At 71.1% G+C, this 56,690-nt stretch carries 50 protein-coding genes (2 of these 50 running past the window's edge); 24 read left to right on the top strand and 26 right to left on the bottom strand.

Annotation, left to right across the window (positions count from 1 at the left end; translation table 11 throughout):
- The 3 genes in view from OHA58_RS10845 to OHA58_RS10835 are tightly spaced (at most 1 nt apart) and all read right to left on the bottom strand, a layout consistent with a single transcriptional unit that may run on beyond the window.
- On the bottom strand, window positions 1–153 hold the start of the coding sequence (locus OHA58_RS10845; RefSeq protein ID WP_405478526.1) for an AIM24 family protein. Its footprint begins 621 nt before the window's first position; the window shows 153 of its 774 coding nt (coding positions 1–153); its start codon is at window positions 151–153; its stop codon lies beyond the left edge, outside the window.
- Window positions 150–800, bottom strand: a complete 651-nt coding sequence (locus OHA58_RS10840; RefSeq protein WP_405478525.1) for an AIM24 family protein — start codon at window positions 798–800, stop codon at window positions 150–152. Before OHA58_RS10840 ends, OHA58_RS10845 begins: the two co-directional genes overlap by 4 nt.
- Before the next feature lies 1 nt (window position 801).
- Window positions 802–1,440: an AIM24 family protein gene (locus tag OHA58_RS10835; RefSeq protein ID WP_405478524.1), complete on the bottom strand. Its 639-nt coding sequence runs from the start codon at window positions 1,438–1,440 to the stop codon at window positions 802–804.
- A gap of 164 nt (window positions 1,441–1,604) precedes the next feature.
- On the opposite strand from OHA58_RS10835, the gene OHA58_RS10830 reads away from it, so the two are divergent.
- The 6 genes from OHA58_RS10830 to OHA58_RS10805 all read left to right on the top strand — a co-directional run bounded on the left by OHA58_RS10830 (window position 1,605) and on the right by OHA58_RS10805 (window position 6,267).
- Window positions 1,605–1,949, top strand: coding sequence for a DUF3817 domain-containing protein (locus tag OHA58_RS10830; RefSeq protein WP_266559977.1), 345 nt, complete (start codon window positions 1,605–1,607; stop codon window positions 1,947–1,949).
- Window positions 1,946–2,242 carry an MTH1187 family thiamine-binding protein gene (locus OHA58_RS10825; protein WP_116509796.1) on the top strand — a complete coding sequence of 99 codons (297 nt, stop codon included), beginning with the start codon at window positions 1,946–1,948 and terminating at the stop codon, window positions 2,240–2,242. Before OHA58_RS10830 ends, OHA58_RS10825 begins: the two co-directional genes overlap by 4 nt.
- Before the next feature lie 126 nt (window positions 2,243–2,368).
- Window positions 2,369–2,878, top strand: coding sequence for a MarR family winged helix-turn-helix transcriptional regulator (locus tag OHA58_RS10820; protein ID WP_116509794.1), 510 nt, complete (start codon window positions 2,369–2,371; stop codon window positions 2,876–2,878).
- Between the two features lie 43 nt (window positions 2,879–2,921).
- Window positions 2,922–3,260: a DUF3817 domain-containing protein gene (locus tag OHA58_RS10815; RefSeq protein ID WP_405478523.1), complete on the top strand. Its 339-nt coding sequence runs from the start codon at window positions 2,922–2,924 to the stop codon at window positions 3,258–3,260.
- Window positions 3,261–3,353: 93 nt separating this feature from the next.
- The gene (locus OHA58_RS10810) at window positions 3,354–5,054 is read left to right on the top strand and encodes a methylmalonyl-CoA mutase (protein ID WP_405484895.1); all 1,701 of its coding nucleotides are present in this window, start codon (window positions 3,354–3,356) and stop codon (window positions 5,052–5,054) included.
- A 310-nt stretch (window positions 5,055–5,364) separates the two neighbouring features.
- Window positions 5,365–6,267, top strand: a complete 903-nt coding sequence (locus tag OHA58_RS10805) for an alpha/beta fold hydrolase (RefSeq protein WP_405478522.1) — start codon at window positions 5,365–5,367, stop codon at window positions 6,265–6,267.
- 13 nt (window positions 6,268–6,280) lie between these two features.
- Here the strand turns inward: OHA58_RS10805 and OHA58_RS10800 are convergent, their stop codons facing one another.
- Entirely contained in the window at window positions 6,281–6,907 is a 627-nt protein-coding gene (locus OHA58_RS10800; RefSeq protein ID WP_405478521.1) for a TetR/AcrR family transcriptional regulator, read from the bottom strand.
- Between the two features lie 316 nt (window positions 6,908–7,223).
- On the opposite strand from OHA58_RS10800, the gene OHA58_RS10795 reads away from it, so the two are divergent.
- The 4 genes from OHA58_RS10795 to OHA58_RS10780 all read left to right on the top strand — a co-directional run bounded on the left by OHA58_RS10795 (window position 7,224) and on the right by OHA58_RS10780 (window position 11,365).
- Complete coding sequence (locus OHA58_RS10795) at window positions 7,224–8,192, top strand: tetratricopeptide repeat protein (RefSeq protein ID WP_405478520.1); 969 nt, start codon at window positions 7,224–7,226, stop codon at window positions 8,190–8,192.
- 627 nt (window positions 8,193–8,819) lie between these two features.
- Entirely contained in the window at window positions 8,820–9,437 is a 618-nt protein-coding gene (locus OHA58_RS10790; RefSeq protein WP_100595816.1) for a DUF6230 family protein, read from the top strand.
- A 136-nt stretch (window positions 9,438–9,573) separates the two neighbouring features.
- A complete protein-coding gene (locus OHA58_RS10785; RefSeq protein ID WP_405478519.1) occupies window positions 9,574–10,122 on the top strand; it encodes a DUF6114 domain-containing protein in 549 nt (182 codons plus the stop codon).
- Window positions 10,112–11,365 (top strand): hypothetical protein, encoded by a 1,254-nt coding sequence (locus tag OHA58_RS10780; protein WP_405478518.1) that lies wholly within the window; start codon window positions 10,112–10,114, stop codon window positions 11,363–11,365. Before OHA58_RS10785 ends, OHA58_RS10780 begins: the two co-directional genes overlap by 11 nt.
- Window positions 11,366–11,467: 102 nt before the next feature.
- On the opposite strand, the gene pyk is transcribed toward OHA58_RS10780, so the two are convergent.
- From pyk to pta, 3 genes are all read right to left on the bottom strand, one after another.
- Window positions 11,468–12,898 (bottom strand): pyruvate kinase, encoded by a 1,431-nt coding sequence (gene pyk, locus OHA58_RS10775; RefSeq protein WP_327578499.1) that lies wholly within the window; start codon window positions 12,896–12,898, stop codon window positions 11,468–11,470.
- Window positions 12,899–12,972: 74 nt separating this feature from the next.
- Window positions 12,973–14,205 carry an acetate kinase gene (locus OHA58_RS10770; RefSeq protein WP_405478517.1) on the bottom strand — a complete coding sequence of 411 codons (1,233 nt, stop codon included), beginning with the start codon at window positions 14,203–14,205 and terminating at the stop codon, window positions 12,973–12,975.
- Window positions 14,206–14,228: 23 nt separating this feature from the next.
- Window positions 14,229–16,304: a phosphate acetyltransferase gene (gene pta / locus OHA58_RS10765; protein ID WP_405478516.1), complete on the bottom strand. Its 2,076-nt coding sequence runs from the start codon at window positions 16,302–16,304 to the stop codon at window positions 14,229–14,231.
- 285 nt (window positions 16,305–16,589) lie between these two features.
- Between pta and OHA58_RS10760 the strand changes: the two genes are divergently transcribed.
- The gene (locus OHA58_RS10760; protein ID WP_100595810.1) at window positions 16,590–17,615 is read left to right on the top strand and encodes an ATP-dependent 6-phosphofructokinase; all 1,026 of its coding nucleotides are present in this window, start codon (window positions 16,590–16,592) and stop codon (window positions 17,613–17,615) included.
- Between the two features lie 22 nt (window positions 17,616–17,637).
- Here the strand turns inward: OHA58_RS10760 and OHA58_RS10755 are convergent, their stop codons facing one another.
- Entirely contained in the window at window positions 17,638–18,327 is a 690-nt protein-coding gene (locus tag OHA58_RS10755; protein ID WP_405478515.1) for a helix-turn-helix domain-containing protein, read from the bottom strand.
- 135 nt (window positions 18,328–18,462) lie between these two features.
- On the opposite strand from OHA58_RS10755, the gene OHA58_RS10750 reads away from it, so the two are divergent.
- Window positions 18,463–19,089, top strand: coding sequence for a GntR family transcriptional regulator (locus tag OHA58_RS10750; protein WP_116509769.1), 627 nt, complete (start codon window positions 18,463–18,465; stop codon window positions 19,087–19,089).
- 27 nt (window positions 19,090–19,116) lie between these two features.
- Here the strand turns inward: OHA58_RS10750 and OHA58_RS10745 are convergent, their stop codons facing one another.
- Both OHA58_RS10745 and OHA58_RS10740 read right to left on the bottom strand, forming a co-directional pair.
- The gene (locus tag OHA58_RS10745) at window positions 19,117–19,911 is read right to left on the bottom strand and encodes a carbon-nitrogen hydrolase family protein (protein ID WP_405478514.1); all 795 of its coding nucleotides are present in this window, start codon (window positions 19,909–19,911) and stop codon (window positions 19,117–19,119) included.
- 46 nt (window positions 19,912–19,957) lie between these two features.
- A complete protein-coding gene (locus tag OHA58_RS10740; RefSeq protein ID WP_405478513.1) occupies window positions 19,958–21,313 on the bottom strand; it encodes an MFS transporter in 1,356 nt (451 codons plus the stop codon).
- 135 nt (window positions 21,314–21,448) lie between these two features.
- Between OHA58_RS10740 and OHA58_RS10735 the strand changes: the two genes are divergently transcribed.
- Window positions 21,449–22,135, top strand: coding sequence for a DUF2848 domain-containing protein (locus OHA58_RS10735; protein ID WP_405478512.1), 687 nt, complete (start codon window positions 21,449–21,451; stop codon window positions 22,133–22,135).
- Window positions 22,136–22,187: 52 nt separating this feature from the next.
- Here the strand turns inward: OHA58_RS10735 and OHA58_RS10730 are convergent, their stop codons facing one another.
- The 5 genes from OHA58_RS10730 to OHA58_RS10710 form a co-directional block, all read right to left on the bottom strand.
- A complete protein-coding gene (locus OHA58_RS10730) occupies window positions 22,188–23,018 on the bottom strand; it encodes a carbohydrate ABC transporter permease (RefSeq protein WP_116509760.1) in 831 nt (276 codons plus the stop codon).
- The gene (locus OHA58_RS10725) at window positions 23,019–23,924 is read right to left on the bottom strand and encodes a carbohydrate ABC transporter permease (RefSeq protein ID WP_405484893.1); all 906 of its coding nucleotides are present in this window, start codon (window positions 23,922–23,924) and stop codon (window positions 23,019–23,021) included.
- A gap of 47 nt (window positions 23,925–23,971) precedes the next feature.
- Window positions 23,972–25,339 (bottom strand): extracellular solute-binding protein, encoded by a 1,368-nt coding sequence (locus OHA58_RS10720; protein ID WP_405478511.1) that lies wholly within the window; start codon window positions 25,337–25,339, stop codon window positions 23,972–23,974.
- A 120-nt stretch (window positions 25,340–25,459) separates the two neighbouring features.
- Window positions 25,460–26,158 carry a response regulator gene (locus OHA58_RS10715; protein ID WP_405478510.1) on the bottom strand — a complete coding sequence of 233 codons (699 nt, stop codon included), beginning with the start codon at window positions 26,156–26,158 and terminating at the stop codon, window positions 25,460–25,462.
- Window positions 26,155–27,786 (bottom strand): ATP-binding protein, encoded by a 1,632-nt coding sequence (locus tag OHA58_RS10710; RefSeq protein ID WP_405478509.1) that lies wholly within the window; start codon window positions 27,784–27,786, stop codon window positions 26,155–26,157. Before OHA58_RS10710 ends, OHA58_RS10715 begins: the two co-directional genes overlap by 4 nt.
- A gap of 199 nt (window positions 27,787–27,985) precedes the next feature.
- Here OHA58_RS10710 and OHA58_RS10705 point away from each other — a divergent pair, with 199 nt between their 5' ends.
- Window positions 27,986–29,365 carry a cation:dicarboxylate symporter family transporter gene (locus OHA58_RS10705; RefSeq protein WP_405478508.1) on the top strand — a complete coding sequence of 460 codons (1,380 nt, stop codon included), beginning with the start codon at window positions 27,986–27,988 and terminating at the stop codon, window positions 29,363–29,365.
- 26 nt (window positions 29,366–29,391) lie between these two features.
- Here the strand turns inward: OHA58_RS10705 and OHA58_RS10700 are convergent, their stop codons facing one another.
- Window positions 29,392–29,988, bottom strand: a complete 597-nt coding sequence (locus OHA58_RS10700) for a TetR/AcrR family transcriptional regulator (RefSeq protein ID WP_405478507.1) — start codon at window positions 29,986–29,988, stop codon at window positions 29,392–29,394.
- A gap of 176 nt (window positions 29,989–30,164) precedes the next feature.
- On the opposite strand from OHA58_RS10700, the gene OHA58_RS10695 reads away from it, so the two are divergent.
- Window positions 30,165–31,847 (top strand): MFS transporter, encoded by a 1,683-nt coding sequence (locus OHA58_RS10695; protein WP_405478506.1) that lies wholly within the window; start codon window positions 30,165–30,167, stop codon window positions 31,845–31,847.
- On the opposite strand, the gene OHA58_RS10690 is transcribed toward OHA58_RS10695, so the two are convergent.
- Window positions 31,848–32,066, bottom strand: a complete 219-nt coding sequence (locus OHA58_RS10690; protein ID WP_405478505.1) for a DUF397 domain-containing protein — start codon at window positions 32,064–32,066, stop codon at window positions 31,848–31,850.
- A gap of 3 nt (window positions 32,067–32,069) precedes the next feature.
- Entirely contained in the window at window positions 32,070–32,951 is an 882-nt protein-coding gene (locus tag OHA58_RS10685; protein WP_405478504.1) for a helix-turn-helix domain-containing protein, read from the bottom strand.
- A 211-nt stretch (window positions 32,952–33,162) separates the two neighbouring features.
- On the opposite strand from OHA58_RS10685, the gene OHA58_RS10680 reads away from it, so the two are divergent.
- The gene (locus OHA58_RS10680) at window positions 33,163–33,630 is read left to right on the top strand and encodes an ATP-binding protein (RefSeq protein ID WP_405478503.1); all 468 of its coding nucleotides are present in this window, start codon (window positions 33,163–33,165) and stop codon (window positions 33,628–33,630) included.
- On the opposite strand, the gene OHA58_RS10675 is transcribed toward OHA58_RS10680, so the two are convergent.
- From OHA58_RS10675 to OHA58_RS10665, 3 genes are read right to left on the bottom strand one after another with little or no spacing between them, the layout of a single operon-like run.
- On the bottom strand, window positions 33,587–34,045 hold the full coding sequence (locus OHA58_RS10675; protein WP_405478502.1) for a MarR family transcriptional regulator: 459 nt from the start codon (window positions 34,043–34,045) through the stop codon (window positions 33,587–33,589). The genes OHA58_RS10680 and OHA58_RS10675 overlap by 44 nt on opposite strands.
- Window positions 34,042–34,536 (bottom strand): MarR family winged helix-turn-helix transcriptional regulator, encoded by a 495-nt coding sequence (locus OHA58_RS10670; RefSeq protein WP_405478501.1) that lies wholly within the window; start codon window positions 34,534–34,536, stop codon window positions 34,042–34,044. Before OHA58_RS10670 ends, OHA58_RS10675 begins: the two co-directional genes overlap by 4 nt.
- Window positions 34,537–34,588: 52 nt before the next feature.
- Window positions 34,589–35,389, bottom strand: coding sequence for an MBL fold metallo-hydrolase (locus OHA58_RS10665; RefSeq protein ID WP_405478500.1), 801 nt, complete (start codon window positions 35,387–35,389; stop codon window positions 34,589–34,591).
- Window positions 35,390–35,474: 85 nt separating this feature from the next.
- Here OHA58_RS10665 and OHA58_RS10660 point away from each other — a divergent pair, with 85 nt between their 5' ends.
- The 4 genes from OHA58_RS10660 to OHA58_RS10645 all read left to right on the top strand — a co-directional run bounded on the left by OHA58_RS10660 (window position 35,475) and on the right by OHA58_RS10645 (window position 39,311).
- Window positions 35,475–36,074, top strand: a complete 600-nt coding sequence (locus OHA58_RS10660; RefSeq protein WP_405478499.1) for a CGNR zinc finger domain-containing protein — start codon at window positions 35,475–35,477, stop codon at window positions 36,072–36,074.
- A gap of 49 nt (window positions 36,075–36,123) precedes the next feature.
- Window positions 36,124–36,528: a MerR family transcriptional regulator gene (locus OHA58_RS10655; RefSeq protein ID WP_355688103.1), complete on the top strand. Its 405-nt coding sequence runs from the start codon at window positions 36,124–36,126 to the stop codon at window positions 36,526–36,528.
- Between the two features lies 1 nt (window position 36,529).
- Window positions 36,530–36,856, top strand: a complete 327-nt coding sequence (gene trxA / locus OHA58_RS10650) for a thioredoxin (RefSeq protein ID WP_405478498.1) — start codon at window positions 36,530–36,532, stop codon at window positions 36,854–36,856.
- 199 nt (window positions 36,857–37,055) lie between these two features.
- A complete protein-coding gene (locus tag OHA58_RS10645) occupies window positions 37,056–39,311 on the top strand; it encodes a HelD family protein (RefSeq protein WP_405478497.1) in 2,256 nt (751 codons plus the stop codon).
- On the opposite strand, the gene glgB is transcribed toward OHA58_RS10645, so the two are convergent.
- The 5 genes from glgB to OHA58_RS10620 all read right to left on the bottom strand — a co-directional run bounded on the left by glgB (window position 39,298) and on the right by OHA58_RS10620 (window position 48,329).
- Window positions 39,298–41,535, bottom strand: a complete 2,238-nt coding sequence (glgB, locus tag OHA58_RS10640) for a 1,4-alpha-glucan branching enzyme (RefSeq protein WP_405478496.1) — start codon at window positions 41,533–41,535, stop codon at window positions 39,298–39,300. The two genes, OHA58_RS10645 and glgB, sit on opposite strands and share 14 nt — an antisense overlap.
- Window positions 41,532–42,953, bottom strand: a complete 1,422-nt coding sequence (locus OHA58_RS10635; RefSeq protein WP_405478495.1) for a maltokinase N-terminal cap-like domain-containing protein — start codon at window positions 42,951–42,953, stop codon at window positions 41,532–41,534. The genes glgB and OHA58_RS10635 overlap by 4 nt, the downstream gene beginning before the upstream one ends.
- A gap of 152 nt (window positions 42,954–43,105) precedes the next feature.
- Complete coding sequence (gene treS / locus OHA58_RS10630; RefSeq protein WP_405478494.1) at window positions 43,106–44,803, bottom strand: maltose alpha-D-glucosyltransferase; 1,698 nt, start codon at window positions 44,801–44,803, stop codon at window positions 43,106–43,108.
- Entirely contained in the window at window positions 44,800–46,929 is a 2,130-nt protein-coding gene (locus OHA58_RS10625; protein ID WP_405478493.1) for an alpha-1,4-glucan--maltose-1-phosphate maltosyltransferase, read from the bottom strand. The genes treS and OHA58_RS10625 overlap by 4 nt, the downstream gene beginning before the upstream one ends.
- Window positions 46,930–47,123: 194 nt before the next feature.
- Complete coding sequence (locus OHA58_RS10620; RefSeq protein ID WP_405478492.1) at window positions 47,124–48,329, bottom strand: S8 family peptidase; 1,206 nt, start codon at window positions 48,327–48,329, stop codon at window positions 47,124–47,126.
- Window positions 48,330–48,668: 339 nt separating this feature from the next.
- On the opposite strand from OHA58_RS10620, the gene OHA58_RS10615 reads away from it, so the two are divergent.
- The 4 genes from OHA58_RS10615 to OHA58_RS10600 all read left to right on the top strand — a co-directional run.
- Window positions 48,669–51,227 carry a protein kinase domain-containing protein gene (locus OHA58_RS10615; protein WP_405478491.1) on the top strand — a complete coding sequence of 853 codons (2,559 nt, stop codon included), beginning with the start codon at window positions 48,669–48,671 and terminating at the stop codon, window positions 51,225–51,227.
- Window positions 51,228–51,265: 38 nt separating this feature from the next.
- Window positions 51,266–53,572, top strand: a complete 2,307-nt coding sequence (locus OHA58_RS10610; protein WP_405478490.1) for a protein kinase domain-containing protein — start codon at window positions 51,266–51,268, stop codon at window positions 53,570–53,572.
- 198 nt (window positions 53,573–53,770) lie between these two features.
- The gene (glgP, locus tag OHA58_RS10605) at window positions 53,771–56,383 is read left to right on the top strand and encodes an alpha-glucan family phosphorylase (protein ID WP_405478489.1); all 2,613 of its coding nucleotides are present in this window, start codon (window positions 53,771–53,773) and stop codon (window positions 56,381–56,383) included.
- A gap of 81 nt (window positions 56,384–56,464) precedes the next feature.
- Window positions 56,465–56,690, top strand: partial view of a GNAT family N-acetyltransferase gene (locus OHA58_RS10600; protein ID WP_405478488.1) — the 5' end (the start) only. It continues 296 nt past the right edge of the window; the window shows 226 of its 522 coding nt (coding positions 1–226); its start codon is at window positions 56,465–56,467; its stop codon lies off the right edge, out of view.

Genomic DNA, 56,690 nt, shown 5'->3' with positions numbered 1-56,690 from the left:
GATCCCGTTGAAGTCGATGCGCCCGTAGTAGGCGATCATCTTGCCCTTCTGCAGGAACCAGTTGCTGCCCTTGAGCTCCACGCAGAACGTGTACGCGTTCACGTTGTCGTCGGCCGGCAGGGTGGCCGGGTCGAAGATCACCGGGGTGCTCACAGCTTCTCCTCCGAGGCCTGGACGTACACCGCGCCGCTGCCGCTGAGCTCCAGCTGGAACGCCTCGCCGGAGCCGCGCCCCACCATGTCGCGCCAGCCGAGGGCCGTCGACAGCTTGTTCCTCACGTCGCCGTGGTGCGCGACGTACGCCTGCGGGTCGACATGGACGGCGCGGCCCGGCGTGATCGGCAGCTCGATGACGCCGCCGTGCGCCATGACGGCGACCGCGCCGTGTCCCTTGAGGGTCGTGGTGAACAGGCCCTGGCCGGTGACCTGGCCGCGCACCATCCCCATGACGCCGCCCTGCGAGCCCATGAACATCGTGCCCTGCTGAAGGCTCCCGTCGAAGGCGAGCAGCCGGTCCGCCTCCACATAGAGGGTGTCTCCGGAGAGGGCTATCACCTGGACGTGATGGCCGCCGTGCCCGAAGAGGACGGTGCCACTGCCGTCCACGGTCATCAGCGGCGTCGCCTCGTTCGCCACGCGGCGCCCGATCATGGACATCACGCCGCCCTGGCCGCCCTGGATGCTGGGCGTGAAGGTCACGTCCCCTTTGTAGGCGAGCATCGCGCCGCGCTGGCTGTAGATCCGCTGCCCGGGGACGACCGTCGCCTCGACCATCTTCGAGTTGATCTCACGGAAGGGCATCTCACACGTCTCCCGCGATCGTGTTGCGCTCACTGGGCTGTACGTAGACCACGCCGTCGCCCTCGAAGCGGATCTGGAAGGCCTCGCCGCCGCCCTCGCCCATGAACGTGCGGAACGTGACGCCCGACTGGAAGGACTGCCGCACATTCCCCTGATGTGCGATGTACGCGCCCGGGTCGACGGTCAGGGGGTGGTCCCGGCTGACGCGGAGCGCGACGGCGGGGCCCTCGCTCATGATCGCCGCCTGGCCGTGGCCCTCGACGGTCGTCGTGAACAGGCCGTTGCCCTGGGAGGCGCCGCGCACGCCGGTAAAGGACGTGCCGGTGCGCAGGCCCGCGTCCGTGCAGAGCAGATTGCTCGACTCGACGAAGAGCTTGTCGCCCCGCAGGTTCACGACGCTGATCTCGCTCGCCCGGTCCGCGAACCAGCACGTGCCCTGCCCCTTCACCTCCATCACCGTCATCTCCTCGCCGGTGAGGCGGCGGGTCACCATGCCGCGGATGCCCTCGCCGCCGCCCGTCATCTTCTTGAACGCCATCCGGCCGTCGTACGCGACCATCGAGCCGTTCTTCGCCTTGACGCTGTCGCCCGTCATGTCGACGGCGAGCACTCTGCTGCCTTGAAGCCGGAACGTAGCCACGATGTGACGGTAATGGGCGAGATGCCCCCGGGACAGGGGTCCCGGCCCTGAACGAACCCTGAGCGAACCCCGGGACATCCCCGATGCCACAATGGGCAGCGCTTGTGCTTACGTTCACAAGATCGAACGCCCGCCCCCCTCACCGCTTCTGCCGAAGGTGCCCCGTGGACATCAAGACCGCCTCCGCACTCCGCCGACTCCGCCTGGTCTCCGCTCCTGAGGCCGTCTCCTTCCTGTTGCTCCTCGTCTGCTCGGTGCTGAAGCGGACCACGGAGTTCGACGCCGTCCCGGTCATGGGCATGGTGCACGGCGTCCTGTTCATCCTCTACGTGCTCTTCTGGCTCGACGCGTGGAACCGTACGAAGTGGGGCGTCAAGACCGGCGCCCTCTACTTCGTCCTCTCCGTCCTGCCGACCGGCGGCTTCTTCGCCGAGCGCAAGCTGAAGCGTGAGGCGGAGGCCGCGGTCATCGCGTCCCGCGCCCGCCAGGAGAAGGTCGTGAACGCATGATCGTCGCCTTCTCGGTCTCCCCGCTCGGCGTCGGCGAGGACGTCGGCGAGTACGTGGCCGACGCCGTCCGGGTCGTGCGCGAGTCCGGGCTCCCGAACCGCACCGACGCGATGTTCACCTCCATCGAAGGTGAGTGGGATGAAGTGATGGACGTCGTGAAGCGCGCCGTCGCCGCCGTCGAGGCGCGGGCGCCCCGTGTGTCCCTCGTCCTCAAGGCGGACATCCGCCCCGGCGTGACGGACGGCATGACGTCGAAGGTCGCGACGGTCGAGCGGCACCTCGCCGCCGAGTGAGGCACCCTCAGAAACTGTCTTGCGTGTGAAGCCCCGGCCCGGGCGGGCCGGGGCTTTCGCGTGGGGTCTGGACCGAAGGGCGAGACGGGGCTGACCAGCATATGACCGGCCGGTAAGGTCTTGGGCGTGCCGAAGCCGCTCAGCCTTGCCTTCGATCCCATCGCCCGTGCAGACGAACTCTGGAAGCAGCGCTGGGGATCCGTGCCGTCCATGGGCGCGATCACCTCGATCATGCGCGCGCACCAGATCCTCCTCGCCGAGGTCGACGCGGTCGTGAAGCCGTACGGACTGACCTTCGCGCGCTACGAGGCGCTGGTGCTGCTCACCTTCTCCAAGGCCGGCGAGCTGCCGATGTCGAAGATCGGCGAGCGGCTCATGGTGCACCCGACCTCGGTCACGAACACGGTCGACCGTCTGGTGCGCTCCGGACTCGTCGACAAGCGGCCCAACCCGAACGACGGGCGCGGCACGCTCGCCTCCATCACCGCCAAGGGCCGCGAGGTCTGCGACGCCGCCACCCGCGACCTGATGGCGATGGACTTCGGGCTCGGGGTGTACGACGCCGAGGAGTGCGGCGAGATCTTCGCGATGCTGCGGCCGCTGCGGGTCGCCGCCCACGACTTCGACGAGGCCTGACCCGCGCGAAGATCGCGCAAAACGGGCCGTTACGCTCGTATCCATGAAACGAAGCGTGCTGACCCGGTACCGGGTGATGGCCTATGTCACGGGCGTCCTGCTGGTCCTGCTGTGCCTCGGCATGATCGCCAAGTACGTGCTCGGCATCGACGGCGCGGCGGATGCCACGCGCGTCGTCGCCATCGCGCACGGCTGGCTGTACGTGATTTACCTGGTCTTCGCCTTCGACCTGGGCTCCAAGGCGAAGTGGCCGGTCGGCAAGCAGCTGTGGGTGCTGATCGCCGGCACGATCCCGACCGCCGCGTTCTTCGTGGAGCGGAAGATCTCCCGCGAGCTGGACTCCAAGGTCGCCGAAGACGGCCCCGCCGTCGCAAAGGCCTGACGGACAGCTCCACCGCACCGCCCGCACGATGTGCGGGCGGTTTGCCATCGACATTTACTAGGACGTCCTAGTAAATTTGAAGGCATGGGAAGCATGGACGCTGACGCCATCGAAGAGGGCCGCCGTCGCTGGCAGGCCCGGTACGACTCCGCCCGCAAGCGGGGCGCCGACTTCTCGACGCTCTCGGGGGACCCGGTCGAACCGGCCTACGGGCCACGTCCCGGGGACACCTATGAGGGCTTCGAGCGGATCGGATGGCCCGGCGAGTACCCGTTCACGCGCGGCCTGTACCCGACCGGGTACCGGGGCCGTACGTGGACGATCCGGCAGTTCGCCGGGTTCGGGAACGCCGAGCAGACCAACGAGCGGTACAAGATGATCCTCGCCGCCGGCGGGGGAGGGCTGAGTGTCGCGTTCGACATGCCGACGCTCATGGGCCGCGACTCCGACGACGCGCGCTCGCTCGGCGAGGTCGGGCACTGCGGCGTCGCCATCGACTCCGCCGCCGACATGGAGGTCCTGTTCAAGGACATCCCGCTCGGGGACGTCACGACGTCCATGACGATCTCGGGCCCCGCCGTGCCCGTCTTCTGCATGTACCTCGTGGCCGCCGAGCGCCAGGGCGTCGACCCGGCCGTCCTCAACGGCACGCTCCAGACCGACATCTTCAAGGAGTACATCGCGCAGAAGGAGTGGCTCTTCCAGCCCGAGCCGCATCTGCGCCTGATCGGCGACCTCATGGAGCACTGCGCGGCGGGCATCCCCGCGTACAAGCCGCTCTCGGTCTCCGGGTACCACATCCGCGAGGCCGGCTCGACGGCCGCGCAGGAGCTGGCGTACACGCTCGCCGACGGCTTCGGCTATGTGGAGCTCGGCCTGTCGCGCGGGCTCGACGTGGACGTCTTCGCGCCCGGCCTCTCCTTCTTCTTCGACGCCCACCTCGACTTCTTCGAGGAGATCGCCAAGTTCCGCGCCGCCCGCCGCATCTGGGCCCGCTGGATGCGGGACGTGTACGGGGCGAAGACCGACAAGGCGCAGTGGCTGCGCTTCCACACGCAGACCGCCGGGGTCTCCCTGACCGCGCAGCAGCCGTACAACAACGTCGTCCGCACCGCCGTCGAGGCCCTCTCCGCCATCCTCGGCGGCACCAACTCGCTGCACACGAACGCCCTCGACGAGACCCTGGCGCTCCCCTCCGAGCAGGCCGCCGAGATCGCGCTGCGCACGCAGCAGGTCCTCATGGAGGAGACCGGCGTCGCCAACGTCGCGGACCCGCTGGGCGGTTCGTGGTTCGTGGAGCAGCTCACGGACCGGATCGAGGCCGACGCCGAGAAGATCTTCGAGCAGATCAAGGAGCGCGGCCTGCGCGCCCACCCGGACGGGCAGCACCCGATCGGGCCGATGACCTCGGGCATCCTGCGCGGCATCGAGGACGGCTGGTTCACCGGCGAGATCGCCGAGTCCGCGTTCCAGTACCAGAAGGCGCTGGAGAAGGGCGACAAGCGGGTCGTCGGCGTCAACGCGCACCACGGGTCCGTCACCGGCGACCTGGAGATCCTGCGGGTCAGCCACGAGGTCGAGCGCGAGCAGGTGCGCGAGCTCGGCGTGCGCAAGGCGGCCAGGGACGACGCCCGCGTGCGCTCCGCCCTCGACGAGATGCTGAAGGCCGCGCGGAGCGGCGGCAACATGATCCCGCCCATGCTCGATGCCGTACGCGCCGAGGCCACCCTGGGCGAGATCTGCGGGGTGCTGCGCGACGAGTGGGGCGTGTACACCGAACCCGCCGGATTCTGACGGGAGTTCGCGCCGGGGGACACAGCGACAGGTGTCACCCGGCGCGGGCCGGGGTAGGCGCGGGCACGTCAATCGTCGCCTGCCCCTGGAGCTCCCGTGCGCCTGTCCGGACTCAACCGCACCACCACCGTCGGTTGCGCCGCCCTCGCCCTGCTCGGCGGGATGGTCCTCGGTGGATCCGGGGCAGTGAGCGCGAGCCCGCCGGCCGAGCCGAATGTGCAGAACACCTTCGACCCTCCCCCAGCGCCTTGAGGGCCTGGGGGTACCCCCAGGCCCCGACGTACGCGCCGCGAAGCTGCCCTCCGGACGTATGGCCCACTACACCGACTCGGGCCCGCGCGACGGCGTTCCGGTCCTCTACATAGGCGGCACCGGGACCAGCGCGCGGGCCGTCCACGTGACCGACTTCTTCCGCACCACGCGCGCGGACCTGGGCCTGCGGCTGATCTCCGTCGAGCGCAATGGTTTCGGCGACACCGCGTACGATCCCGCCCTCGGCAAGGCCGACTTCGCGCGGGACGCCCTCGACGTGCTGGACCGCCTCGGCGCCGAGAAGTTCAGGATCGTCGCGATCTCCGGAGGCGGTCCCTACGCCGCCGAACTCGCCGCCCGCGCGCCCGGCCGCGTCTCCGCCCTGCACCTGGCCGCCGCCCTGCCCCCGTACGGCGAGAAGCCCGCGTACTGCGCGATGTCCGACGACGCGCTCGCCGCGGCCCTGAAGGACTCCATCACCGACCCGCGCAAGTGGTGGGCGTTCCCCGACGACAGCCCCGTCAAGTCCATCCCGGGCTTCGCGGACATGGCGTACGAGGACGGTGCCCGCACCTACAACCAGCGTGGCCAGCAGGCCGATCCGGCGCCGCAGGTCCACGAGCAGAGGCTGTACTGCGAGCGGCCGGGCCCCGGCCTGTCGAAGCTGACGGCCCCCGTCTATCTGTACGGCGGCGACAAGGACACCACGGTCCCGCCGGCCACCCTCGCGACCTGGCGGCAGCAGTTCTCCGCGGACCGCGTCACGGTCCGCACCTACGCCGACTCCGCGCACGACGTGCAGTACCGCCACTGGGACCAGATCCTCGTGGACCTCGCCGGACACGGGGGCCGCACGGTCGTGTGCCGGGGCTCGCGCACCCGCGTCCTGCCGGCGGACGAGGCGGCCCGACTGGTCGCCAGGAAGCGTGCCACGCTGGGAAGTTGCGCCTGGAAGAAGTGACGGAACCTGGGCGCTAGGCCTGTACGGAGGCGAGTCCGCCCAGGAGCAGCGTGGTGAAGCGGTCGACCCACTCCTCGTCCACCGGCTCCGCGCTCACCAGCGTGCGGTGCACCACGGCTCCCGCGACCACGTCGAAGATGAGGTCGGCGGTGCGGGCGGCGGCGGCCGGGTCGGGTTCGAGGGGGAGTTCGCCGCGTGCGTGGGCGCGGGCGCGGCCCTCCAGGACCAGGCGCTTCTGCCGGTCCACGATCGAGGTGCGGATGCGCTCGCGCAGCGGTTCGTCGCGCGTCGACTCGGCGACCACCGCCATCAGCGCCGTCTTGGTCTCCGGGCGGTTCAGGAGCGCCGCGAACTGGAGGACCACACCCCCGATGTCGGCGGCGAGGCTGCCGTTGTCCGGGAGTTCGAGCTCGTCGAAGAGGACCGCGACCGCGTCCACGACGAGCTCGTTCTTGCTCGCCCAGCGCCGGTAGAGCGTCGTCTTGGCGACACCGGCGCGGGTCGCCACGTCGCCCATCGTGAGCTTGGACCAGCCGAGCTCGACCAGGGCCGCACGGGTCGCCTCCAGGATCGCCGCGTCGGCGGTGGCGCTTCGGGGGCGGCCCGTTCTCGGGAGGCACGAGGGGATGCGGCTCTGCATGAAACTGACGATACCGGCCGGTAGGGATAGCGCCGTGAGGCAGACCACAGCGAAGATCACCGGGACCCCCTCCCCACGCGGCCCGCACGAGAGTTACGCTACGACTCGTAGCGAAAGCTCAGCGAGCCTTGCGACAACCACGAGGCACCGGGTGGGGACCCGGCGCCGAACAGACCCCTTCGGGCCGCAGAACGGCCCCTCTTGGGGCCGCAGACCAAGTCCGCGACCGATCACCTGACGGCGCCCGCAGTCCGGCGGGAGGCCGCAACGGGCGGTCCCGGCCCACAATGCGCCGCGGAAGGGGGAGGATGTACTCATGCAGCCACGGAACATGTCCATGAGCGGAGTCGTCGACCTCGCCGCGGTGAAGGCGGCCCAGGAGGCCAAGGCGAAGGCGGAGCAGGCGCGTGCCGAGTCCGCGCGGCAGGGCGGCGGCGGGGCCGTCTCCCCGTCGAGCCTCGTCATCGACGTCGACGAGGCCGGTTTCGAGCGCGATGTCCTCCAGCGCTCGGCCGAGGTGCCCGTCGTCATCGACTTCTGGGCGGAGTGGTGCGAGCCGTGCAAGCAGCTGAGCCCGCTGCTCGAAGCCCTCGCGGCCGAGTACAACGGCCGGTTCGTGCTCGCCAAGATCGACGTCGACGCCAACCAGATGCTGATGCAGCAGTTCGGGGTCCAGGGGATCCCGGCGGTCTTCGCGGTGGTGGCCGGACAGGCCCTGCCGCTCTTCCAGGGGGCCGCGCCGGCCGAGCAGATCCGCGGGACACTCGACCAGTTGATCCAGGTCGCCGAGGAACGCTTCGGCCTGACCGGCATCACGGTCGACCCCGATGCGGAGGGATCTGCACCGGTCGTGGAGGCTCCGGCCGGTCCGCACGACGCTCTGCTCGAAGCGGCCGTGCAGGCTCTTGACGCCGGCGACCTCCCCGGCGCCGTCCAGGCGTACGAGAACGTGCTGAACGACGACCCCGGCAACACCGAGGCCAAGCTCGGCCTGGGGCAGGCCGAGTTGCTCCTGCGCGTGCAGGGTCTCGATCCGCAGAAGGTCCGTCAGGACGCCGCGGACCGGCCCTCCGACGTGGCGGCACAGATCGCCGCGGCCGACCTCGACCTGGTCGGAGGCCATGTCGCGGACGCGTTCGGCCGACTTGTCGACACGGTGAAGGTCACGGCGGGCGAGGACCGGGACGCCGCGCGCGTGCGGCTGCTCGAACTCTTCGAGGTCGTCGGCTCCGACGATCCGCGTGTGACTACGGGCCGTGCGGCTCTGGCCCGAGTTCTCTTCTGAGCCGTTTCTGACCAGTTCCTAAACGCCGGGCGATGTGGTGCCCAGGTGAAAGTTCTGTTCCCGCGGGTACACAGCGGTCGTGCTTTACCAAAACTTGGCAAAGGCGGCCGCTGTTACTTGGAGTAAGTCAGAGACCATCTTCTGTCCGGTTACGCCCCTTCTTCCTCTGTTTTGGCAACTCGCTTGACACCACCCTGCGTTGTCGGGTGACACCATCCGGTCGTTGTTCGGTTATCCGTCCGTTACTAGCCAGTAACGAACCCCCTTGTGCGCCAGCCGAGAATGCACCACGATCGGCGACGCTCGGTCCTGATCCCGCAGTCCGACAGCCAATCGGGTCGCGGGGTTTCAGGGTCCCCATCGAGCAGGCCGGTAGCAGTGCCGCCGGCCTTGGGCAGGGGGGTCTCTGCTTCCCGGCAGGGCCTGTCCAGCAGGTTGCGCGTGACTGTCAGGTGCGACCAGTGGTTGTCGCTCGGGGGTGATCGCCGGTGATTCGGGTGCATTGCGCGCCCCAGAAACGGGCGCTCTCCTTCCCGAGGACGTAGCACTTCTCCCATCCCTGCCCGGCTGAGCGCCCCAACGGGTGCAGTCAGGGCCGGAGATGTACGTCCGAGAAGGAGGAAAGTCATGGAGTCCGTGGCTCGTGGCGGAACCAGATGGAAGCGGTTCGCCGTAGTCATGGTGCCGAGCGTCGCGGCGACAGCCGTGATAGGCGTCGCCCTCTCGCAGGGTGCGCTTGCGGCATCGTTCAGTGTTTCGGGTCAGTCGTTCAAGGTGACGGCCGACTCGCTCGACGGTACGGGATTCGTCCAGTACGGGGCGCTCGACAGCGGTAAGTCGGGTGCGCACCCGGTTGCCGTCGTCGGCCTCAACGAGGCGAAGATCACCAACCTGTGCCAGTCGGTCGTCGTGCCGGTGCCGGTCTTCGGTGACGTGTCGATGAAGCTCAGCGCGGGCGGTGCGGGCGGCCCCCGCGTCGAGGCGAAGAAGCTGTACATCGACGCCGACGACCTGTCGACCAACGCCACGTTCAAGAACATCGACATCGGCGTCGGTATCGACTCGACCACCAAGGGCCCGGGTCCGTCCAAGGGCGACAAGTACGTCCCGGACTCGTTCTCGCAGCAGGCCGACTCGGTGCACTTCGAAGATGTCAAGCAGCGCGCGTGGGCGACCACGGCCGGCACCTTCAAGCTCTCCGGCCTGCACATGCAGGTGCAGAAGGGCGCACACGAGTGCTACTAGGCCCCAGGGTCTAGCTCACTCACAGCGCTGAACGGCCGGGCGCGGGGGCGAACGGGAAGCTCCGTGACGTCCCCGTGCCCGTATCCGACACGCACCATCACCACAGAACAACGCCATTCCCGAGGAGCTGTACGACATGAGCGCCGAAGCGCAAGCAGGGCTGGGCGACAGGCTCGGCCGGACGCGCCGATCGTTCCGAGGGTGGCGCGGTCAGCGCCCATTCTGGGGTGGTCTGCTGACGCTGCTGGGCGGCATTCCGATCATGTACTTCCCGTACGCGAACCTCACGCTCGGCTCGATGACCATCCGGATGTCGACGACCGCCGGCGCCGGTTCGCTGATCATCGGCGTCCTGCTTGTGGTGCTCGGCCTGACGCTCTGGTTCCAGCCGATGTCCCGCGTCTTCGCGGGCGTCGCGGCGATCCTGCTCGCCCTCGTCTCCTTGGTGGTCTCCAACTTCGGTGGCTTTGTCATCGGCTTCCTGCTGGCGCTGCTCGGCGGCGCTCTCGGCATCTCCTGGGGGCCTTCACGGGCCGCGAAGCAGGAGGCGGGCGGCGGGAAGGCCGCGGACGCCCCGAACGGGGAGCCTGCGGTCGCGGGGGCCGGCAGTGGCGCGTCGGACGATCTGTCAGGAACGAGCCCGAACGGTAACGACGGGACGAACGGGAGGCACCGTGCCGGCTGACGAGGTGCGCCACGAGAACTCTGCGGCAGAGTTCCGTGAGAGAACCGGGCCGCGGCATGCAGCCCCCAGAAAGCATCTGTTCAACAGGCTGCACATGCCCGCGGGCAAGGCCATAGCGATCGCGGCGATGCCCACGGCCGTACTCATGGGCATGGGGCTGACCCCCACGCTCGCGCAGGCCAAGGACAACCCCACCAAGTTCTCGGCGGACGACTACAAGGCGTGCGCCGACGCGATCGAGGCGTCCAAGGACGGCAAGGACGCGGCCGACGACAAGGGGGACGAGTCCGCCTCGCCCACCCCGTCGCCCTCGGCGTCCGCGAGCAAGGACACGTCGGACGACAAGGCGGACTCGGGCGACAAGGCCGAGCCCACCCCGTCGCCCTCCGCGTCCAAGTCCACGGACGCGCCCTCGGACGACAGCACGGCCGGCACCAAGACGGCCACGCCGACCCCGACGCCCTCCGAGACCAAGAACCCGCTCGACCCGCTGGGTGTCGGCGACGCGCTCAAGGACCTGCTGACGCCGGATCAGAAGGAGTCGGCGACCCCGACCCCGTCGGCCTCGGCGTCCAAGTCCACGGATGTGGGCGGCACCGTCAAGGACACCGTCGACAAGGTCACCAAGCCCGTCGAGGACACGGCGGACAAGGCCGGGGACGCGGTCAAGGACACGGTGGACAAGGCCGGAAAGGCCGTCGACGACACCGCGGGCAAGGCCACGAAGGTGGTCCCGACGCCGTCGGCGAGCGAGACCGGTGTGCCGGACAACTGCCCGGCCGCGACGGATGCCGAGGGGGACAACGAGCAGACCCCTGCTCAGGTCCCGAACGACTCGTGGCGCCTGGAGGCCAGTTCGCTGACCCTCAAGGGCGCGGACTACCAGGGCATCGTGAACGTGCGCACGCCCAACGGCACGGTCAAGAAGGTCCTGAAGTACGTCATCTCGAACGGCACCGACATCGGTGACCTGCACCAGATGGTCGAGGGCCCGAACGGCAAGACGTACCACGTCCAGGCCGGCAAGGGCACCACGTCCACCATCCGTGACGGGAAGACCACCATGTACACGGAGTCGATCTCGGGCAACCTCCTGGGGCTGATCCCGATCACGTTCGACGCGGAGCACCCGCCGCCGCTGAACATCCCGCTGATCTACTTCACGAACGTGAAGGTCAAGCAGGCCGGTCAGTTCGGTGGCACCCTGCACGTGCCGGGTCTCCACCAGTACCTCACCGGCTGACCCCGCTGCCGCGCGCAGCCACGGACCCGTCCGGGAGCCGCACAAACGCCGAGGGCGCCCCCTTCAACAGGGGGCGCCCTCGGCGCGGTTCGGGGGGAGGCGTCAGTCGCGCTCTCCGCCGCCCAGGTGGTGCACCCGGACCATGTTGGTGGTGCCGGGGACGCCGGGGGGCGAACCGGCCGTGATGATCACGGTGTCGCCGTCGTTGAAGCGGTTCAGCTTCACCATCTCGGCGTCGACCAGGTCGACCATCGCGTCGGTGTTGTCGACGTACGGCACGATGTGCGACTCGACGCCCCAGCTCAGCGTCAGCTGGTTGCGGGTGCCCTCGTCCGTGGTGAAGGCCAGGATCGGCTGGGCCGCGCGGTAGCGGGACAGGCGGCGGGCCGTGTCGCCGGACTGGGTGAAGGCCACGAGGCCCTTGGCGCCCAGGAAGTCGGCGATCTCGCAGGCCGCGCGGGCGACCGAACCGCCCTGCGTGCGCGGCTTCTTGCCGGGCACGAGCGGCTGGAGGCCCTTGGACAGGAGCTCCCCCTCGGCCGCGACGACGATCTTCGACATCGTCTTCACGGTCTCGATCGGATAGGCGCCCACGGAGGACTCGGCGGACAGCATGACCGCGTCCGCGCCGTCCAGGATCGCGTTGGCGACGTCGGACGCCTCGGCGCGCGTGGGGCGGGAGTTGGTGATCATCGACTCCATCATCTGGGTCGCGACGATCACCGGCTTGGCGTTGCGGCGGCACATCTCCACGAGGCGCTTCTGCACCATCGGGACCTTCTCGAGCGGGTACTCGACGGCGAGGTCACCGCGGGCCACCATCACGGCGTCGAACGCCGCGACGACGCCCTCCATGTTGTCGACCGCCTGCGGCTTCTCCACCTTGGCGATGACGGGGACCCGGCGGCCCTCCTCGTCCATCACCTTGTGGACGTCCTGGACGTCGTCGGCGTTGCGCACGAAGGACAGGGCGACCATGTCGCAGCCCATCCGCAGGGCGAAGCGCAGGTCGTCGACGTCCTTCTCGGACAGCGCGGGCACGTTCACGGCCGCGCCGGGCAGGTTGATGCCCTTGTGGTCGGAGATGACACCGCCCTCGACGACGATCGACTTCACGCGCGGCCCGTCGACCTCGACGACGCGCAGCTCGACGTTGCCGTCGTTGATGAGGATCTGGTCGCCCTTGGAGACATCGCCGGGCAGACCCTTGTAGGTCGTGCCGCAGATCGACTTGTCGCCCGGCACATCGTCGGTGGTGATGGTGAACTCGTCACCGCGCACCAGCTCGACGGGGCCTTCGGCGAAGGTCTCGAGACGGATCTTGGGGCCCTGGAGGTCCGCGAGGACGCCGACGGCGCGGCCGGTGCTCTCCGCGGCGGCCCGGACACGGTCGTACCGCCCCTGGTGCTCGGCGTGCGTGCCATGGCTGAAGTTGAAGCGGGCCACATTCATGCCGGCTTCGATCAGCGCAACGAGCTGCTCTTCGGAGTCGACGGCGGGGCCCAGCGTGCAGACGATTTTGGAACGGCGCATGGGGGCGATCCTATCGGTTTGTTTCGCTACGGAATATTCCGTCTGGTGGAATCTACAAATGGGCGGTGGTGCGCTCAGTCGTTGCGGGCCGCGGAGTCGTGCACGAGGGCGTAGGTCTGCCGCGCGATCTCCAGTTCCTCGTCGGTCGGGACGACGGCGACCGCCACCCGCGCGTACTCCGGCGAGATCAGCCGCGGTTCGTCCGAACGTACGGAATTGAGCTCGCCGTCGACCGCGAGGCCCAGCTCCTCCAGGCCCGCGACGGCAGCTTCGCGCACCGGCGCCGCGTTCTCGCCGACCCCCGCCGTGAACACCACGGCATCCACCCGGCCGAGCACCGCGTAGTAGGCGCCGATGTACTTCTTCAGACGGTGGATGTAGATGTCGAAGGCGAGCCGCGCCTCCTCGTCGCCCTCGTCGATACGACGGCGGATCTCCCGCATGTCGTTGTCGCCGCAGAGACCGACAAGACCGCTCTTCTGGTTGAGCAGTACGTCGATCTCGTCGGCGGACATGTTGCCCACCCGCATCAAATGGAAGATGACGGCCGGGTCCACATCGCCCGAACGCGTCCCCATCACCAGGCCCTCCAGGGGCGTCAGGCCCATGGACGTGTCCACGCACCGGCCGCCGCGCACCGCCGACGCCGAGGCGCCGTTGCCCAGGTGCAGCACGATGACGTTGACCTCCTCGGGGTCCTTGCCGAGGAGCTCGGCCGCCTTGCGGGACACGTACGCGTGCGACGTGCCGTGGAAGCCGTAGCGGCGGATCCGGTGCTCGTCGGCGGTCTTCACGTCGATCGCGTAGCGCGCCGCCGACTCCGGCATCGTCGTGTGGAACGCCGTGTCGAAGACGGCGACCTGCGGGAGGTCCGGGCGCAGCGCCATCGCGGTGCGGATGCCCGTGAGGTTGGCCGGGTTGTGCAGCGGCGCGACCGGGATCAGCCGCTCGATCTCCGCGAGCACCGCGTCGTCGATGACGGTCGGCTCGGTGAAGAACATGCCGCCGTGCACCACCCGGTGGCCGATCGCGGCGAGCTCGGGGGAGTCCAGGCCCATCCCGTCGCGGGCCAGCTCCCCGGCGACCGCCTTCAGGGCCGTGTCGTGGTCGGCGATCGGGCCGTTCACCTCGCGCGCCTCGCCGCCGTCCCCGGTCAGCGGCGTGTGCTTGAGGCGGGACGTCTCCTCGCCGATGCGCTCGACAAGGCCCACGGCGAGCCGGGCGCCGCTCTCCATGTCGAGCAGCTGGTACTTCAGCGACGAGGAGCCGGAGTTGAGGACGAGAACTCGGCTGGGCGTGGCGGTCACAGGTGCTTACCTCTTCGTAGGGGTCAGGAGGCCGGCGTCTGGGCCTGGATCGCCGTGATGGCGACCGTGTTGACGATGTCCTGCACGAGCGCGCCGCGCGACAGGTCGTTGACCGGCTTGCGCAGACCCTGCAGGACCGGACCGACGGCGATGGCGCCTGCCGAACGCTGCACGGCCTTGTACGTGTTGTTGCCGGTGTTCAGGTCGGGGAAGATCAGCACGCTGGCCTGGCCCGCGACCTCCGAGCCGGGCAGCTTGGTCGCCGCCACCGACGGCTCGACCGCCGCGTCGTACTGGATGGGGCCCTCGATCTTCAGGTCGGAGCGTCGCTCGCGCACCAGCTCCGTGGCCTTGCGCACCTTGTCGACGTCCGCGCCCGAGCCCGACGTGCCCGTCGAGTACGACAGCATCGCGATCCGCGGGTCCACGCCGAACTGCTCGGCGGTGGCGGCCGCCTGGACGGCGATGTCGGCGAGCTGCTGCGCGTCCGGGTCCGGGTTCACCGCGCAGTCCCCGTACACGAGGACCTTGTCGGCGAGGCACATGAAGAAGACGGACGACACGATGGCGGCGTCCGGCTTTGTCTTGATGATCTCGAAGGCGGGGCGGATCGTCGCGGCCGTCGAGTGCACGGAACCCGACACCATGCCGTCCGCGAGACCGTCCTGCACCATCAGCGTCCCGAAGTAGTTCACGTCCGCCACCACGTCGTACGCCAGCTCGGTCGTGACGCCCTTGTGGGCGCGCAGCTGCGCGTACTCGGCGGCGAACCGGTCCCGCAGCTCGGACGTGGCCGGGTCGACGATCTGCGAGTCCACCAGGTCGACGCCCAGGTCGGCGGCCTTCTTGCGGATCTGCTCCACCGGGCCGAGCAGCGTCAGGTCGCACACCCCGCGGCGGAGCAAGACGTCGGCCGCGCGCAGGACGCGCTCCTCGGTGCCCTCGGGCAGCACGACGCGGCGCTTGTCGGCGCGGGCCCGCTCCAGGAGCTTGTGCTCGAACATCATCGGCGTGACGCGGTCGCTGCTCGGCGCCGAGACGCGCTCCAGCAGGCCGGTCGTGTCGACGTACCGCTCGAAGAGGCCGAGCGCCGTCTCCGCCTTGCGGGGCGTCGCTGCGTTCAACTTGCCTTCCATGGAGAACAGTTCACCCGCCGTGGGGAAGGAACCGCCCTTCACCGCCACCACCGGCGTGCCGGGTGCGAGGCGGTCGGAGAGCGTCAGGATCTCCTCGCCGGGCCGCTCGTCGAGGGTCAGCAGGACGCCCGCTATCGGCGGGGTGCCGGCGCTGTGCGCGGCGAGCGACCCCACCACGAGGTCCGCGCGGTCCCCGGGCGTCACGACCAGACAGCCCGGCGTCAGCGCCTTGATGAACGCCGGCAGCATCGCGCCGCCGAACACGAAGTCCAGCGCGTCGCGCGCGAGGCCCGCGTCGTCGCCGAGCAGCACCTCGCCGCCGAGTGCCTGCGCGATCTGGGAGACCGTGGGCGCGGACAGGGCGGGCTCGTCCGGCAGTACGTAGGTGGGGACCGGGAGATGGGCCGCCAGGCTCTCGCGTATCTCCTCGCGGTCCAGCGCCGCCACGCGGTTCACGACCATCGCGAGCACGTCGCAGCCGAGGACCTCGTACGCGCGGTACGCGTTGCGGGTCTCGGCGTGCACGGACTCCGGGGTCTGCTTGCGGCCGCCCACCACGGGGATGACGGACGCTCCGAACTCGTTGGCGAGGCGGGCGTTGACGGCCAGCTCGTCGGGGAGCTGTGTGTCGGCGAAGTCCGTGCCGAGGACGAGGACGACCTCGTAGTCGCGGGCGACCTGGTGGAAGCGGTCCACGAGGCGCGAGACCAGTTCGTCGGTGCCCTGTGCGGCCTGCACGGCCGCCGCCTCGTGGTAGTCGAGGCCGTAGACCGTCGCCGGGTCCTGGGAGAGGCGGTAGCGCGCCCGCAGCAGATCGAAGAGCCGGTCGGGACCGTCGTGGACGAGCGGGCGGAAGACGCCCACCCGGTCGACCTGCCGGGTCAGGAGCTCCATGACTCCCAGCTCCACGACCTGCCGGCCGTCACCCCGGTCGATCCCGGTCACGTACACGCTGCGCGTCACGCGTGCTCTCCCTTTCGCTGGACGGGCCGCAGAGAAGGGGCCTCTGCCGCAGTGATTCGGCCGCTGAACCGGCCTCTGATGAAAGTCGTAGCCGTGCCCTCTTGACAATACCTCCGGGGGTGGCTAGGTCGCCCGCCGGACAAAGGCCCTGGTCCGGGGGCCGAAAGCCCTCCGGAACACGCGCCGCACGGGCCCCCGCGCCGGGCGGTGACCCGCATCGCCCCCGCGGCCGTGAAAGAATCGGAGTGGCTCACAAGTCTCAACAGCGAGCAGGAGACACGCACGATGCGTATCGGAGTTCTCACCGCCGGCGGCGACTGTCCTGGCCTGAACGCAGTGATCCGGTCGGTCGTGCACCGCGCCGTCACACACCACGGCGACGAGGTGATCGGCTTCGAGGACGGATACGCGGGACTGCTCGACGGGCGCTACCGCACCCTCGACCTGAACGCCGTGAGCGGCATCCTCGCCCGCGGGGGCACCATCCTCGGCTCCTCCCGGCTCGAGCGCGACCGCTTCCGCGCCGCCTGCGAGAACGCCAAGGAACTCGCCACCGAGATCGGCTTCGACGTCCTCATCCCCATCGGCGGCGAGGGCACGCTGACCGCGGCCCGGATGCTCGCCGACGCGGGCCTGCCCGTCGTCGGCGTCCCGAAGACCATCGACAACGACATCTCCGCCACGGACCGCACCTTCGGTTTCGACACCGCCGTCGGCGTCGCCACGGAGGCCATGGACCGGCTGAAGACCACCGCCGAGTCCCACCAGCGCGTCATGGTCGTCGAGGTGATGGGCCGGCACGCGGGCTGGATCGCCCTGGAGTCCGGCATGGCGGGCGGCGCGCACGGCATCTGCCTGCCCGAGCGCCCCTTCGACCCGGCCGACCTGGTCAAGATGGTCGAGGAACGCTTCGCGCGCGGCAAGAAGTTCGCCGTCATCTGCGTGGCCGAGGGCGCGCACCCCGCCGAGGGCACGATGGACTACCAGACCGGCGCGATCGACCGCTTCGGCCACGAGCGCTTCCAGGGCATCGGCACGGCCCTCGCGTTCGAGCTGGAGCGCCGCCTCGGCAAGGAGGCGAAGCCGGTCATTCTCGGCCATGTCCAGCGCGGCGGCACCCCGACCGCGTACGACCGGGTCCTCGCCACGCGCTTCGGCTGGCACGCCGTCGAGGCCGCGCACCGGGGCGTCTCCGGCCGCATGACGGCGCTGCGCGGCACGGAGATCGAGATGGTCCCGCTCGCCGAGGCCGTCGCCGAACTGAAGACGGTGCCGAAGGACCGCATGGACGAGGCGGAATCGGTCTTCTAGAGCTCCACGGTCCGGCTACCGCCTACGACGTGTGCATCCTCGACCAGAACTCGTCGAGGATCCCGTCGAGGAACTCCCGTCCGGCCTCGCCCGACTCGCGCCCCGGACCGCCGCCCCAGCTGAGCGTCGCGGCCATCAGTGCCTGGTACTCGAGCTGCATCTCCCGGAGCGCTTCCTCCAGTTGCCCCTTGTGCACAGGGACGAGCTTGGTGATCGGGCGCGTGTACGCCTGCCAGCGCGTGGTCACCGCGCTGCGCAGCAAGTCCGCCAGCTGCTCGTCGCGGCCCGTGACGGTCGCGAAGTCGGGCGGCGTCAGACCGAGCACCTCGGCGAGGGCGGCCGACTGGCGCTCGTTGCCGCGCCACTCGCCGGTCTCCTCCATCCGCAGATACGAATGGATCTCCACCCCCACCGTGCGCGCCACGTCCTCCGGCGCCATGCCGCGGGCCATCCGGTGCTCGCGCAGCGTCCGCGCCGCGCCTATGAGGTCACCCGGCGAGCACCACAGGGCACCCGCGAGCGCGGTGAGCTCCGCCGATGTCGGCGAGGTGAGCCCACGCTCCCAGGCGATGACCGTGTCGGGCGTGACGTGATGCTGGCCGTACGAGGCGCGCATGCCGTAAGCGACATGCCCGGGCGCCATCCCGAGGGCCTCACGGAGGCGTCGGGCGGCCGGAGCGTTGAACGGCGGGGCGGAGTCGCTTGGGTGCACCCGCACACGGTAGGTGTGGGAAATGCCGGTGGCTACGGTCTGTTCGCACTGGGTTACTTGTCGTAGGAACCTACGGGGACGGGACTCCCGGTAACCAGATCCGTATACTCCTTGTATGCAACCCTGGGGGCAGTCGTGACGTCGGGACGGGACAAGGCCTACGCGTTTCTCAAGGAGAACGTGCTCGCAGACCCGGACAGGCAAGGGGAGTTCCTCTCCGAGCAGGAGCTCGCCGACCGGATCGGCGTCTCCCGCACCCCGATCCGCGAGGCGCTCCTGCTGCTCGCCGCCGAGGACCTCGTACGGCTGGTCCCCAAGCGCGGGGCACAGGTCGTGCCGCTGTCGGGGCGGGAGATCACCGAGCTGATGGAGCTGCGCGGCATCGTCGAGCGGTACTCCGCGGAGCGGGTCATCGCCGGGGGCAAGGCCCCCGTGTCCGAGCTGACCGCGCTGCTCGACCGCCAGCGCACGCTCAGCGGGGCCGAGCACGCCAGGGAATTCATCGCGGTGGATCACCTCTTCCACGCGACGATCGTGGCGGCGGCGGGCAACGCCCTGCTCGACCGCCACTACGACGGGCTCCGCAGCCGGCAGATCCGGGCCGGGGTGGTGGCGCTGTTCAACCAGCACGGCCGGCAGGAGTCCGTGCTCCATGAGCACGAGGCGATCCTCGACGCGATCGCCTCCGGAGACCGGCAGGCCGCGTGCACCGCGATCGACAGCCACCTGGAGTCGACGCTCAAGGTGCTGCTCGCGGGATAGCCGGCCTCCCGTACATCCGGCTCGTCGTCAAAGGCTCCTGCGGTTGGCCAGTACCGGGATGGAGCGGCGGACCGAGGCGACCTCGTCGAGGTCCAGGTCCGCGATGAGCAGCCCCGGCCCCTCTTCGAGGTGCTTGCGCACGGTTCCGTCCGGGCCGACGACGGCGCTGTGGCCGATGCCGGTGGGGGCGTTCGACGCGGCGGGGACGCCGGAGGCCGCCGGGTCGGCCTGGTCCACGGCGGCGAGCCAGAGCGTGGCGTCGAGCGCGCGGGCGCGGATCAGCAGCTCCCACTGCTCCCGCTTGCCCGGGCCCGCGCCCCATGAGGCGGGGAGTACGGACACGACCGCGCCCGCGTCGGCGTGGGCCCTGAACAGCTCGGGGAAGCGGACGTCGTAGCAGGTCGCGAGGCCGATGCGGGTGCCGTCGACCTCGAAGGTGACGACCTCGGACCCGGGTGCCACCGTGTCGGACTCGGCGAAGCCGAAGGCGTCGTAGAGGTGGATCTTGTCGTACGCCGCCTCGACGCCGGGGCCGGTGGCGAGCAGGGTGTTGGCCACCTTTCCGTCCGGGGCGGGGGTGAACATGCCCGCGACGACGACGAGTTCGGCCTCCTTGGCGATCTGGCGCACCGCCGTGGCCCAGGGGCCGTCGAGCGGCTCGGCCAGCGGCGCCAGCGGAGTCCCGAAGCAGGCCATCGCGGCCTCCGGGAAGACGACGACGCGGGCGCCCGCGTCCGCCGCGAGACGGGCCTGTTCGCGCAGGAGCGCGAGGTTCTCCTCGGGGCGGGGGCCGGTGGTGATCTGGCTCAGCGCGATACGCATGAGACGTTCCTCCTCGTGTGGGGGTTCGGGAATGCGTGGTCCGGGGTCAGGACGCCGTCGACGCGGCGGCGGAGCGGACCGGTTCGCCGCTCAGCAGCTCCTCGTCGCTCCGGTCGCCGTCGCGGCCCAGGCACAGTCCGGCGATCGTGACGATCGCGGTGCCCGCGACGTAGAGGGCCAGCGGGATCCACGAGTCGTACGCGTCGAGCAGCGCCGTGAACAGCAGGGGCGCGACGGCGCCGCCGATGACACCGGCCAGCGTGTACGCGAGCGAGGAGCCGGTGTAGCGCAGCCGCGGGGAGAACTGCTCGGCGATGAAGGCCGCCTGCGGCCCGTACATCGCGGAGTGGAAGACCAGGGCCACCACGACGCCGAGCGCGAGCAGCGGCCAGCTCCCGCCGCCGATCATCGGGAAGAACAGGAACGGCCACACACCGGCGGCCACGGCCGAAACCCCGTACAGGACGCGGCGGTTGACGCGGTCGGACAGGGCGCCGGCCAGCGGGATCAGGAAGACCTGGAGGGAGGAGCCGATGAGGACGGCGGCCAGCGCGGAGCCGCGGGACATGCCGAGCTCGCCGGTCGCGTAGGTCAGGACGAAGACGGTGAACAGCGCGTACAGGACGTCCGGGGCCACGCGGCTGAGGATCGCGGCCGCCAGGGCGCGCGGGTGCGTCGTGAAGACCTCGCGGATCGGGGCCTCGGGGCGCTTCTGCTCGGCCTCCATCGCCTTGAAGACGGGGGTCTCCTCGAGCTTCGCGCGGATCCACAGGCCGAAGAAGACGAGCACGCCGGAGAGCAGGAACGCCACGCGCCATCCCCAGGACGTGAACTGAGCCTCAGTCAGGAGAGCGCCGAGGGCGGCGAGTACGCCGTTGGCGAGCAGGTTGCCGACCGGCGGGCCGATCTGTGCGGCCGAGGCGTAGAAGCCGCGCCGGCGCGGATCGCCGAACTCGCTGGACAGCAGTACCGCCCCGCCCCACTCGCCGCCGACACCGACGCCCTGGGCGAAGCGGAGTATCACGAGGGTGATCGGCGCGGCCACGCCGATCGTGGTGTAGGAGGGGAGCAGGCCGATCGCGAGGGTCGCGGCCCCGATCAGGACGAGGGTCGCGATCAGGACCTTCTTGCGGCCGAGCTTGTCGCCGAGGCGGCCGAAGACGAAACCGCCGAGCGGGCGCGACACGTAGCCGACGGCATACGTGGAGAACGCCAGCAGGGTGCCGGTGGCGGGGTCCTCCGAGGGGAAGAAGACATCGCCGAAGACCAGCGCCGCCGCGACGGAGTAGATGGCGAAGTCGTACCACTCCAGTGCGGTTCCGGTCAGGCTGGCGAAGAAGGCGCGGCGGACCGCGGACCCGCCGAGCGGGGTCTTTTCCGTGCTCGTGCTGGTGTGGTTCACGACGTCCGTCCCTGAGGTTCCTTGGGTGAGGTTAACTGTCGACCTTCCGGCATACTTCTTGTATACAGGTCGTATGCGCAAGCCTTCCGCGCAAAGTTAACCTCCCCGATACCGCGAACGATGTGGAGAAACCCCATGGCGCTGCTGACCTTCGAACTGCCCGACGGCACCACCCGCAAGGTCGATGTCGTGCAGGTGCTCAACGCCGGATATGCCGGGCGCAGCCAGGACGACGTCGCCGCCCACGTGGCGGAACTCGCCGAGCTGGGGGTGCCCGCGCCGTCCGTGACCCCCGCGCTCTACCCCGTCTCCCCCTACCTCGCCCAGCACACCGACCAGGTCCGCGTCCAGCACGGGCGCACCTCGGGCGAGGCGGAGTGGGCGCTGGTCGTCGACCAGGACGGCGACCTGCTCCTGACGGCCGCCTGCGACCACACCGACCGTGAGCTGGAGGTGCACGGCGTGGCGTGGAGCAAGAACGCGAGCCCCGACGTCCTCGCCCGCCGCGCCTGGCGCCTCGCCGACGTGCAGGAGCGCCTCGACGACCTGACCCTGCGCGCCTGGGTGACCCACGACGGCCAGGAGACCCTCATCCAGGACGGCACCCTGGCCGAGCTGCTCACGCCCGCCTACTGGGCCGACGTCCTGCGCGAACGCGGCGACCTGGTGCCCGGCACGGTCCTGATCTCCGGCACGATCCCGATGGCCGAGGGCGTCGACCAGTTCGCCCCCCACTGGCGCGTGGAACTGACCGACCCGGCCACGAGCAACACGATCGACCTGGCGTACGACGTGGTGAGGATGCCGGTGCCGATCGGCTGAGGGGGCGGCCGGTTCGCCGGTTGATCAATGCTGTGCGTGAGGGTGCGGCCGTTCAGCCCTTGACCGCACCCCCCAGCGCGAACCCCCCGCCGAAGCGCCGGGCCACCAGGACGTAGAGCAGGATCACCGGCGTCGAGTAGATGATCGAGAACGCTGCCAGCTGGCCGTAGACGACTGTGCCCCGGTTGCCGAAGAAGTCGTTGATGCTCACCGAGGCCGGCATCTGTTCGGGGGTGAGCAGGAGCATGAAGGGGACGAAGAAGTTGCCCCACATCATGACGAACGAGAAGACCGTGACCACTGATATGCCCGGTCCCATCAAGGGGAGCACGATGCGGATCAGGGACTGGAACGAGGACGCTCCGTCCGTCCACGCCGCCTCCTCCAGCTCCTTCGGGACGCCGTCCATGAAGTTCTTCATCAGCCAGATGGCGAACGGGAGTTGGGACGCCGCGAAGAAGAAGATCGTGCCCTGCATCGTGTCGATCAGATTGACCTGCACGAAGAGCGCGTAGACCGGGACCATGATCGCCGTGATGGGGAGGCACGTCGCGAACAGGACCGTCGCCAGGAACGGGTTGTTGAAGCGGGAGCGGTAGCGGGACAGCGGGTACGCCGCGAGGGCCGCGCTCGCCACCGTCAGGAGGGTCGCGCCGCCGCACAGCAGCAGGCTGTTGAGGAGCGGCGTGAAGGTGATGTCGGGGGTCAGGACCGCGTCGAAGTTGTCCAGGGTGACGCCGTCGGGGATCTTCACCTGGAGGTTCGCGTGCGCGTCGAGGGCGGAGAGGACCACCCACGCCAGCGGCAGGACGAACGCCGCGGCGACGATCAGGAGTCCGGCGTCGGCCGCGAGGCGGTGGCGGACCGTGCGGGGTGAGGACACTCAGGCCTCCGAGCGCAGCAGGCGCATATAGACCAGCGAGAAGAGCGAGCCGACGACCAGGAGGAGCAGGGCGACCGCCGTGCCGTAGCCGATCATGCTCTTCTGGAAGGCCTGCTCGTACATGAACAGGGGCAGGGTCTGGCTGCGGTTTCCGGGCCCGCCTCGCGTCATCACCCAGATCAGGCCGAAGACGGACAGCGTCTGCAGGGTGTTCAGCATGAGGTTCGTGCCGATGGAGCGGCGGATCATCGGCAGCGTGATGTGCCACATGCGGCGCCAGCCGCCCGCGCCGTCCATCTCCGCCGCCTCGGTGATCTCCTTGGGTATCTCGCCGAGCGCCGCCGAGTAGACCAGCATGGAGAAAGCGGTCCCGCGCCACACGTTCGCGAAGGACACCGCGAGGATCGGCAGCGTGAACAGCCAGTTCTGGGTGGGCAGATGGAGCCAGTCCAGGATCGCGTTGAGCGTGCCCTCGCGGCGGAAGAACGCGTAGAGGAGGAAGCCGGCGACGACCTCCGGCAGGACCCACGCGCAGATCACGACCGCGCCCGTGACCGTGCGGACCGTCTTCGACGCGCGCTGCATCAGCGCGGCGAGGGCGAGGCCCAGCGTGTTCTGGCCGATGAGCGAGGACAGGACGGTGAAGACGAGGGTGAGCCAGACCGCGTTCAGGAACGCGTCGTCCTTGAACGCGGCCGTGAAGTTGTCGAAGCCCACGAAGGAGGAGTGGGCCTGGCCCGTCAACTGCAGGTCCGTGAAGGCGATGTACGCGCAGTATGCGATCGGGCCCGCGAGGAAGAGCAGCAGCAGGACCAGGGAAGGGGCCAGGGGCAGGGCGCGTGTCAGGGGACGGCGTGCACCGCCCCGCCCCGGCTTCACCTGGTGATCACCTCGTGAAGGGGGCAGGGGCAGGGGCTGTGTCACGGGGCGGCGGACACCGCTCGGCCCCACCTTCACTTGGTGATCACCTTGCCGTCCGTCGCCGTCTTCAGTTGCTCGTCATACGTGCTCGCCGCCTTCTCGACCGAGCTGTCGCCCGTCGTGACCGACTCCATCGCCTCCTGGATCGCCGTGGAGACCTTCGGGTACGCGGGGTATGCGGGCCGGTAGTGGGTCGACGCCACCAGGTCCGTGAAGAACTTGATGCCGGGCTGCGCCTTCACGTACGCAGGGTCGGCCGCGACGTCCTTGCGGACCGCGATGCCCGAGTTCGCGATGTACCACTTCTGGGCGTTGGCCTTGGTCTGCATGGTCTTGATGAACTCGAAGGCGAGGTCGGGGTTGGACGCCTTCGACGGGATCGACCACGTCCAGCCGCCCGACATGCTGACCTTGCCCGGCGCCTGGCCGTTCTGCGTCGGCATGGGCGCGAGGCCCAGCTTCTGCGACCACTCGGGCCACTCGTGGCCGCTGCCCTTCAGCCAGTCCTGCGGGAGCCAGGAGCCGTCGAGGTTGATCGCCAGCTTGCTCTTGGGGAGCAGCTCGCCGCGGACCCGGGTGCCGATGTTCGGGTCGAGGGCGTCGGAGACGTCGGGGCCGAGCTTCTCGCCGTAGACCGTCTTCACGAAGTTCAGCGCGTCCTTGAACGGCTTGCCCGCGGTGATCCACTTGTTGGACGACCTGTCGTACAGCGGGTCCGCCGTGCCCGACCCCGTCCCGTACAGGAGCATCTCGAAGCCCTGCATCGCGGACTGCTCGCCGCCGGGCTTGCCCGTGTAGACGTTGAGCGGGGTGACGGAGGGGACCTTCTTCTTGATCGTGCGGGCCGTGTCGAGGACCTCGTCCCAGGTCTTCGGCTGCCAGGGGGTCTTGATGCCGGCCTTCGCGAAGATGCCCTTGTCGTACCAGAGCCCGCGGGTGTCCGTGCCGTCCGGGACGCCGTACGTCTTGCCGTCCTGGGCCTTGGCCGCGTTCTTCGCCGTGTCGATGAACTGGTTCCAGTCGGGCCACTTGGCGAGATAGGAGTCGAGGGGCTTCAGATAGCCGCTGGTGATGTCCGAGTTGATGAGGAACGTGTCCTCGTAGACCAGGTCGGGTGCCGTCTTCGGGGAGCGCAGCATCTGCTGGAGCTTGGTGTAGTACTCGGAGTCCGGCGCCTTGATCGGCACCAGCTTCACCTTCTTGCCCGGATGGTCCTTCTCGAACTGCGTCTTCATCGACGCCAGGTACTTGTCCATGACACGTATCTGGTTGTCGGTCGACTGCTTGAAGGAGATCCTGACGGTGTCCGGGTCGTCCCCGGAGCCGCTGCTGCAGGCCGTCAGGCCGGTCGCGGCGATGAGCAGAGTGGCGCTGAGGAGCACTGGAGCGGTGGGGCGCACGGGCACGACCTCCTACGGGCCGCCGCCGGCCGGCTTGCCGAGCGGGGCTGCCCGGTGAACGTACGGGCGGGGTCGGACCAAGGTCAATCCCCGTGCAGGGGTGGGTGGTTGACCAATGGTCTAGACCGCCGTGAGCCAGCGGTAGTGCAGTTCCGGTCGGCCCACCTGGCCGTACTGAGGGCTGCGGGCGGCCCGTCCCGACTCGACGAGGTGCTCCAGGTAGCGGCGGGCCGTGATGCGCGAGATGCCCACGGACTCGGCCGCCGCCGCGGCGGTCAGACCCTCCGGGGCGGCGCGCAGCGTCCGCGTGACGCGCTCAAGGGTCGGCGCGCTCAGCCCCTTGGGCAGCGCGGCCGGACCGGGGGCGCGCAGCGTGGCCAGGGCGCGGTCGACCTCGTCCTGGCCGCCCGCCTCGCCCGCCGCCGCCCGGAACTCCGCGTAGCGCACGAGCCGGTCGCGCAGCGTCGGGAACGTGAAGGGCTTCAGTACGTACTGCACCACGCCGAGCGAGACCCCTTCGCGGACCACCGTGAGGTCGCGGGCCGAGGTCACCGCGATGACGTCCGTGTGATGGCCCGCCGCCCGCAGTGAGCGCGCCAGCTGGAGACCGTGGCCGTCCGGGAGGTGCAGGTCGAGGAGGAGCAGGTCGACCTGGGTGCGCTCCAGGGCGCGGTGGGCCTCGGCGGCCGTGTGCGCCTTGCCGATCGCGGTGAAGCCGGGGACCCGGTTCACGTACAGGACGTGGGCGTCGGCGGCCACCGGGTCGTCCTCGACGACCAGTACTCGAATGGTGCCGCTGGTGGCGTCGGGATCGGTCACGTGGTGCCTCCCGTGGGCGTGGTCGCGCTCGTGCGCTGGAGGGGCAGGACGACAGTGAACTGTGCGCCGCCCGTGGGGGATTCGGCCAGGGTCAGGGTGCCGGAGTTACGGGCGACGGACTGCTGGACGAGCGCGAGTCCGAGGCCGCGCCCGCCGGGACCGGCCGGCTTGGTGGACCACCCCCGCTCGAAGACCGCGTCCGCGTGGCCGTCGGCGACACCCGGGCCGGTGTCCGTGACCCGGAGCAGCAGGGTGTCGTCCTGCGCGCGGGCCGTGACCGTCACCTTCGCGTGCGGGGAGCCCTGCGCCGCGTCGACCGCGTTGTCGAGCAGGTTGCCGAGGATCGTCACCAGGTCGCGGGCCGGCAGGCTGGGCGGCACCAGGCCGTCGTCGATGCGGCTGTCCTCGGAGATCACGAGCTCCACGCCGTGCTCGTTGGCCTGGGCCGTCTTGCCGAGCAGGAGCGCGGCGAGCACCGGCTCGTTCACAGCAGAGACGACCTGGTCGGTGAGGGTCTGCGCCAGCTCCAGCTCGGCCGTCGCGAAGTCGACCGCCTCGTCGGCCCGGTCCAGCTCGATCAGCGAGACGACGGTGTGGAGCCGGTTCGCGGCCTCGTGGGCCTGCGAGCGCAGCGCCTGCGTGAAGCCCCGCTCGGAGTCCAACTCGCCCATGACCGCCTGGAGTTCGGTGTGGTCGCGCAGGGTCACCACGGTGCCGCGCCGGTCGCCGCTGGAGACGGGGGAGGTGTTGACGACGACCACGCGGTCGGTGGTGAGGTGCACCTCGTCGACGCGGGGCTCCGCCGCCAGGAGCGCGCCGGTGAGCGGGGTGGGCAGGCCGAGCTCCGCGACGTTGCGCCCGACCGCCTCGTCGCCGACGCCGAGCAGCTCGCGCGCCCCGTCGTTGATGAGCGCGATCCTGCGCTGCCCGTCGAGCATCACCAGACCCTCGCGCACCGCGTGCAGCGCCGCCTGGTGGTAGGCGTGCATGCGGCTGAGCTCGGTCGCGTTCATGCCGTGGGTGTGCCGCCGCAGCCGGGCGTTGATCACGTACGTGCCGATGCCGCCGAGCACGAGGGCGCCCGCCGCGACGCCGGCCACCGCCATCACCTGGCCGCGCGCCTGCGCGCTGATCTCCTCGACCGTGATGCCGGCGCTGACCAGGCCGACGATCCGCTTCCCCGACATGATCGGGGTCACCACGCGCACGGACGGGCCGAGCGTGCCCGTGTACGTCTCCGAGAAGGTCCTGCCCCGCAGGGCGGGCCCGATGTGGCCGAGGAAGCGCTCGCCTATGCGGCGCTCGTCGGGGTGCGTCCAGCGGATGCCGTGCGGATCCATGATCGTGACGAAGTCCACGCCGGTGTGGCGCTGGACGTCGGTCGCGTACGGCTGGAGCGTGCGGGTCGGGTTGCCGCCCCCGGTGATCGCCGCGCGGACGGAGGGCGCGTCCGCGACCGCGCGGGCCGCTGCCGTGGCCTGGCGCGTGGCGGCCGCCTCGGCCTGGCTGCCGTCGCTGATGTACGTGAAGAGCGCGCACCCCGCGACCACGACGGCGACCAGGACGACCTGCATCGCGAAGAGCTGGCCGGCCAGGCTGCGGACGCGTGGCAGGAGGGGGAAGCGCATGCGCCCAGTGTGCCTCTCGGTACGGGCAGAACGTTTAAGGATGAACTACTTGACGGTATAAGCGTGAACTAAATGAACGGAAGGGTGACGGCCCTCACAAGCCGGGAGATAGTCACCGTGATTCGCCAGACGTGAGCCGCACGCATGGCGCGTACGTGCAGGTTCCCGTACGCCCGACATCGTCGTCAGGGAGGCACCCATGGCCGAGACCCAGGTGGCACCAGCCGCCAAGCGAGACCGCACCCACTATCTCTACATCGCCGTGATCGGGGCCGTCCTGCTCGGCATCGCCGTCGGCTTCATCTGGCCGGACTTCGCCAAGGAGCTCAAGCCGGTCGGCACCGGCTTCGTGGCCCTGATCAAGATGATGATCTCGCCGATCATCTTCTGCACGATCGTGCTCGGCGTCGGTTCCGTACGCAAGGCCGCCAAGATCGGCAAGGTCGGCGGGCTCGCGCTCGGCTACTTCCTGGTGATGTCCGTGGTCGCGCTCGCCATCGGCCTGGTCGTCGGCAACATCCTGCACCCGGGCGACGGCATGCACCTCACGCAGGCCGTGAAGGACGTCGGCCACACCGCGGCGAAGGACGCCGCCGAGGGCCCCGTCGACTTCGTCCTCGGGATCATCCCGATCACGATGGTGTCGGCGTTCACCGAGGGCCAGGTGCTCCAGACGCTGCTGGTCGCGCTCCTTGTCGGCTTCGCGCTGCAGGCCATGGGCCGGGCCGGTGAGCCGGTCCTCAAGGGTGTCGAGCACATCCAGAAGCTGGTCTTCCGCATCCTCGGCATGATCATGTGGGCCGCGCCCGTCGGCGCCTTCGGCGCGATGGCGGCCGTCATCGGCGAGACCGGCGTGGACGCCCTGAAGGCGCTCGCCACGATCATGCTCGGCTTCTACGTGACCTGCATCCTCTTCGTGGTAGTGGTCCTCGGGACCGTGCTGCGCCTGGCCACGGGGTACAACCTGTTCGCGCTCCTGAAGTACCTGGGCCGCGAGTTCCTGCTGATCCTCTCCACCTCGTCGTCCGAGTCCGCGCTGCCGCGGCTCATCGCGAAGATGGAGCACCTGGGCGTCAGCCGTCCCGTCGTCGGCATCACCGTGCCGACCGGGTACTCGTTCAACCTCGACGGCACGATGATCTACCTGACCATGGCCTCGCTGTTCATCGCGGACGCCATGGACCAGCCGATGGGCATCGGCCAGCAGATCGGCCTGCTGCTGTTCATGATGGTCGCGTCGAAGGGCGCCGCGGGCGTCTCGGGCTCCGGCGTCGCCGTCCTCGCCAGCGGACTCCAGTCGCACAAGCCGGCGCTCGTCGACGGCGTCGGCCTGATCATCGGCATCGACCGCTTCATGAGCGAGGCCCGCGCCCTGACCAACTTCGCGGGCAACGCGGTGGCGACGCTTCTGATTGGTACGTGGACGGGTGAGGTCGACAAGGAGCGCGTGGCGCGCGTCCTCGCCGGTGAACTTCCCTTCGACGAGCGCACGCTGGTCGACGACGGGAGCGACGACGCTCCCGCCGAGGTCCCGGACCAGCGGGGCGGGGACGACGAGAAGGAGCTGGTGAAGGCCTGACCCGGGGCGGCCTGTCGGTCAGGCGGTCAGTCGATCTTCGCCACGAGTTCGGTGGCGCGTGAGGCGGGTACGCCCGCCGCGGTCAGTACGGTGACCGCGGCGGAGCGGCCCGCCTCTTCTGCTGGGATCAGCCCGTCGTTGACCGCTTCGAGCAGCCCGAACAGCACCTGCTCGTGGACGTACGCGAGGGCCGGAGGCGGCAGAGGTGAGGCGAACTCACCTGATTCCAGGCCCTGTTGGAGCAGATCGGCGCAGCTGTTGCGGACCGGCTTCAGGCGGGCGCGGATGCCTTCGACGGTGACGGCGCGCTGCGCGAGGGCGACCAGCAGGCGGTAGCGGTCGGCGACCTCCCACACGGCGAGCAGGGAACGGGCCACCGCCTCGGCGGGGTCGGTCACCCCTGCGCGTCCCTCGGTCTGCGCGGCCTCGACCGCGGCCACGGCGTCGTCGACCAGCGCGGCGACGAGTGCCTCGCGGCTGGGGAAGTGCCCGTAGACCGTGCGCCTGACGACGCCCGCGGCCCTGGCGATCTGGTCCATGGACGCGTCCGGGTCGCGCAGCAGCTCGGCGAGGGCGACGTCGAGGATGCGGCGGCGGTTGGTGTCGGCTCGGCCTGAAGTCACGCGCCCATTCTGCACCCCGGTCCCGACCCGGTTCACGTGTGGTTTTGCACAGCGCTGTGCAATGACGTAAATTGCACAGCGTTGTGTAATTGCACAGTGTTGTGCAATGTCCGTGAACGCGCGGACACGTGGACTCGTGGACTGTGGGGCCGAGCGCCCCGGAGGGTGGCAGGGGAATGCGCCTCGTCATGAAGGAACCGGTCGAGGGGATGGACCGGCCGTACGCCCGCCGCTGGTGGGCCCTGCTCGTGCTCTGCCTGAGCCTGCTGATCATCGTGATGGCGAACACCGCGCTCACCGTCGCGGCGCCCGACATGACCAAGGACCTCGGCCTGACCAGCGCCGACCTCCAGTGGGTCATCGACGGCTACACCGTCCCGTACGCGGCCCTGATGCTGCTGCTCGGCGCGATCGGCGACAAGTACAGCCGGCGCGGGGCGCTCGTCCTCGGCCTCGTCGTCTTCGGGGGCGGCGCCGTCGCGGGCTCGCTCGTCGACAGCTCCACCGGGGTCATCGCGGCCCGCGCGGTGATGGGTGTCGGCGCGGCCATGATCATGCCCGCCACGCTGTCGCTGCTCGCGGCCACGTTCCCGCGTGCCGAGCGCGCCAAGGCCATCGTGCTGTGGACCGCCACCGCGGGCCTCGCCATCGCGGCCGGACCGCTGGTCGCCGGGGCGCTCCTGCGCGACCACGGCTGGTCGTCGACGTTCCTGATCAACGTGCCCGTGGCCGCCGTCGCCCTCGTCGGCGCCCTCGTCCTCGTACCGCCGTCCAAGGCCGCGCACCAGCACCGCATCGACTACGTCGGCGGCCTGCTCTCCGTCGTCTGGGTCGGCGCCCTCGTCTACATGATCATCGAGGGGCCGCACTTCGGCTGGGGCGCCAAGGCGATCGGCGCCGCGGTCGTCGCGGGCGTGGCCCTGGTGGCCTTCGTCCTGTGGGAGCTGCGCCACCCGCGCCCGGTCCTGGACGTCCGCCGCTTCACGGACCGCCGCTTCTCCGGCTCGAACCTCGCGGTCGCCCTCTTCTTCCTCGCGGTCTTCGGCGCCTTCTACTACCTGACCCAGCACCTCCAGTTCGTCCTCGGCTACGACGCGCTGGCCACCGGCGTCCGCATGCTGCCGCTCGCCGGAGCGGTCTTCGTGGGCTCGGCGCTCACGGGGTACCTCACCCCGCGCATCGGCATGAAGATCACGGTGACGGCCGGCATGGTCGGCGGCACCGCGGCCCTCGCCCTCCTCACGCGCGTCGACGCCACGTCCTCGTACGGGGACTTCGTGCTGCCCCTGATCATCCTCGGCCTCGCGATCGGCCTGGCCCTGTCGCCCTGCACCGACGCGATCATGGGCTCGTTCCCGGAGTCCGAGCTGGGCGTGGGCGGCGCGGTCAACGACACGTCGCTGGAGCTGGGCGGCTCGCTCGGCATCGCGATCCTGGGCTCGGTCCTCGCGGGTTCGTACTCGTCGCACCTGGCGGACAACACGGCGGGCACGAAGCTGCCGGGCGACGCGCTGTCGACGGCGCAGGACTCGGTGGGCGCGGGCTACGCGGTGGCGCAGGGCATCGGGGCGCAGGCCCACAGGGCCGCCGAGAAGGCGGCGGGCGCGACCACCCCGGAGCAGGCGGCCCAGCTGAAGGCGCAGGCCGAGCAACTCGCGGGCGGGGCGAAGCAGATGGCCGACGCGGTGGGCTCCGCCTTCTCGGACGCGGTGGCGCATACGAGCCTGGTCGGCGCGGTGATCCTGGGCGTCGGGACGGTGCTGGTGGCGGTACTGCTGCCGCGCCGTGCGCGGGGGGCGGCGGAGCCGGAGCCGGATGGCGTCGTCGGCTCCGCCGAACTGGTCGCCAATAAGGGGTAGTTACCCGAAGGCGCGCACGTGAGTGATGAAGCGGGTCCAGGTGGCAGGGGTGAGGAGGAGGGCGGGACCCGTCGGGTTCTTTGAGTCGCGGAGACCTATTCCGGTGGGGGTCTCTGCGACTTCTACGCAGCTGTTGCCCGTGCCGTCGCTGTACGACGACTTGCGCCAGGCGGAGTCCGGCGCGATGTCGAGGGCGGTGAATCGGGGGTGAGTGTTCATGGGTCAGAGCTCTCGTTCCAGTCGTCGCAGAAATTCCGGTGTCTCCTCCGGCGGAAGTGCCGAAGCGACCATGGCGTCGAACCGGCGGGCGAACCGGTCGACTTCGCGGGGCTTGTCGGAGGTGGAGACGGCGCCCCAGGCCGTGTCGGTCTGCACCCGAGGCGGCAGCCGGTCTCCGAGGTAGAGGATCGCGAAGTCGTTGGTCGAGCGGTAGCCCCGTCCGAACGGCAGCACCTGGATCGTGATGTGGTCATGCGCCGCCCACTTCGTGAGCTGCCCGAACTGTTCGCGCATGACGTCGGCGTCTCCCACGACGTAACGCAGCGCAGCTTCGCCGAGGATCGCGTGAAGCCGGACGGGGGTGTCCCGCGTCAGGACCTCCTGCCGGGCCATGCGCAGTTCCACGCCGTTGCGGATGAACTCCGACGTGGTTTCCTCGACCGGCTTCTGCACATCGAAGATGCCCCGGGCGTATCTCTCCGTCTGGAGCAGTCCGTGCACCACTGTCGGGTGGTACACCCGCATCCGGCGAGCCTCGGACTCCAGGCCGACGAATCCGGGCATCCCGGAGGGCATCAGGCCCCGGTACTGCGTGAGCCAGTCCTGCGTGGCCGATTCCCGGTTGAGGTTGATCAGGGATTCGATGACGCTCTCGTCCGTGACGCCGTACCGGTCGAGGAGCTTGCGGAGGTCCCCTACGTTGCGGAAGTTGAGCGCACCCGTCTCGATGCGCAGCAGCGCTGCCTCGGAGAGCTTGGTTCCCTGGATCGCCTGCTTGCGGGTGAACCCCCCGCCGCGGTCGCCGAGGCCGCAGCGCTCCCGCAACTGCCGTAGCTGAAGCCCTAGTTCGAGGCGCTGGCCTGTTCGTCCACGCTTGGCTGCCATGTGCACCGCCTGTGTGCTCTCGCGCATGCCGCTTGATGCGGTGTGCCGAGTCTGGCACCCCGAGTGTGGCGTCCGCAGCCCGTTGTGCACATCTCGGCATAGTCCACTTTGAGTTCCGCTGAAATTTCGAGGAAGGTTCGATTGCGGGCCAATATGCCCTGTGGCCACGGTAATTGGGCGCACTCAACCCCCCTTCCGAAGGGACCCGCCCATGTCCACCGCCCTCCCCACCCTCGACCGCTCCACCGGCTACCCCATGACCCCGCGGAGCGTCCCCCTCGCTCGTATGCACACGCGACGGCGGCTCACTTTCTGGCAGTGGCCGGGTGACATCGAGGACGCCGTGCTCGTCGTGTCCGAACTGACGGCGAACGCCGTGACACACGCCCGGGTGCCGGGGCATCAGGTGTGGGTGCGGCTGGCCGCGACGGAGGACGGTGGGTTGCTGGTCGACGTGTCGGATCCGTCACCCGTCTTCCCGGTGACGGATCCCCGCCCGGAGGGCGAGCACGGCCGCGGCCTGATGGTCGTACGCCAACTGGCCCTGGAACTGGACTGGTTCCTGCGCCCGAACCTCGGCAAGACGGTCCGGGCGCGGCTGGTTCCTCATGGGCGGCGGGCGGAACTCGGTGTGGTCAGGCGGTCAGCGCGGCAAGCTCCGCGTTGGCGCGCTCGGTGACCAGGGCGAGGACGCGGCCGGCGGCGGCCAGGTCCTCGGCGGGTATCCCGCCCCAGACGCGGGCGGTGAGGGGGGCGGTCTCCGCGCCGATGGCGGCGAGCAGCTCGCGCCCCGCATCCGTGGGGCGAAGGTGCGCGCCGTCCGCGACGAGCAGCTGCTTGGCCAGCAGCTCGTCGAGGGTGGCGCGGATGTCGGCCGGATCGGCCTTGAGGGAGCCCTGGACCTGGGTGACGAGATCGTCCGGCGTCTGCGGGGCGTCGGCGGTGACGGCGGCGCGCAGGGTGACCTGCTGCTGGAACGTGGCGCCGTGCCGGGCCAGGACGTGCTCCAGGACGCCGCGGGCGGCGTAGTGGGCCAGGCCGAGGGTGCGGGCGTTGGCGACGGGTGCGGTGGTGCTGGATGCAGTGGTGGTCATGGTGTTGCCCCCTGAGTGCTCTCGTCGTGCGATACGGATGGAGCGAAAGGTGCGTCGAGCAGGGTTGTCAGCTCGTCGGTGAACGCGCGCGTCCGAGGGGCGTCGAGGCCGCCCAGCGGCTCCAGCAACTGCTGAAGCAGTTCCTGGACCACCGTGATGGCCCGCCGCGTGACGGCCTGGCCCTGCTCGGTGAGGGCGAGCTGTACGGCGCGCGGGTCGCGGGGATCGCGGGTGCGCTCGATCAGGCCGGCCGACTCCAGGGCACGCGCCAGCTTCGAGACGTACAGCGCCTCCAGGCCGGTGTGGTCGGCGAGTTGGCGCTGACTGGGCCGCTCACCGGCGCGCTGCATGCCGTGCAGCGACGCGACCAGTGAGTACTGCGCGTGGGTGAGACCCAGCGGAGCCACCGCACGATCGACCGCGACGCGCCACTTGTTGGCGAGCCGCCATACCAGGAATCCGGGCGTGGGGCCCGGTGAAGCCTTGCTCATGGCAGATACAGTACATGGCTACTATGTCCATGGCTACTATTTCTGGCGGATGTCAGCCCCGGTGGCCCAGGTCCAGGCGGTCCAGCAGCCCGGCGTCGGTGAAGGCGGCGACCAGTTCGGCGCGGCCCTCGGTGAAGTGCGCCCAGCTGTCGTAGTGGACGGGGACCACCCGGCGGGCGCCGAGGATCCGGGCGGCGTCGGCGGCCTGCGCGCTGTCGAGGACGAGCAGCGAGCCGTCGTAGAGGACGGGAATGCGGGGAGCGCCGGCGAACAGGATGGCGGTGTCCACCGGGCCGAACCGTTCGGCGATCTTCTTGACCAGGTCGAGCGAGGCGTTGTCGCCGCTGACGTAGACCGTGGGCAGGCCCTGCCCGGTCAGGACGAATCCGACGACCTGGCCGCTGATCGGTTCGACCTCCTCGCGTGCGCCGGGCCCGTGGATGGCGGGCACGCCCGTGACGGTGATGGTGCCGCCGTCGGCGCGGTCCAGGTCGATCGACTCCCAGTCGGCCAGCCCCTTGGCCCCCACCCCCAGACGCCGTCCGCCCCCGGGCGTGGTCAGGGTCAGCGGGACGTCGGCGAGCAGGGCCCGGCCGGAGTCGTCGAGGTTGTCGGGGTGCTCGTCGTGGGAGAGCAGGACCACGTCGATGCGGCCGAGTCCGGCCGGTGCGGCCGAGGAGGGCGCCGTCTTGGTCAGCCGGCCGCCGGGCACGGGGTAGTCGCGGGGCGCGTCGAAGGTCGGGTCGGTCAGGAAGCGCAGGCCGCCGTATTCGAAAAGGGCGGTCGGGCCGCCCAGGACGCGGATGGGGATCTGCTCAGTGGTCGTGGTCCTGGTCGTACTGGCGTCAGCCATCGAAACCTCACGGATAGAAGGCGTGTAATCCGTGAGGGACGATAGTCTTGTCTCACGGATGAAGGCAAGCCGTACCATGACAGTCATGAGCGAGACCCCGACCGCCGAATCCATGCCGCCGCCCGCGCCGGGGGCGGAGGACCACCTCGCCCTCGACTTCGTCAACAGCGCCGTCGCGCTGCCCGGAGGGCACTTCATCGATCTCCTGGGCACGCCCGGGCACGCGAATCGATGGCTCACCGAACACGGCCTCGCGGCGGCCGACGCCGGGGTGCAGGAGATGTGCGCGGCGCAGCTGCGCTCCCTGCGCGAACACCTCAGGGCGTTGTGCGCCGCCCGTGTCGCCGGACTGCCCGCCCTGCCCATGGCGCTGTCCGCCGTCAATGACGCGCTGAGCAAAGCCCCCACGGCCGCCCTGCTGTACTGGGACGCGAAGAACGGCCCCTACCGCGCGGTGCCCTGTCCCACCGACGAGATCCTCGGCCGCGCTCTCGCGACCCTCGCGGCCGACGCGGCCGACCTCCTCACCGGCCCCGACGCCGACCGCCTCACCGGCTGCGGTTCCACCCCCTGCAACCGCTACCTGCTGCGCCACGGACGCCGCCACTGGTGCTCCACCCGCTGCGGCGACCGTGCCCGCGCCGCCCGCGCCTACGCCCGGCGTACCCAGCCGAAGGCAGACTGACGAACCAGGGCTGGCCTTTCCGTCGGCGTCAACGTTTACGGTCGTAGACATGCGCATCGGAGAGCTGGCGGAGCGGGCCGGGACGTCCACGCGGACGCTGAGGTACTACGAGTCGCGTGGGCTGCTGCCCGCGCGGCGCGGAGGCAACGGCTACCGCACGTACGACGAGGCGGACCTGCGGGCCCTGCGGCAGATCAGGACGCTGCAGGACTTCGGGTTCGAGCTGGAGGAGACCCGGCCCTTCGTGGAGTGCCTGCGGGCCGGGCATCCGGAGGGCGACTCGTGCCCCGCCTCGCTCGCGGTGTACCGCCGCAAGCTCGGCGAACTCGATGCGCTGATCGGCGAGTTGACCGCCGTGCGGGAGAAGGTCGGCGCGCAGCTGGAGCGCGCCGAAGAGGCCATGGGCGCGCTGGCGGGCGAGGACCCGTCGCCGCGTTGCGAACTGGGAGGGTGAAGTGAGTACGGATCTGAGGGACGTCACGGACGCGGACTTCGAGAGCGAGGTCATCAAGGCGGGGCGGCCGGTCCTGGTGGAGTTCACCGCAGAGTGGTGCGGGCCGTGCCGGCAGCTCGCGCCGGTGCTCCGCTCCATCGCGGACGAGGAGCGGGAGCGGCTCGACGTCGTGGTGATCGACGTGGACCGCAACCCGGAGACCGCGGTGCGTTACGGGGTGCTGTCGATGCCGACGCTGATGGTCTTCAAGGACGGCGAGCCGGTGTGGTCGCGGGTCGGGGCACGCCCGAAGAGGCGACTGCTGGAGGAATTGGCGGAGGTCGTCTGATCGCGTCGGTGTGACGGAGGCCGGTGACCGGGCCGAATAGCGGCGGTGAAATCCCCGGGGTGCAATGGGACCCTGCCAGGGGGTATATTTAGTGTTTCTGTGTGCCCACAGAAAAGGCCCCTCACGAGGGGCCGAATAAACACACCGTACCTGGCAGGGAGCCGCTTTGTCAACCCGTGAAGCGCGTGAAATCGCTGAATTGCAGAAAGAGCAGGAATTCATCGACCGGCTTTACGCGCGCGTCGATGTGCTGCGCGGCGATGCCGCGGAGTCGGTCACGGACGCCCTGACACCGGTCGGCACCGGCCAGCAGGCGCGACTCGAAAGGGATCTCCTCGTCGTCGAACGTTCCGGCCTGCTCGCCGCGCTGAACGCGGTCGACGGTTCGCTGTGCTTCGGCCGGATCGATCTCACCGAAAAGGCGGGCGGCACCGCGCATCACATCGGGCGCATCGGAATTCGCGAGGACGACAGCGAGCACACCCCGATTCTGGTCGACTGGCGCGCGCCGGTCGCCCGCCCCTTCTATCTCGCCACCGGGCACACGCCCATGGACATCAGGCGGCGCCGCCACCTCACCACCGAGGGCCGCACCGTCACCGAGCTGCACGACGAGATCCTCGACCTGGGTGACGAGGAGCGCACCGGCTTCGAGGACCCGACCGGCGACGCGGTGCTGCTCGCCGCCCTGAACTCGGCCCGCACCGGCCGCATGGGCGACATCGTGCAGACCATCCAGGCCGAGCAGGACCGGATCATCCGCCACTCACACCGCGGTGTGCTCGTGGTGGAGGGCGGCCCCGGCACGGGAAAGACCGCGGTGGCGCTGCACCGGGCGGCGTTCCTCCTGTACGAGCAGCGCGAGCTCCTCGCCAAGCGGGCCGTGCTCATCGTCGGCCCGAACCCCGCCTTCCTCGGCTACATCGGCGAGGTCCTGCCCGCGCTCGGCGAGACCGGTGTGCTGCTCGCGTCGCTCGGTGAGCTGTTCCCCGGCGTGCACGCCACCGCCGAGGACACCCCGCACGCCGCCGCCGTCAAGGGCGCCGAGGCCATGGTCGACGCCCTCGCGCTCGCCGTGCGCGACCGGCAGCAGCTCCCCGAGCCCGGCGCCCCGATGGTCGTCCCGCACGACGACGGTGACCTCATCCTCGACTGGGAGATCGCCTACGAGGCCCGGCAGGCCGCCCGCGACACGCTCCTGCCGCACAACCTCGCCCGCCCCCACTTCGCCTTCCGGATCATCGACGCGCTCACCGCCCAGCTCGCGGAGCGCATCGGCGCCGACCCGTACGGCGGGCCCAACTTCCTCGGCCCCGACGACCTCGCCCAGCTCGGCAAGGGCGTCGCCGCCAGCACCGAAGTGCACGCCGCCATCGAGGAGTTGTGGCCCCGGCTCACCCCGCAGGACCTCGTCGCGGACTTCCTGGCCGAGCCCGTGCGCCTGGCCGGCGAGGACGCGAAGGCGATCCGGCGGGACGTGACCGGACCGGCGGACTGGACCCCCGCCGACGTTCCGCTCCTCGACGAGGCCGCCGAGCTGATCGGCGTCGACGACAGCGCCGAGCGCGCCCTGGCCGAGGCGGCGCGGCAGGAGCGGATCGCCTACGCGCAGGGCGTCCTCGAACTCTCGCGTGGCTCCGAGACGTACGAGTTCGAGGACGAGGAGGACTCCGAGGTACTCGCCGCGCACGACATCGTCGACGCCGAGCGGGTCGCCGACTGGTACGAGGAGGAGGACCACCGCAGCGCCGCCGAGCGCGCGGCGGCCGACCGGACCTGGGCGTTCGGGCACATCATCGTCGACGAGGCGCAGGAGCTGTCGCCCATGGCGTGGCGGCTGCTGATGCGGCGTTCGCCGACGCGGTCCATGACGCTGGTCGGCGACCCCGCGCAGACCGCCGAGGAGGCCGGCGTCGGATCGTGGGAGAAGATCCTCGCGCCGTACGTCGAGGACCGCTGGGAGCACACCCGGCTCGGCGTCAACTACCGCACGCCGTCCGAGATCATGGACGTGGCGGCGGCCGTGCTGCGCGCCGAGCACCCCGGCTTCGAGCCGCCGTCCTCGGTCCGCTCGACGGGCGTGCGCCCCTGGGCGCGCGCGGCCGACGACGTCGTAAAGGCCGTGGCCGAGGAGGCCGTCGCCGCGACGCCCGAGGAGGGGCGGCTCGCGGTGATCGCCCCCCGCCGGCTGCACGCGGCGCTCGCCGCCGTGCTGCCGGACGTCGTGGCGGGCGGCGAGCCCGACCTCACCAAGCACCTGGTGCTGCTCGACCCCCGCCAGGCCAAGGGTCTCGAGTTCGACCGCGTACTGGTCGTGGAGCCCGGCGAGTACGGCGTCAGTGACCTCTACGTCGCGCTGACCCGGGCCACCCAGACGCTGGGCGTCGTGCATGGCGGGGAGCTGCCCGAGTCCCTGCGCGGCGTGCTACGGCCTGTCCCGATCACGCGGGCCTGAGCCACACCGTCGCGAGCGGCGGCAGCGTGAGCCGGACGCTTGCCGGACGCCCGTGGGCACCCTGGGCGTCCGGCTTGACGGGGTCCGGGTTGCCGACGTCGCCGCCGCCGTAGCGGGCCGCGTCGGTGTTGAGGACCTCGTGCCAGGCCGGTACGTCGTCGGGGGCGCCGAGCCGGTACTCGTGGCGGACCACCGGCGAGAAGTTGGACACCGACATGAGCGGGCTGCCGTCGGCGGCGCGGCGCAGGAACGCGAACACGTTGTCCTGCGCCGCGTCACCGACGATCCACTCGAAGCCCGCCGGGTCCATGTCCCGCTGCCAGAGCGCCGGTTCGCTGCGGTAGACGGCGTTCAGGTCGCGGGTGAGGTCGCGGACACCGCGGTGGTCGGGCTCCGCCGGGTACGACGGGTCGAGCAGCCACCAGTCCGGGCCGTGCGCCTCCGACCACTCGGCTCCCTGCGCGAACTCCTGCCCCATGAACAGGAGTTGCTTGCCCGGGTGGGACCACATGAAGCCCAGGTAGGCGCGGTGGGTGGCCCGCTGCTGCCACCAGTCGCCGGGCATCTTGGACACCAGGGCCTTCTTGCCGTGCACCACTTCGTCGTGCGAGATCGGCAGGACGTAGTTCTCGCTGTACGCGTACACCATCGAGAAGGTCATCTCGTCGTGGTGGTAGCTGCGGTGGACCGGGTCGTGGGACACATAGCCGAGCGAGTCGTGCATCCAGCCCATGTTCCACTTCAGGCCGAAGCCGAGACCCCCGAAGCCGCCCGGCCCGATGTGGTGGGTCGCCCGGGTCACGCCGTCCCACGCCGTCGACTCCTCGGCGATCGTCACGACGCCGGGGATCCTGCGGTACAGCGTCGCGTTCATCTCCTGGAGGAACTCGACCGCGTCGAGGTTCTCCCGGCCGCCGTACTCGTTCGGCGACCACTGGCCGTGTTCGCGCGAGTAGTCGAGGTAGAGCATGGAGGCCACGGCGTCGACCCGCAGGCCGTCGATGTGGAACTCCTCGCACCAGTACACGGCGTTGGCCACCAGGAAGTTACGGACCTCCTTGCGGCCGTAGTCGAACTCGAGGGTGCCCCAGTCGGGGTGGGCGGCGCGCAGCGGGTCCTCGTGCTCGTACAGGGTGCGGCCGTCGAACTCGGCGAGCGCCCAGTCGTCGCGCGGGAAGTGGGCCGGCACCCAGTCCATGAGGACGCCGATGCCGGCCTGGTGCAGCGCGTCGACCAGATGCCGGAAGTCGTCGGGTGTGCCCATGCGGGCCGTCGGGGCGTAGAAGCCGGTGACCTGGTAGCCCCACGACCCGCCGAAGGGGTGCTCGGCCACCGGCATCAGCTCCACGTGCGTGAACCCCAAGTCGGCTACGTAGCGGGGCAGTTGGTCGGCCAGCTGGCGGTAGGTGAGACCCGGGCGCCAGGACGCGAGGTGGATCTCGTAGACCGAGAGCGGGGCCTCGTGCGCCGGCGGCGTGCCGCGGCGGCCCATCCACTCGTCGTCGTGCCAGGTGTGGTGCGACGCGTCGATGACGGAGGAGTTGGCGGGCGGGACCTCCGTGCGGCGGGCCAGCGGGTCCGCGCGCATCGTCTTCGAGCCGTCCGGGCGGGTGATCTCGAACTTGTACAGCTCACCCTCGCCGAGCGACGGGACGAAGAGCTCCCAGATCCCCGTGGAGCCCAGCGAGCGCATCGGGTAGCCCGTCCCGTTCCAGTAGTTGAAGTCGCCCACGACGCACACCCCTTGGGCGTTGGGCGCCCAGACGGTGAAGCGGGTGCCGGTGATGCCCTGATGCGTCATGGGGTGCGCGCCGAGCGCCTGCCACAGCTGCTCGTGACGGCCCTCGCCGATCAGGTGCAGGTCGAACCCGGAGAGCGCGGGCAGCAGCCCGTACGGGTCCGGCGTCTCGTGGTCGGCGCCCTCGTAGGTGACCAGGAGGCGGTACTCGTCCGGGGGTGCGGGCAGGTCGACGAAGCCCGAGAAGAACCCGTCGCCGTCGTCGTGCAGCAGGACCCTGAGGCCGTCCGCCACGACGGTGACCGTGCGGGCGTACGGGCGCAGCGCCCGGAACGCCGTGCCGGTGGGCGTGGGGTGCGCGCCCAGGGTGGAGTGCGGGTCGTGGTGGGTGCCGGCGAGGAGACGGTCGCGGTCGGCGGCGGGGGTGGGGGCCGGGGCGGCGGTGACGGGTGTCGGAGGTGTGGAGCGGGAGGGGTCGTGCGTCACGGGGTGGCCTCCTGGCTCGGGGTCGACATGGGGTGCTGCGGTGCCTCGTCTCCGGGGCGGGGGCGCGGCAGGCCGGAGGCCTCCGCGGCGAGGCGCTCGACCGCCGAGAGGGGGATCGACAGCCAGTCCGGGCGGTGATGGGCCTCGTAGACGGCTTCGTAGACCGCCTTGTCCGTCTCGTAGGCGCGCAGCAGGACCGGGTCCGTGCGCGGGTCGTCGCCGGCGGCCTGCGCGTAGCCCGCGCAGTACGCGTCCCGGCACCGGCGCGCCCAGTCCGGCGCCCACGGCCGGTTCGTGCGGGCCGCGTAGTCGAAGGAGCGCAGCATGCCGGCCACGTCCCGGGCGGGCGGGTGCGGCAGCCGGCGTTCGGGCAGGGGGCGGGAGGGCTCGCCCTCGAAGTCGATGACCGACCAGGCGCCGGCGGGCGAGCGCAGGCACTGGCCCAGGTGCAGGTCCCCGTGGACGCGCTGGGCGGTGCGGGGGGTCGTGTCGGCCGCGAGGGCGTCGAAGGCGGTGTGCAGCGCGGGTGCGTAGGGATGGAGCGCCGGTACGGCCTGGACCGCCTTGTCGAGACGGTCCTTCATCGACTGCGCCAGCTGCACGGTGTGGGCGCGGCCCAGGGTGACCGTCGGCAGGGCGTGCGCCAGGGCGAGGTGGATCTCGGCTGTCGCGCGGCCGAGTTCGCGGGCCTCGTGGCGGAAGTCCTGCCCCTTGGACAGTTCGGCCAGCGCGAGGTCCCAGCCGTCCGTCGCGCCCGTGAGGTAGGGCTGGAGCAGGCCGAGCGAGAGCGGGTCGCCGTCCGTCGTCTCGAACCACGCCACCGGGGCGAGCGCGCGTTCGCAGCCCTCGTCGGCCAGCGCGCGCTGGAGTTCCAGATCCGGGTTGAGGCCCGGCGTGACGCGGCGGAACACCTTGAGGATGAACGTATCTCCGTAAATGATCGACGAGTTGGACTGCTCCGCGTCGAGGGGGCGGGGGGCGAGGTCCGGCGGGATCGGGGTCTCGCCGTCGTGCGCGAAACGGAGTCCGCCCAGCCGGCCCGGGTGGCGCAGCCGTTCCAGGAGGAGGTCCGTCAGGCGGGGGTCGAGCAGGGCCTCGTAGACCGTGTGCCCAGTGAGGGGTCCCTGCGTGACGTGGCCGATGAGGGCCGGCGCCAGGTACGGGGGCAGTGACTCCCTTACGCCCAGCAGGAGTTGGTACGTGTCCTGGGTGGGCTCGATGCGCAGGAGGGCGTGGATCAGGCCCGGCTGCCGTGCCGTGGCCGGCAGCAGGTCCGTCGCGGCGAGCAGGGTGAGGGCGGGTGCTGTTCTGCCCGCGAACCAGCGTTGCCGGGGCAGCCACGCGCGCAGGAGCGGATCGAGCGAGGCGAGCAGCTCGGGTCGCGCGGTCGGGCCGGTTCGGGTGACGGCATCCGGCATGGCGTCACGTCCTTTCCCCGGGGCGGGCCGCGACTGGGTGCGGGGCGGCGTCCCGGAAATGCGGCAGAGGCAGTACGTGCGGGACGTGTCGGGGTGTGTGGTGATGGGTGCCCAGGGAGGGGCGGCGGAAACCGGCCCTCCCCGGGCGGCGGTCAGGCGTCCTTGCGCAGCCGGAACCAGTAGAAGCCGTGACCTGCGAGGGTGAGGAGATAGGGCAGTTCACCGATGGCCGGAAAGCGCACCCCGCCGATCAGCTCGACCGGGTGGCGGCCGCTGAAGGCCTGGAGGTCGAGTTCCGTGGGCTGGGCGAAGCGCGAGAAGTTGTGCACGCACAGCACGAGGTCGTCTTTGTACTCGCGCAGGAACGCGATCACCGCCGGGTTGGACGAAGGGAGTTCGGTGTACGAGCCGAGGCCGAACGCCTCGTTCTGCTTGCGGATCTCGATCATGCGCCGGGTCCAGTGCAGCAGAGACGACGGCGAGGTCATGGACGCCTCGACGTTGGTCACCTGGTAGCCGTAGACCGGGTCCATGATCGTGGGCAGGGAGAGCCGGCCCGGGTCGCAGGAGGAGAAGCCCGCGTTGCGATCGGGTGTCCACTGCATCGGCGTGCGCACCGCGTCGCGGTCACCGAGCCAGATGTTGTCGCCCATGCCGATCTCGTCGCCGTAGTAGAGGATCGGCGAACCTGGGAGCGACAGGAGCAGCGCCGTGAACAGCTCGATCTGGTTGCGGTCGTTGTCCAGGAGGGGTGCGAGGCGGCGGCGGATGCCGATGTTGGCGCGCATCCGCGGGTCCTTGGCGTACTCCGCGTACATGTAGTCGCGTTCTTCGTCGGTGACCATTTCGAGCGTGAGCTCGTCGTGGTTGCGCAGGAAGATGCCCCACTGGCAACTCGACGGAATGGCAGGGGTCTTGGCGAGGATTTCCGAGACCGGGTGGCGCGACTCCCTGCGTACCGCCATGAAGATGCGGGGCATGACGGGGAAGTGGAACGCCATGTGGCATTCGTCGCCGCCGGAGGGGTAGTCGCCGAAGTAGTCGACCACGTCTTCAGGCCACTGGTTGGCCTCGGCCAGCAGCACCGTGTCCGGGTAGTGCGCGTCGATCTCCTTGCGGACCCGCTTGAGGAGCTCGTGCGTGGCCGGCAGGTTCTCGCAGTTGGTCCCCTCCTCCGCGTAGAGATAGGGCACCGCGTCGAGCCGGAAGCCGTCGATGCCCAGGTCCAGCCAGAAGCGCAGGGCCGCGATGATCTCCTCCTGGACGCGCGGGTTCTCGTAGTTGAGATCCGGCTGGTGGGAGAAGAAGCGGTGCCAGTAGTACTGCTTGCGCACCGGGTCGAAGGTCCAGTTCGACGCCTCGGTGTCGACGAAGATGATCCGCGCGTCCTCGTACTGCTTGTCGTCGTCGGCCCAGACGTAGTAGTCGCCGTAGGGGCCGGTGGGGTCCTTGCGGGACTCCTGGAACCACTCGTGCTGATCGCTCGTGTGGTTCATGACGAAGTCGATGATCACGCGCATCCCGCGCTGGTGTGCGGCGTCGACGAACTCCACGAAGTCGGCCAGGTCACCGAACTCCGGCAGGACCGCCGTGTAGTCCGAGACGTCGTAACCGCCGTCCCGCAGCGGGGACTTGAAGAACGGCGGCAGCCAGAGGCAGTCCACGCCGAGCCACTGGAGATAGTCCAGTTTCGCGGTGATGCCCTTGAGGTCGCCGACTCCGTCGCCGTTGCTGTCCTGGAAGGAGCGGACGAGGACCTCGTAGAAGACGGCACGTTTGAACCAGTCGGGATCCCGGTCCTTTGCGGGTGTGTCCTCGAAGGTGTCCGGGACGGGTTCATTGACGGTCATGGTGTGGGTGACCCTCCGATCAACGGTGAGGACGGTCGCAGGACGGTGAAGATGTGCGCGGGCGCGCGGCCCGGCTCGAGGCGCACGTAGTTGGTCCTGCCCCAGTGGTAGGTCTCACCGGTGAGCTCGTCGCGCACCGGCGCGGACTCGTGCCAGCCGAGTCCCAGTTGCGGCATGTCCAACGACACCGTCGCCTCCTGGGTGTGGTGGGGGTCGAGGTTGGCGACCACCAGAACCGTGTTCGAGCCGTGCGCGCCTGCGACCGACTTGGAGTACGCGATCACCGTGTCCTGGTCGGTGTGGTGGAAGTGCACGTCACGCAGCCGGCGCAGGGCGGGGCTGCGGCGCCTGATGTCGTTGAGCCGGGTGATGAGGGGCGCGATCGAACGCCCCTCGTGCTCGGCCGACTCCCAGTCGCGCGGCCGCAGTTCGTACTTCTCCGAATGGAGATACTCCTCGCTACCGGGGCGTAGCGGGGCGTTTTCGCACAGTTCGTAGCCGCTGTAGACGCCCCAGGTGGGCGCGAGCGTGGCGGCCAGGACCGCGCGCACCTCGAACGCGGGGCGCCCGCCGTTCTGAAGGTAGGCGTGCAGGATGTCCGGGGTGTTCACGAAGAAGTTGGGGCGCATGTACGCGGCCGTGTCCTTCGCCAACTCCGTGACGTACTCGGTGAGTTCCTGCTTCGAGTTGCGCCAGGTGAAGTAGGTGTACGACTGCTGGAAGCCGGCCTGCGCGAGGGTGCGCATCATCGCGGGGCGCGTGAACGCCTCGGCCAGGAAGATCACGTCGGGGTCGGTGCGGTTGATCCTCCTGATGACCTGTTCCCAGAAGACGACGGGCTTGGTGTGCGGGTTGTCGACGCGGAAGATGCGCACGCCGTGGTCCATCCAGAAGCGCAGCACCCGGGTCGTCTCCGCGACCAGGCCGGGCATGTCCTTGTCGAAGGCGATCGGGTAGATGTCCTGGTACTTCTTCGGCGGGTTCTCCGCGTACGCGATGGTGCCGTCCGGCCGGTGGTGGAACCACTCGGGGTGCTTCTCCACCCATGGGTGGTCGGGCGAGCACTGGAGCGCGAAGTCGAGGGCGATCTCCAGGCCCAGGTCCGCGGCCCGGCTCACGAACACGTCGAAGTCGTCGAGCGTGCCGAGATCCGGGTGGACCGCGTCGTGACCGCCCTCCGGGGAGCCGATCGCCCAGGGGACACCCACGTCGTGCGGCCCCGGCGAGAGCGAGTTGTCGGGACCCTTGCGGTACGTGGTGCCGATGGGGTGGACCGGCGGCAGGTAGAGGACGTCGAAGCCCATCGCGGCGATGGCCGGGAGGCGCTTCGCCGCGGTGTGGAACGTGCCGGAGACCGGCGGTTCCCCCTCGCGCACGATCGCGCCCTCCGAGCGCGGGAAGAACTCGTACCACGCTCCGTACAGCGCGCGCTCGCGCTCCACGAGGAGCGGCAGCGGGTCGGAGCTGGTGACCAGCTCGCGCAACGGGTGGCGGGCGAGGACCTCGTCGACCTTCGGGGTGAGCGCGGCGGCCAGGCGGGCCGCCGCGGGGCGCGCGGTGTCCCGGAGCGCGGCGGCGGCGCGCAGCACGGTCTCGCGCTGCCCCTTGCGCTGCGGCACGCCCTCGGCGGCGCGCTCGTGCAGCAACGCGCCTTCTTCCAGGACGAGTTCGGTGTCGATGCCTGCCGGGACCTTGATCTGCGCGTGGCGTCGCCAGGTGGTGACGGGGTCGCCCCACGCCTCGACGGTGTAGGTCCAGCGGCCCTCCGACGTGGGCGTGACCTGCGCGCCCCAGCGGTCGGTGCCGGGGGCCAGCTCGCGCATCGGGGTCCAGGGGCCCGTGCGGCCGCGCGGCGAGCGGAGCACCACGTTCGCGGCGACCGCGTCGTGGCCCTCGCGGAAGACCGTCGCGCTGACCTGGAAGGACTCGCCCGCCGCCGCCTTGGCGGGCCTGCGGCCGTGGTCCACGAGGGGCTGGACGTCCAGGACGGGTATCCGCCCGAGGGGGGTGGCGGCGGTGGTGGCCGGTGGGCGCCGCCGGCCCGGTGGTTTCTGCGATTTCGCGCTTCTGGCCGACGGCTTCGCCGGGTCCGTGTGCGGCTTCGGCGAGGGACTCTGTGCGGGCATGACCGCTCCTGACCGCGGGGGTTCGGCTTGCGGAAACGGGGGTGGAGAAGAGGGTCGCGCAGTGTGTACCGGGGGAGCCTTCCACGGTCGCAGGGCGGGCAATCCGGTGCTTTGTTAACTACTCGCGCGTAAGCACACAGACAAGTCCGGCCCCGCCGCGAACGACGGGACCGGACCATGAACTCACCCTTCGGTTACGGGTTGTTGACCTGGAGCAGCTTGTTCGGCGAGCCGGGCAGCGTGTCCGCGATCCGGCCTGTCGCCGCGCCCCTCGTCAGCGCCCGGCTCACCTCGGCCGGCGTGGCCGAGGTGTGGTCGGACAGGTACAGCGCGGCGGCGCCCGCCGCGTGCGGCGACGCCATCGACGTACCGGAGAAGGTCGCCTTCCCCGTGTCGCTCGCGTTGGACGCCGAGGTGATGTCGACGCCGGGGGCGAACAGGTCGAGCCGGGTGCCCCAGTTCGAGAAGTCGGCGCGCCGGTCCGTGCGGTCGGTCGCGCCGACCGTGATGGCCTCCTTCACGCGGGCCGGTGAGTAGAGGCTCGCCGGGAGTCCGTCGTTGCCGGCCGCGACCGTGTACGTGACCCCGGAGGCGATGGAGCCCCGCACCGCCGCGTCCAGTTGGGCGTTGGCGTAGCCGCCGAGGCTCAGATTGGCGACGGCCGGTTTGCGCGCGTGCTTCGTCACCCAGTCGATGCCCGCGATGACCTGGGCGGTCGTCCCGGAGCCCGCGTCGTCGAGCACGCGCACCGCGACCACGTCCGCCTTCTTCGCGACGCCGTAGCCCGACCCGGCGACGGTTCCGGCCACATGGGTGCCGTGGCCGTTGCCGTCCTGCGCGGTGGCGTCGCCGTCGACGAAGTCCCAGCCGTAGCGCGCCCGGCCGCCGAAGTCCCGGTGCGAGATCCGGATGCCGGTGTCGATGACGTACGCCGTCACGCCCGAGCCGGCCGACTCGGGCCAGGTGTAGGAGCTGTCGAGCGGCAGATCGCCCTGGTCGATGCGGTCCAGCCCCCAGGACGGCGGGTTCTTCCGGGTGTGGTCGAGCGAGACCCGTGAGTCCTGGACGACCGCGGCGACCGACGGGTCGGCCGCGAGCCTTCTGGCCTGTGCCTCGCCCGCGCGCACCGCGTACCCGTTCAGCGCCGTGCTGTAGGTGTGGCGTATTTTCGCCCCGTACTTCTCGGCGAGGCCCTTGCCCGTGCCGGACGGTGCCTTCGTTCCCCCCTTGAGCGTCACGATGTAACTGCCTGCGACGGCGCCGGGCTCACCGGCGCCGAGTATGCGCCCCGGCGGGGGCGCGGCGTGCGCGGGCAGTGTGACGGCCGAGAGCACCGCCGCCGTGGTCGCGGCGGTGAGCGCGCCCGCCCAGCGCAGACGCCTCTTGCGCGTCAGTGTCATGTCGTGAGTTCCCCTCCTCGACTCGGCGCGCGAGGACCGGAGTTGCACGGCCGCCGGTCCTGACGGCCGCGAATCCGCGCACACCGCTTGGCAGCCTCTCGTGCGGTGTCAGGCCCTACAAGACCGCATGAGGGGGCGGAATCGGCCATATCGCCTGTGGGGGACTTGTGGCGATCGCGGTGAAGGTTGCGGCGAAAACCGGACTTCCTCCGGCCGGTACGCGGGCCTCGCCCCTCGTGGCCTGCGGCGCACCCAGTAATCTGCCGGAGCGTCACGGAAGGTGCGCACGCGCACAGTTGAGGCGCGGGATCCGGACAACGGCACGGGGGGACGGGACGGATGATCGGCCGGCTGCGGGAGGGGTCGCCCGCGCGCATAGGTCCGTACGAGACGCTGGCCAGGCTCGGGGCGGGCGGCATGGGCGAGGTGTTCCTCGCCACCGACGGGCCGTGCGTCCCGGAGTCCCTGGTCGCCGTGAAGGCGATCCGCCGCGAGGTCGCCGGGGACCCGGCGTTCCGCGCCCGGTTCCGGCGTGAGATCGCCGTCGCCGCGTCGGTGGCGAGCCCCTTCGTGGCGCGGCTCGTCGCCGGTGACGCCGACGCGGAGCAGCCCTGGCTCGCCACGGAGTACGTCCCCGGCCCGACCCTCGCCGAGGCGGTGCGCCGGCACGGGCCGCTGCCCGCGCCCGCCGTCCTCGCGCTCGGCGCCGGGATGGCCCGGGCCCTGTCCGCGGTGCACGCCGCGGGCGCCCTGCACCGGGACCTGAAGCCGGCGAACGTCCTGCTCGGCGCCGACGGGCCCAAGCTGATCGACTTCGGCGTGGCGCGCACCCCCGGCGCCACCACGATGACCTCGACCGGACTGCTGGTCGGTACGCCCGGCTTCATGTCGCCGGAGCATGTCGCGGGCGGGCGGCATGTGGTGGCCGCCTCCGACGTGTTCTGCCTGGCCTCGGTCCTTGCCTACGCGGCGACCGGGCGCGACCCGTTCGGTGACGGCCCGGTGGCGGCGGTCCTCTACCGGGTCTCACGCGCGGAGGCCGAACTCGGAGGGATTCCACAGGAGTTGAGGGACGCCCTGGCCGAGTGTCTCGTTCAGGACCCCGGGGCGCGGCCCGGGCCGGAGGCACTCGCCGAGCGGTTCGCCGCCCTGACCGGTGCCGGCGGGCCCGACGCCGGATGGCCGGACCCCGTGGTGGAGTCGATCGCCGAGACGCGGCGGGACGTGGCGCACCTGTGCGCCGCCGGACAGCCCCTGGTACCGCTCCCGCAGGACAGCGCGCCAGGCGGCCGCACCCCCACGCGCACCCCCACCCGCACCCCGACGCAGCGCTCGACCCCGCCCGCCCTCACGCCGCACGACCTGCCCACCATGGGCGCGGCCCCGCCCGCCACCCCGGCAGCCACACCTGCGCGCCGGGCACTGAGCCGCCGTACCGTCCTCGCCACGGTCCTCGCGGTGGCCGTCGCGGGCGGAGCCGTCGGCGCACTGCTCGCGCTGCGCGGCCCCGCTACGGACGACGAGGCCGGCGGCCCGGGCGGTCAGGGTGCCGGACCCACGCCCTCCACCACGCTCTCGCCCGCCGCACTCGTCGCACGGGCCGGGGTGGACGGGGCCGGGACGGACGACCGGAGCGGCTACGTACCGCAGTTCCGGGAGCAGCGGCCCAAGGGCTGGAAGCCGTGGCGGGGCAGGCTCGGGCACGCGCCCATGAGCTGCGCCGCCGACACCCGGGCCGTCGTCTGCCTGCTCACCGACGGGACGTACGAGGCGCTCGACGCGAGCAGCGGCCGGCGGCTGTGGACGTCGGACGGGCGCTCGCCCGCGGACGGCGACGTCGGCGACGAGGCCTACATCAGCCCCTCGGGCAAGCTGTTCATGCCCGGCGACTCGCTGGCCCCGACGGTCCGCGGCGGCACCACGGTCATCGCCCACAAGGGCCGCCTCCAGGTGCGGGACTCCCGCTCGGGCGGCGTGCGCTGGTCGGCCGCGCCGGACGGCGGCACGCACTTCACCGCGGCCCTGCTCACCGACGAGGGCCGCCTCGTCACGTCCCAGGAGGGCTCGGCGGACGGCGTGGACGGCCCGGCGGGCGCGAAGCTGAGGGCGTTCCGCCTGAAGGACGGCGCACCCGGCTGGACCCACACGCTCAGCACGGGCGAGCTCGCCGGTGCCGAACTGGGCGCCTACACAGCCGACCTGGCCCACGGCGGCCTCGTCTACGCCGACGCGAAAGAGGGCGTCGTCGCACTCGACGAGCGGACCGGCACCCGGGTCGGCACCCCGTACGACAAGGGGCAGTGCCGCACTCTGATGGCGCAGGACGGGCAGGTGCTGTGCACCCAGGTCCTGTCCGGCGACGGCTCCTTCGACGACCCCAACACCACGCCCCAGACCCGGGTCACCCGCCTCAACTCCCGTACGCTCGCGGTCGAGGGCACGTTCGGCTTCAAGGCGCCGAAGGTGCAGGCGGACGGCTTTCCCGGGTCCGACGTCGTCGTGAGTGCGGTCGGACCCCGCGCCGCGGTCGCCTACGACACGACGAACGAGAAGCTCCTGGTCGCCGACGCGCGCCACGGCCGCGTCACCCGCAGGGAACCCCTCACGACCGTCACCGACGTGATCAAGCGGCCGGTCTCGTCGGGACCGCTGATCACCGGCGACCGCGCCCTGACCGCCGACAACACCACGCTTCGGTCCGTGCCGCTGGGGGCGAAGGGCAAGGCCCGCGCCGCCGTCGTCCCAGGGGCACCCGGAAACCCGCAGGTCAAGGAGCACACCGACCCCGGCACGGTCATCGCCGACTCGCCGCGGCCCCCGACGCTCCTGCTGCTCGGCGGGATCGTGACGCTCGTCTACGACCAGGGGACCGTCGTGTCCCTGGAGATCCCGGCGTAGTCACGCGTCCCGCACCGCCCCGGTCCTTGGAGGTTCCGTTGCTCGACCCGCTGCCCGGGCCCCCGCGGCACATCGGCCCCTACCGGCTGCTCGCCCTCATCGGCGCGGGCGGCATGGGCGAGGTGTACCTGGCGCGGGAGCACCGGCCGGGGGCACCGCTCGTCGCCGTCAAGACGGTCAGGGCGGACCTCGACGTCGACCGTGAGTTCCGGATCAGGTTCCGCCGCGAGATCGCCGCCGCGCGTGCCGTCTCCGGTCCCGGCACGGCCGCGCTCCTCGACGGGGACGCCGACGCCCAAGTGCCCTGGCTGGCCACGGAGTACGTGGCCGGGCCCGCGCTCGCCGAGACAGTCGCCCGCTGCGGTCCGCTGCCCGTCCCCGCGGTGCGCGCCCTCGGCGCCCGGCTCGCCCGCGCCCTCGCCGCCGTGCACGCGGCGCACGTCCTGCACCGGGACCTCAAACCCGGCAACGTCCTGCTCACGCCCGAGGGCCCCAAGCTCATCGACTTCGGCATCGCGCAGGCCTTCGAGGCCACGGCGCTCACGGCCGCGGGGATGGTCGTCGGCACCCCCGGGTTCATGGCGCCCGAGCAGATCGAGGGCAGCCACGCCGTCGTGCCCGCCTCGGACGTCTTCGCGCTCGGCGCCGTCCTCTGTCACGCCGCCACGGGCCGGGGCCCCTTCGACGACCCCGAACTCGCGTCGGTCATCTTCCGCATCACCCAGGGGGACGCGGACCTGTCGGCGGTCCCGGAGGCGCTGCGCGAGACGGTCGCCGCGTGCCTGCGGGTGGCGCCGGGGGAGCGGCCCGGCGCGGCGGAGCTCGCGCGGCGGCTCGACCCGGGTCCCGCCGACGCCCCGGTGCCCTGGCCCACCGAGGTGCTCTCGCTCTTCGCCGAGCACCGGGAGGCCGTGGCCCGCTGCGAACAGGACGTGGCCGCACGGTCGTTCGCGGCTGCCGACACGGCGACGGGGACCGGACCCACGCCGCCCGCCACACCGTTGATGCCTGAGGCACCCCCCGCCCCGCCCGGCCGCGGGACGCCCCGCCGCTGGCCGTGGCTGGTCGCGGCGGCGGTCGCCGGAGCCGCGGTGGCCGCCGCGGCGGTCGTCCTGCCGGGCGGGGGCGGCACGGGCGCGGGCGGTGGCACGTCACCCGGACACGAAGGCTCCAGGACCCCCGGCGGCCCCCGCGTCGTCACCGCCTACGGATCCGCCGACCGCTCAGGAGAGTTCGGCACGGCCGGCACCCGCGCCTCCGCCCGCCCCGACGGATGGAAGCCCTGGTCCGTGGACCGCCCCGCCGCCCTGGACGACCGCGGCCGCGGCTGCGTGCTGGTCCTGCCCCGGCTGATCTGCCGCGACGGCAAGGGCGCGGCGGCTGCCTTCGACGCCGCGAGCGGCCGGGGCGGCTGGACGTCCCGCGGGTTCACGGCCGGACCCGACGACCTCCAGGGCATCCAGGAGCTGCCGCCCGAGAGCGACGGCACCCGCGTGTTCGTGCCCAGCGAGCTCGGAGTCACCGGCGTCGACGCCGCGACCGGCACCGTCCGCTGGCGCCACCGCCTGCCCCGGTACACCGGTCTGCTCGCCCTGACGTACGCGAAGGGCGTCGTCTACACCGCCGAGTTCACCATGACCCCCGGCACCCGCATGTCCCGCAGTACGGTCGTGCGGGCCCGGCGCGCCCGGGACGGCCACGAGCTGTGGCGGACCGCCCCGTTGCCCAAGCCGCAGGGCCCGCTCCTGACCGGCGACGGCCGCGTCTACCTGGCCGCCGAGGGCGGCGGAGTGCTCGCCCTCTCCACGAAGGACGGCTCCCGCGCCGCCTCCGCGCCCGCCGCGACCTGCTTCGCCCTCCTGCGCCACGCGTCGTCCGTCCTGTGCTGGGACCTCGAACACCCGGGCGTGCGGGAACTCGACGGCCGCACCCTCGCCACCCGGCGCACCGTCGCGGCCGACGTGCGGCCCACGCTGCCCGGACCCGTCGTCGGCGCGGACGGCGTGCTCGTCGTGCCGGCCGGCAACGAGGACGCGTCGGACCCCGTCGACCACTTCCTCACGGCGTACGACTGGCGCACCGGCCGGCGCCTGTGGCACTACGGCGCGCCCCAGGAGACCGCCGGCCTCGCCCTCGCGGGCAAACGGGTGCTGTCCTTCGGCGCGTACGCCCTCGAAGGGCGGAACACCTCGGGCGACGTCAACACGCTCCGCAGGAAGGACACCCCGCGCACCGGGCCGGGGACCGGGGCAGCGGCCGTACACCTGGGCCAACCCCTTTATCTGGGGGGCGCGTTGTTCGCCGACACCGACGAGGGCAAGGTCGTCTCCGGCTACGCCCCGTGACCCCGCTCCGGTCGCCGCCGACCCCCGCGTACCGCTGGGAACCGCGTGACACGGGGGCCTTCGCGACTCCGTGCGCCGTGGTAGCCGGAGCCCGGTGGCCGTACCGTCGGAGGTGACAGCCGGGGGCCGCGCGACGGAGCGCGTCCTCCTCGCACGTGTGCGCGTATGCCCGCCGCGTCCCCCTACAGAGGTGAGAACGTGAAGGCCATCCGTCGATTCACCGTTCGTCCCGTCCTGCCCGAGCCCCTCGCCCCCCTCCACGAGCTGGCCCGTAACCTGCGCTGGTCCTGGCACACCGGGACGCGCGACCTCTTCCGGGCCGTGGACCCCGGGCGCTGGGCCGCGTCCGACGGGGACCCGGTGCGGCTCCTCGGCGCCGTGCCGCACGCGCGGCTCGCCGAACTTGCCGCCGACGAGGGGTTCCTGCGCCTGCTCGGCGAGGCGGCGGACGACCTCAGGTCCTATGTGGAGGGCGACCGCTGGTACCAGAAGCAGAGCGGTGGCCTGCCCGCCGCCGTCGGATACTTCTCGCCCGAGTTCGGCATCACCGCCGCCCTGCCGCAGTACTCCGGCGGCCTCGGCATCCTCGCCGGCGACCACCTCAAGGCGGCCAGCGACCTCGGGGTGCCGCTGATCGGCGTAGGACTCCTCTACCGGCACGGCTACTTCCGGCAGTCCCTGTCCAGGGAAGGCTGGCAGCAGGAGCACTATCCCGTCCTCGACCCGCACGAACTGCCGCTCACCCCGCTGCGTGAACCGGACGGCACCGACTGCCGTGTCGCGCTCGCCCTGCCCGGCGGCGGCCGGCTGCTCGCCCGCGTCTGGCAGGCGCAGGTCGGCCGCGTGCCCCTGCTTCTCCTCGACTCGGACGTCGAGGAGAACGGCCCCGGCGAACGCGACGTCACCGACCGGCTCTACGGCGGCGGCAGCGAGCACCGGCTCCTCCAGGAAATGCTGCTCGGCATCGGCGGGGTGCGGGCCGTGCGCGCGTACTGCCGCCTCACCGGCCACCCCGAGCCCGAGGTGTTCCACACGAACGAGGGACACGCCGGATTCCTCGGGGTCGAGCGGATCCACGAGCTCGCCGGACGCGGCGTGGACTTCGACGCCGCCATCGAAGCCGTACGCGCCGGGACCGTCTTCACCACGCACACCCCCGTCCCGGCCGGTATCGACCGCTTCGACCGGGAACTCGTCGCCCGCCACTTCGGGCCCGGCGCCGAACTCCCCGGCATCGACGCCGCACGCATCCTCGGCCTCGGCACGGAGACGTACGCGGGCGGCGACCCCAGCCTGTTCAACATGGCCGTGATGGGCCTGCGCCTCGCCCAGCGCGCCAACGGCGTCTCCACCCTGCACGGCAGGGTCAGCCGCGAGATGTTCTCGGGCCTGTGGCCGGGCTTCGACCCGGAGGAGGTCCCCATCACCTCCGTCACCAACGGCGTGCACGCCCCGACCTGGGTGGCCCCCGAGGTCCTGCGGCTCGGCGCCCGCCACCTCGGCGAGCAGCGCACCCTGGACGCCCTGGCCGTCGGCGGCTCCGAACGCTGGGACGCCGTCGCCGAGATCGCCGACCGGGACATCTGGGGGCTGCGCCGCGAGCTGCGCGGCCGCCTCGTGGACGAGGTCCGCGAGCGCCTCGCCGCGTCCTGGCGCCAGCGCGGCGCGGGCGCGGCGGAACTCGGCTGGATCGACGGGGTGCTCGACCCCGACGTCCTCACCATCGGCTTCGCCCGCCGCGTCCCCTCCTACAAGCGGCTCACCCTGATGCTGCGAGACCCGGACCGCCTCAGGCGCCTCCTCCTCGACCCGGACCGGCCCGTCCAGATCGTCGTCGCGGGCAAGGCGCACCCGGCCGACGACGGCGGCAAGCGCCTCGTGCAGGAGCTGGTGCGCTTCACCGACGACCCGCGGGTGCGCCACCGCATCGTGTTCCTGCCGGACTACGGCATGGCCATGGCGCAGAAGCTCTACCCGGGCTGCGACATCTGGCTCAACAATCCGCTGCGTCCGCTGGAGGCCTGCGGGACGTCCGGCATGAAGGCCGCCCTGAACGGCTGCCTCAACCTCTCCGTCCTCGACGGCTGGTGGGACGAGTGGTTCACGCCCGACTTCGGCTGGGCGATCCCCACCGCGGACGGCACCGCGACCGACGAGCAGCGGCGCGACGACCTGGAGGCCGCGGCCCTCTACGACCTGGTCGAGCGCAGGGTCGCGCCCCGCTTCTACGAGCGCGGCCCCGAAGGGCTGCCCGACCGCTGGATCGAGATGGTCCGCCGCACCCTCACCCACCTGGGCCCGAAGGTCCTCGCCGGGCGCATGGTCCGCGAGTACGTCGAGAAGCTGTACGCCCCCGCGGCCCGCTCCGGCCGCGCTCTCAGCCCCGACGCGGCGCGCGAACTCGCCCGGTGGAAGTCCAAGGTCCGCGCGTCCTGGCCACGGGTGGCCGTCGACCATGTGGAGGCGTCGACGGCCACGGCCGAGCTCGGCGCGACGCTGGTGCTGCGCGTGCGGGTGGCGCTCGACGAGCTCGGCCCCGAGGACGTCGAGGTCCAGGCGGTGGCCGGCCGCGTCGGCTCCGACGACCGCATCACCGACGCGACGACGGTGGCCCTGAAACCGGCCGGCGGCCCGGATCTGGACGGCCGCTGGGCGTACGAGGGCCCGCTCTCCCTCGACCGCACGGGCCCCTACGGCTACACGGTCCGTATCCTGCCCGCCCACCGGCTGCTCGCCTCACCGGCGGAGACGGGACTGGTGACCGTCCCCTCGGAGACGGCCGCGGAGGCGGCGGGGGTGCTCTTGCGCTGAGGACGCACTGAGGACGCACTGAGGATGCGCCGAGGGGCGGCCATGGTCGGCGGCGTCGCGGGTCTCGGCGAAGATGGACCCATGACCGAGATCCAGACGCCCCGCCTCCTGCTCCGCCGCTGGTCCGACGACGACCTCGTACCCCTCTCCGAGATCCAGGCGGACCCGGAGGTCATGCGCCGGGTCGGCGACGGCGGGCCGCGCGACCTGGAGCGGACGGCCGAGGACATCGAGCGCTGGGAGGAGGAGTGGGACGAGGAGGGCTTCGGCCCGTTCGCCGTCGAACTCCTCGCCTCCGGCGAGCTGG

This window comes from Streptomyces sp. NBC_00009, from assembly GCF_045040855.1.
GTDB classification, from domain to species: domain Bacteria; phylum Actinomycetota; class Actinomycetes; order Streptomycetales; family Streptomycetaceae; genus Streptomyces; species Streptomyces aureus.
The sequence above is the reverse complement of the archived record's forward strand: the minus strand, read 5'-3'. Positions and strand labels throughout refer to the sequence as shown.

What these genes read in the sequence shown, in the direction of transcription:
- OHA58_RS10840 (WP_405478525.1), bottom strand. Translation starts at nt 800, where the DNA reads ATGCCCTTCCGTGAGATCAACTCGAAGATGGTCGAGGCGACGGTCGTC.
- OHA58_RS10825 (WP_116509796.1), top strand. Translation starts at nt 1,946, where the DNA reads ATGATCGTCGCCTTCTCGGTCTCCCCGCTCGGCGTCGGCGAGGACGTC.
- OHA58_RS10815 (WP_405478523.1), top strand. Translation starts at nt 2,922, where the DNA reads ATGAAACGAAGCGTGCTGACCCGGTACCGGGTGATGGCCTATGTCACG.
- OHA58_RS10810 (WP_405484895.1), top strand. Translation starts at nt 3,354, where the DNA reads ATGGACGCTGACGCCATCGAAGAGGGCCGCCGTCGCTGGCAGGCCCGG.
- OHA58_RS10805 (WP_405478522.1), top strand. Translation starts at nt 5,365, where the DNA reads ATGGCCCACTACACCGACTCGGGCCCGCGCGACGGCGTTCCGGTCCTC.
- OHA58_RS10800 (WP_405478521.1), bottom strand. Translation starts at nt 6,907, where the DNA reads ATGCAGAGCCGCATCCCCTCGTGCCTCCCGAGAACGGGCCGCCCCCGA.
- OHA58_RS10795 (WP_405478520.1), top strand. Translation starts at nt 7,224, where the DNA reads ATGCAGCCACGGAACATGTCCATGAGCGGAGTCGTCGACCTCGCCGCG.
- OHA58_RS10790 (WP_100595816.1), top strand. Translation starts at nt 8,820, where the DNA reads ATGGAGTCCGTGGCTCGTGGCGGAACCAGATGGAAGCGGTTCGCCGTA.
- OHA58_RS10785 (WP_405478519.1), top strand. Translation starts at nt 9,574, where the DNA reads ATGAGCGCCGAAGCGCAAGCAGGGCTGGGCGACAGGCTCGGCCGGACG.
- pyk (WP_327578499.1), bottom strand. Translation starts at nt 12,898, where the DNA reads ATGCGCCGTTCCAAAATCGTCTGCACGCTGGGCCCCGCCGTCGACTCC.
- OHA58_RS10760 (WP_100595810.1), top strand. Translation starts at nt 16,590, where the DNA reads ATGCGTATCGGAGTTCTCACCGCCGGCGGCGACTGTCCTGGCCTGAAC.
- OHA58_RS10745 (WP_405478514.1), bottom strand. Translation starts at nt 19,911, where the DNA reads ATGCGTATCGCGCTGAGCCAGATCACCACCGGCCCCCGCCCCGAGGAG.
- OHA58_RS10735 (WP_405478512.1), top strand. Translation starts at nt 21,449, where the DNA reads ATGGCGCTGCTGACCTTCGAACTGCCCGACGGCACCACCCGCAAGGTC.
- OHA58_RS10710 (WP_405478509.1), bottom strand. Translation starts at nt 27,786, where the DNA reads ATGCGCTTCCCCCTCCTGCCACGCGTCCGCAGCCTGGCCGGCCAGCTC.
- OHA58_RS10705 (WP_405478508.1), top strand. Translation starts at nt 27,986, where the DNA reads ATGGCCGAGACCCAGGTGGCACCAGCCGCCAAGCGAGACCGCACCCAC.
- OHA58_RS10695 (WP_405478506.1), top strand. Translation starts at nt 30,165, where the DNA reads ATGCGCCTCGTCATGAAGGAACCGGTCGAGGGGATGGACCGGCCGTAC.
- OHA58_RS10690 (WP_405478505.1), bottom strand. Translation starts at nt 32,066, where the DNA reads ATGAACACTCACCCCCGATTCACCGCCCTCGACATCGCGCCGGACTCC.
- OHA58_RS10685 (WP_405478504.1), bottom strand. Translation starts at nt 32,951, where the DNA reads ATGGCAGCCAAGCGTGGACGAACAGGCCAGCGCCTCGAACTAGGGCTT.
- OHA58_RS10680 (WP_405478503.1), top strand. Translation starts at nt 33,163, where the DNA reads ATGTCCACCGCCCTCCCCACCCTCGACCGCTCCACCGGCTACCCCATG.
- OHA58_RS10675 (WP_405478502.1), bottom strand. Translation starts at nt 34,045, where the DNA reads ATGACCACCACTGCATCCAGCACCACCGCACCCGTCGCCAACGCCCGC.
- OHA58_RS10670 (WP_405478501.1), bottom strand. Translation starts at nt 34,536, where the DNA reads ATGAGCAAGGCTTCACCGGGCCCCACGCCCGGATTCCTGGTATGGCGG.
- OHA58_RS10665 (WP_405478500.1), bottom strand. Translation starts at nt 35,389, where the DNA reads ATGGCTGACGCCAGTACGACCAGGACCACGACCACTGAGCAGATCCCC.
- OHA58_RS10660 (WP_405478499.1), top strand. Translation starts at nt 35,475, where the DNA reads ATGAGCGAGACCCCGACCGCCGAATCCATGCCGCCGCCCGCGCCGGGG.
- OHA58_RS10655 (WP_355688103.1), top strand. Translation starts at nt 36,124, where the DNA reads ATGCGCATCGGAGAGCTGGCGGAGCGGGCCGGGACGTCCACGCGGACG.
- OHA58_RS10635 (WP_405478495.1), bottom strand. Translation starts at nt 42,953, where the DNA reads ATGCCGGATGCCGTCACCCGAACCGGCCCGACCGCGCGACCCGAGCTG.
- treS (WP_405478494.1), bottom strand. Translation starts at nt 44,803, where the DNA reads ATGACCGTCAATGAACCCGTCCCGGACACCTTCGAGGACACACCCGCA.
- OHA58_RS10625 (WP_405478493.1), bottom strand. Translation starts at nt 46,929, where the DNA reads ATGCCCGCACAGAGTCCCTCGCCGAAGCCGCACACGGACCCGGCGAAG.
- OHA58_RS10620 (WP_405478492.1), bottom strand. Translation starts at nt 48,329, where the DNA reads ATGACACTGACGCGCAAGAGGCGTCTGCGCTGGGCGGGCGCGCTCACC.
- OHA58_RS10615 (WP_405478491.1), top strand. Translation starts at nt 48,669, where the DNA reads ATGATCGGCCGGCTGCGGGAGGGGTCGCCCGCGCGCATAGGTCCGTAC.